We start from the raw sequence: 55,645 nt of genomic DNA, 5'->3' as shown, positions 1-55,645 counted from the left end.
GACACATCGTCACTCGGTCGTAGAAATTACCTTCTTCTATCCGAAAACGGATAAACGGGGGCAGAAAGAGTCGCTTCGGCGTGGCGTCGCCCTGCCGACGGACGAGGCCGTGGACACGGGTCTCGTTTCATGGGTCATCTGGATACTGATGCCGGTGCTGCCGCTCGTCGGGACAACCGCTGGAGGAGCGCTCACTGTCAGGGAGATACGCCGGGCCCAGCGCGGAAAATAGATGGGCGAAGAGCGAATGTCTGGCCCAGCGGACGTCATCACGCCCGTAGGGCACGTCGTGCTGTGGCCCTGGCCAGGCTCCGGCGTGGCCAGGGCCCGCAGACTCTTTCGTCAAGTCGCTGTCCTGGCAGCGACCGGGCTGCATGCTCCCGGCGTAGCCCTGGCCAACCTCCGGCCAAAAGCTAGAACTGAAGCGATGGTGTACCGCCATCGTCGCAGGTCACGCCGCTTTTGCATCCCGCTCGTGGGCGGTCTTGAAAACCGTCGTGGCGCGAGTCACCGTGGGTTCAAATCCCACACCCACCGCGCAGCTGAACGGCCCCTGACCAGGCGATCGGTCAGGGGCCGTTGCGTTGTGCGGTGCCCGCTGGGCACCTGGTTCCCTGCGCGATCGGGTACGGACGGGGCACGGGCACCGTCTGATCCGTAGCTCCGTGTGGATCGGTCGACGGCGTTCATCGCGGTCGCGTCGAAGTCTCCAAGGGACGCTACAGGCCATGGGCCATGCTGGGGTTGCTGCACCGCACCGAGCTCCGTCGACCCCCCTTCACGGGCCGCCGTCCACCGTTTCCAGCGGGAACCCTGCCGTCGTCACTCAACGCAGCCGGTCGGGATCGCCACTTTGTCGGCATATTATGCCGAAATACGCGAGGATGGCTGAAGAGGCCGTTTTGGTATGTGTCAGGGGGTCGCAGATGGACGCCTCGGACGAGCTCCTTCGAGGAGCTGACCCAGCGGCTCTTTTGACGCTGGACGGTGCCATCCGCGGCCTCAATGCTGCGATGGTCACAGCGCTGGGCAAGCCGGCGGAGCAGTGCCTGGGGCGTGATTTCGGTGAGCAGTGCGTGGGACGCGATTTCGGTGAGCTGTGGCCCGAAAGCCAGCGGATGTCGGCCGAGACTCTCGTGGCGCACGCCGCCAGGACGAAGACGGTCGCGATGCGGGTGCTGGAGTTCCCCGGGCCAGGCGGAACACCCGTTGCCTGCTTGATCGAGGCACAGCCGGTCAAGGATCCCTCCAATGACGAGCAACTGGTCTGGGTGCACGCCCTGGATGCGCGGAACGACGTGACGAGCCTGCTGATCCCGTTCCGGCTGGCTACCGAGGCCGCCGACCTCGGCCTGTGGACGTATTCACCCCACGAACACCAGCTGGAGTGGCTCGGTGGCCTACCAGCGCTGGTTGCGCTCTACCCGGATCTCACTGCGCCGCTGTCCAGAGTGATGTCGGCAGTGCACCCTGACGACCGGGAGGCCTTCCGGCAGCTCCTGCGCTCGGCCTCCACCCAGCAGTCCCCCTGGGTGAGGTTTCGGTACCTCACTCAGCAGGACGGTAGTCACCAACTGGCCGTTCAGACTCGTCGGATCCAGTTGGGGTATGGCGGCCCCGAGCGGATCTTCGGGGTGGTTCGCGACGACACCAAGAAGGCGAAGCTCAAGGAGAAGGCGCAGGCCGCGCTGGCCGCCGAGCGGCAGCGTGCCAGGGAGGTCGCCGACTTCTCCTCCGCCTTGATCACCGCGGCCACGGAGCAGGAGCTGCGGCAGGTCGTCCTGACCCGGCTCGCGGCGGCCTTCGGTGCCACCGGTGCCCTGCTCGCACTCGTCGACGAAGGCCGGCTGCGCGTCTCCACCGATGCTGGGATAGCCATGTGGGAGGCCGGCCCCATGCACGGCCTCCCGCTGGACCACCCGAGCCCGCTGCCGGAAGCGATCCGCACCGGCAAGCCGCAGTTCATCCCCGACCGCAAGGACTACTTCCACCGCTGGCCGCACGGGGCCGAATTCCCGCGGCTCGCCCGGCTCGGCTCCGACTACGCCGTCTCCATGACCCCCCTCAGCGAGGCCGGCAATCAACCCCTCGGGGCATGGGTGGTGACGTATGAAAGCGGATACCGGCCGTCCCTGGATGAGCAGACCCTCATGGGGACTCTGGCCGACCTGGCAGGCCAGGCTCTGAGGCGCATCAGGTTGCAGCAGGCACGGGTCGAGCTGGCCACGGCACTGCAGAAGACCATGCTCCCCACGCTGCCCGAGCACCTCGCGGGCCTGGAGGTCGCCGCCCGCTACCGACCCAGCCGCGACGGACTGGATATCGGCGGAGACTGGTACGACGCCTTCGTCATGCCCGACGGCACCGTCGCCATGGAGATCGGCGACGTTGAGGGGCACGACGTCGACGCCGCCGCCTTCATGGGGCAGGTCCGTTTGTCCATGCGCCTGATCGCCGCCCAGGAACCTGATCCCGCAACCGTGCTGATGCGCACCAACGAGCTGCTCGTCACCATGGAGGCGGCACGATTCGCCAGCTGCACCATGCTGCATATCGACCCACACGACGGACGGGTCGCCGGCGCCAGCGCAGGCCATGTGCCGTTGCTGTGCTCGCGCAAGGACGGCAGCCACAGCATTCACGAGCTGCCGGGCGGGCCGGTCCTGGGAGTCGTGCCCGACACCGAGTACCGCGAGGAGAACTTCACGCTGGACGAGGGCAGTGCGCTGGTCATGGTCACCGACGGCGTGGTCGAAGGACCGGGCCTGACGTTGGAAGCCGGACTGGAGCGGGCCGGAGCGCTGGCCGCCCGAGCGTTCCACGACGGACTGAACGCCGAGGAGACCGCCGACCGCGTCCTCGACGCCGCGGTCGCGGTGGACCACCTCGACGATGTGGCCGTGCTGGTCATCCGACGTATGTGACTACATCACGCCGACGGGGTGCCATCCATCGGTCGACAATGACGCCCACGCTGATGTGCCGGTGACGCAACGGCCCCGGCGTATACACACCGGGGCCGCCCTTCCGGGTCGTTGCACGTGAGAGTGCTCCGGCCCACTCACCAGGGTACGCGGGGGACGCCATTTCAGTCATATGGGAGGACATGACCATGTGACCGGCCGGAACCTCGAGGGCATGTGCCGTGTCAGTCACTGTCCTTCTCGTCGGTCTCCATGAGCTGGATCCCCTTGTGCTTCAGTGTGACCATCGACGGTGTGTTTCCTCGCGCCCAGTCGACCTGGATCAGTCCCTCGGCCGCCAAGTACGTGCAGGCGGCGGCCAGGTCCTCCTCGGGTATGGCGAGGTTCTCGCGCAGTTGTGCCCCGGTGAGGCCGAGGAGGCGATTGCCTTCGATGGCCTCGTACAGGGTCTTCATGATCGCCTCGCGGTAGTGCTCCCGCTCGTGCAGTTTCGCCATGGTCGCCTGCCTCTCGTGCCGGCACTGACGGAAACCCGTACGTCTGGGGCGGTGTCCTCCTTCCCCCGCTGAGGGCCATCTCCTCAGATTTCATCCGCCTGTGTGTGATCGTCGCGGGAGGACTGGCTGGCCAACAGCCAGGAGCGCGCCGGTTCCGCCATGCGCGTGGTGTCCACGGTGAGGTGGAGGCGTGTTCCGCCGTCAGGGCCCGCGGGGTAGCTGCGCGCTTCGGCGGCGGCGAAACAACGGCGGAGAATCTCCGCGACATGACGAGCCGCCTCCGGGTCCGCGGCGACGATACGAACCTCCGCGTACCCGGCCGACGGCAGTTCCGGTGACTTCATGGTGACCCCTTGCTCATTCAGGACGACGTACATCAGGGGCGACGTGCCCGTGAGCGTGACGGCCGTCGCCCCACGCCTGCCCTCGGCTGGAAGGTCTGCGTCATGAGATCACGGCAACGGTGGCGGATGTCTCCACGTCGTCACCTTCTCATCCGATCGCGGCTCCGGCCGCCGAAGCGGCCCCGCCGTCGGTCTCCCATTCCTCTTCTCGGCTTTGAGCCTCTGCCGCCTCGTGGCTGATGGCCTCGTCGACCATGAGACCGCTGGCGGTGCGGATACCTCCCGGAACGGTTGCTGCTGCCATCAGCCGGGCGGCGGCGGTCGGCTCCGTCTCCGGAGGGATCACCAGCAGGTCCAGGCGGCCCACCGTGTAGGAGAAGAGCATCACTTTGTTCGGATCCTGCTCGTCGGCGAACCAGCCGACATGCACTGTGTGCCCCGTGACGGGGACCCTGCGCGGGATGACGGGCCAGTGGGCCGGGTTCACGGTGACGTGAGTGATCCGACCCCAGCACGCGTCCAGCGCGTCCGTCAGAGTGGGGATCTCCCGGAGGAGATCACGGGAGCGGGGCCACCAGGCACCGTCCAGGAGACCTGGAACCGGGCCGGTCGGGATCAGGGACAGCCGGGCCGACGCCGAAGGCAGGCGCTCTTTGATGATCGTAGGTTCGATGGTCACGGTCATGACACGGACCTGTCCCCGTGCCTCCTTTTGGAGGCCGGTGTTGTTGCTCGCCGGGAACGACACCGACATGGCGGCCGGTGTGCGAAGTACTCCTGGTACTTCCACTCTACGCCGTTCCGAGGACCCGGGACGGTGCGTGAGCAGGCATTTCACCGGCAGGCTACGAGTCCGGAACCACTGGCGGGCGCAGCCGGTGCGGCGGCGCGCGATTTACGGTGAGAAGACGAGGTCCCGCGTTCGGCGGCGACGCCGAATCCCGCAGACAGGCGGACACACCATGACCGAATCCGACATCCCTCACGCCCCAGGACTCCTGCCGGACGCGATCCATCGGGCCGCGAATCCCGGGACCGTTCTTCTGCGACTGGAGACGACACATTCCCGGGAGGGCAACCTCGACGGCGCATGGTGGCCGCGTTCCCGCGACATCGGCGCGGAGCTGCCCGCCCTCATACGCGTGCTGACCGGTCACCTCGGCCCCATCACGCGCGTCGGCCTGGACGCCACCGCATGGGATGAACTTCCCACGCGCCTGGTCATCGACGACCAGGTCGTCCATATCGACTCCTTCTCGGTCGGCGATGACACCGTCCTGATCACCCGGGGCGACCAGGACCACTTCTCCCTTCTCGTGGTCCCGCCGCACGCGACAGCCGACGCCGCCCGTGTCGCGATGGCCAGGGCCGTCCGGGCCGACAACGTCACCCATGCCGCACAGATACTCATCGACACCGGCACCCATCAGGCACACCTGATTCCTGCGGAGGAGGACTCTCGGACTGGCGAGGAACGTCACGAGCCCGAGGAATGACGTCTGGAGGTCCGGGCGCCAGTAGACGCTCCAGCACCATGCGTACGCGCTTCGCACTGTCCAGGTCGACTACCGCCGGGGTGTTGCGTTCCACCCGTGCCAAAGCCTTGGCCTCCGGCGGTTCCTGGCCGTGGCGTCCTGCATTGAATCCCCGCTGGTAGAGCGCCCGGCGCAAGAGATCCTCCGCCGGGCGTCCCTGCCCCCTCGGGCATAGAGCCATCGTGGCAATGGTCAAACTTTCCGCAATGCTCGCGCGATGCTTCGCCGCCGCAGTGGGCCACTTCCGCGCCGCGTGCGCGCGGGCATGGGTGTACCGGCCAGTTCGGTTTCGCTTGCGCACCTCGGACCCCGGAAGTCCGGAAATGCGCACGTCGTAGCAAGACGGATTGGATCCGCAGATCGCGCCGAACCCGCTGTATGTGCCAGTGGCAGACGTTGTGCCGCTGTCGGCACCGGACGGCGGGGAGTTCGGGATCGTGGGTGATGTGCGGTGGCAGGGAGCGGACTTGAAAGGCGCGCAGGCGTTCAGGAGCTCGTCGGCGTCAGGTCCTGCAAGCCCACCACCCGCAGCAACTGCAAGCGAAGGTGCGACTCCGTGCCCGGACGGGCCGTGTGGATGACGAGTTGCTGGTTGTGGTCGGAGTTGACGAGGACCTCGCAGTCGAGTTCGAGGATGCCGATCGCAGGGTGCCGAAAGCGCTTCGTGGCGGCGCGGCGTACGGCGACCTCGTGTTCGTCCCAGAGGTGGGCGAACTCCTCGCTCGCGGCGCGTAGTTCGGCGACGAGGGAGGAGGGTTCGGGGTCCGTGGGGCGGGCCGAGGCCACCGCTCGCAGGCCGGCGACCTGCTCGCGGGCGCGCTCGGGGCGGTCCTCGGGCGGGAACAGCTCCTGGGCCGCCGGGTCCAGGAAGAAGCGGCGGATCATGTTGCGTTCTTGGGGCGGGCGGGCGAGGACGTCTCCGCTCAGCGCCCGTGACAGCGCGTTCTGGGCCAGGACCTCGCCGCAGTCGGTCACCACCATCGCCGGGGTGTCGTGCAGCCGGTCCAGCACCAGGAGCAGGCCCGGGCGCACGTACGTGCTGGTCGCCTCCCGGCGCGGCGGCTGTTCACCGGTGAGGTGGAAGAGGTGGTCGCGCTCGTCCTCCGTCAGGCGCAGGGCGCGGGCCAGCGCGGTGAGCATCTGGCGGGACGGGCTCGGGCCCCGGGACTGTTCCATCCGCGTGTAGTAGTCCACGGACATGCCCGCCAGCTGGGCCACCTCCTCGCGGCGCAGCCCCGGCGTACGGCGGCGGGCGCCGGCCGTGAGGCCCACGTCGGAGGGGTCCAGGCGGGCGCGAGCGCGGCGCAGGAAGTCGGCGAGTTCGCTTCGGTTCACCTCTCCAGGGTGCGGGAGGCCGGTCGGCTTATCCAGGGACTCCCGGTCCCCCGATGAAGAGGTCTCTCCCGATCGTTCCCGCATCCGCCGAGGCTGGTCATCAACGACAGGCGACACAGTGCGTGAGGAGCACATCATGCTGACTTTGGTGACCGGTACGACGGGACAGGTCGGACGCCGCTTCGTGCCGAGGCTGCTGGCCCAGCGGCAGCCGGGCGAGCAGGTGCGGGTACTGGTACGGGATGCAGCCCGCGGCGAGCGCTTCGCGGAGCTGGGCGCCCAGGTCGCCGTAGGAGACATGCGCGACGAGGAGGCACTCGGCAAGGCGCTGGTCGGCGTGGACGCCGTCGTGAACGTCGCCGCCTCCTTCCGCGGGGTGCCGGACGAGGAGGCGTGGGCCGTCAACCGGGACGCCGCGGTGGCCCTGGGCCGCGCCGCGCAGGCCTCCGGCGTGGAGCGGTTCGTGCAGGTCAGCACGGGCAATGTGTACGGCGTCGGACGGGGCCGCCCGCTGACCGAGGAGGACGAGAGCCGACCGGGCGGCGAGATGTGGGGCGCCTACCCCGAGTCCAAGGCCGAGGCCGAGCGTGAACTGCTCGCGCTCAAGAGCCTGGACGTACGCATCGGGCGGCTCCCCTTCGTCTACGGCGAGGGCGACCCGCACCTCGCCAACTCCATGCACTGGGCCGCCGGTTGGGCACCGCACCAGCGCCTGCAGATGGCCCACCACGCGGACGTCGCCCAGGGGCTGATGCGTCTTCTGTACGCGCCGAGCATCGCCGGCCGGATCTACAACATCGCCGATGACGCCCCCGTCACGACGGTCGAGCTGTACCAGCTCAACGGCGTCGAAGTGCCCGCCGGGCTCCACGAGCTCACGGACCCCGACCCGTGGTTCGGGATCATGTCCAACCAGCGCATCCGCCGGGAGCTCGGCTTCCGGCCGATCTATCCGAGCGTCTGGACGGCCCGGGACGCCGGAGCCCTGTGACGGTCACCACGCGAGGTTGGTTCACCCTCCGATCCGCCCCACCAGCACCGCCCCCCCCACGCCGATCACGACCGCCCCCAGGTACAGGCACGGTGGTCGCCGAAGTCGGTCGGGCACGTCAGCCGGTTGCTCGGGGTCGGCAGCGGTCGGCCCTGGGCGCAGGGGTGGCCGCCACGTGGCCCTCGAAGGCCTGCCGTCGATTCTCCTGATCGCGCTGTCCACCGGCGTAGGCATCCTCGTGAGCGGCCGATTCAGGGCGTGGGGCATGCGTCGCAGTACCGCGTGCCACTCACAGACTTGAGAACCGTCGTGTGGCGAGTCACCGTGGATTCAAATCCCACACCCATCGCGCAGCTGAACGGCCCCTGACCTGATGGATCGGTCGGGGGCCGTCGGCATGTCCCCGACCGTGGTCGCCCGGTGTCCTGCGTGGTCCTTCGCTCGGTCAGGCGTGCAAGGGCCCCGCTCCTCGTCCCTTCGGCACGGAGAACCCGCGATCGAATGCCGCGTGCGCGCATCCGCTCAGTCCGCGCGGGGAGGGTTCAAACCGGCGGCCACGGCCGGGTTCCTCCTCACCCGGGCCCGGTCGAGGCACCATGCGCCCAGAGCCACCAGTAAGGCCGCGCCGAACCCGTACACCGGCAGCCACAAGGTCGTGGTGGCCGACAGGGCAGTCGGGCGACCGCCTCATGGATCTTGGCCTCCCGTACGCGGGCCAAGGCGGCTCCGTCGCGACCGGCCAGGTCGGCGAGTGCGGCTTCTGTCTGGAGGCCTGCGTACCTGCCCGTCTCAGGACATCCGCGTCGAGTGCCCGGCATGGGAAACAACCAGGCCCAGCGCTGAAGGGCAGGTGCCAGGGTGATCGCCACGCACAGGCCGACCACCAGGGAGAACGCGGTCAGATTCCGCATGTACGCGGATCCCGGCCCAGGCGTCCAGGTCGGCAGCCGGTAGAAGGAGAAGACCACCGCGAGGAGGGTCAGTCCGAAGTAGCTGGAGAACCACTGCCATGAACCCTGCGCGAGTGCGGCAGTCAGCACGGCGGCGAGTGGATGCCGATGACCCCCGGCTGACCGGAAGTGTCATGGCTCCCACCGGCGGACGTCGGTCGCCGGGCTTCTCTGAGTGTGGGTCGGTCGTCCATGATCCCTCCCGCTGTGGTCGGAGGCCATCAGCATCCGGGCACGGCGCGTCTCGGCAGGGCGCCATGCCGGACCGGCCCGGAGGCCCGCCCGATCGGCCGGGACCCGGAGCCCGGCGCCGCCGCCATGGGGCGAGGCCCCACCCGGCCGGTGTCGGGTTTTGTCCCGGCTCACTCGAGCCTGGACATCACATGGCACCGCGTGGCGTCCAGTGGTGCCATGTGGCGCCAGGCGGTGCCAGATCTGCGCTCCTGGTGACGCATCAGCACGCATTGCGCCAGTGTGGCGCAGCTCTGGCTACCGACCTTTTCGCAGTTCAGGCCGCCATTCTTCAAGCATGACCCGTGTACGGTGCCACTTGGGCTTGCCTGTGGCGCCATAGTGGTGCCATGATGACGTCATGGACCTCACGCCGTATGTCGACACCCTCCGCCGCGAACTTGCGGTGGCCGCCGAAGCCGGCGGGGAAGACGCCCGCGAACTGGCCGACCGGCTCACCGCTCCTCTGGAGTCGGCGACCCGCCTGACCATGCTCAATGTGCTCTCCGCCGCGATGGACGAGATCACCCGCGAGCTCGCCCCCGGCTCGGTCGACGTACGGCTGCGCGGGCTCGACCCCGACTTCGTGGTGACGCCGCCGCCCGCCTACGGCGGCTCCACGGAAGCCGCGGCCGCGCCCGTCGAACCGCTCAACGTGCAAGCACCCGCAGAGGCCGACGAGGGCGGCACCGCCCGCGTCAATCTGCGTCTGCCGGCCCACCTCAAGGCGCGTGCCGAGGAGGCCGCGAGCCGCGAGGGCCTGTCGGTCAACGCATGGCTGGTGCGGGCGGTGTCGGCCGCGGTCGACGGCGGCACGCGGCCGCGTACGCCGGAGAAGACCCGCAGCATCGGACAGAACTTCACGGGCTGGGTGCGCTAGCCGCGCCCGCCCGCCCCACTTCACCCACACCACGTCCCACCAGCGGGGACGCCCCAAGGACTCAAGAGGACGGTACAGCCATGCCTTCTTTCGGCACTCCCGAACCGATTTCTGTCACCGCCCACGTGGGCGCCGGTTCCATCCGGTTCACCGCGAGCGACCGTCCCGACACGGTCGTCGAGGTCCGGCCCCTCAACGCGAAGAGGGACAAGGACGTGCGGGCCGCCGAGCAGACCGAGGTCGCATACGCGAGCGGCGTCCTGACCGTCAGGACGAAGGAGCGCCGACTCATCGGGCCCAGCGGCGCGGTCGACGTGACGGTGGAACTGCCCACGGGCTCGCGCATCGACATGGACGGCTCCTGGACCCAGGTGCTCGGCGAGGGCCGGCTCGGCGAGGTCAGGGTGAAGGCCTCGGGCGGTGACGTCCGCCTGGACTCGACCGGGCCGCTCCAACTGACGGTCTCCCACGGCTCGATCACCGTCGACCGGGTCGAGGGTCTGGCCGAGGTCGTCACCAGCTTCGGCAGCCTGCGCGTCGGCACCGTCGACGGCCCCGCCGTCCTGAAGAACTCGCACGGCACCACGACCGTCGGGGCCGCGATCGGCGACCTGCGGGTGAGCGGTGCCCACGGCAACATCGACATCACGCGCGCCGAGGGCTCGGTCACCGCCACCACCGCCCACGGCACTCTGCGGGTGGACGAAGTCGCGCGCGGAGTCGTCCAGTTGGAGACCTCCTACGGTGCCATCGAGGTCGGCGTCCGCGAGGGCACAGCTGCGTGGCTCGATGTCAGCTCGGAGCGAGGACAGGTGCGCAACACGCTCGCCGCCTCCGAGGCCCCGGCGGAGACCGAGGACACCGTGGAGGTCCGCGCCCGGACCCGCTGGGGCAACATCGACGTGCGCCGCGCCCGGGCCTGAGCGCCCGCACCGCGAACTCACCCACTCCTTCTGCCACTTCACCCTCGAACGGGAGGGCTCCATGCCTTCATCTGTCATGCCCACGCCCAGGCGGGGCGACGGTTCGCAGCCGCCCGCCGCCGTCTCCACCATCGGTCTGCGCAAGTCGTACGGCGACAAGACCGTGCTCGACGGAATCGATCTACGCATCCCGGCCGGGTCCGTGTTCGCGCTGCTCGGGCCGAACGGCGCCGGCAAGACCACCACCGTGCAGATTCTGTCCACGCTCATCGCCGCCGACGGCGGACAGGCCCAGGTCGCCGGGCACGACGTCGCCACGGCACCGGACAGGGTGCGCGCCGCGATCGGCGTCACCGGACAGTTCGCCGCGCTCGACGACCTGCTCACCGCCGAGGAGAACCTGCTTCTCATGGCCGACCTGCTGCGCCTCGGCAAACGTGAAGGGCGCCTGCGGGCGGAGGAGTTGCTGGAGCGGTTCGGTATCGCCGACGTCGCGCACAAGCGGGCCGCCACCTTCTCCGGCGGTATGCGGCGCCGGCTCGACCTCGCCATGACGTTGGTCGGCGACCCCCGGGTGATCTTCCTGGACGAGCCGACGACCGGTCTCGACCCGCGCAGCCGCCGCACCATGTGGGACACGGTGCGCTCGCTGGTCGCGGGCGGCACCACGGTCCTCCTCACCACCCAGTACCTGGACGAGGCCGACCAGTTGGCCGACCGGATCGCCGTGCTCGACGGCGGCCGGATCGTCGCCGAGGGCAGCGCCGACGAGCTCAAGGCGCAGATCCCCGGCAGTCATGTACGGCTGCGGTTCACCGACTCCGACGAGTACGAGCGCGCGGCGGCCGTGTTCCCCGGCGCGGCCCGGGACGACGAGAACCTCGCCCTGCGCGTGGCCGGCGACGGCGGCCTCGACGCGCTGCGCGGACTGATCGACCGGCTCGACGCCGCCGGGATCCCGGCGGCCGACTTCTCCGTGCACACCCCCGACCTCGACGACGTGTTCCTCGCCCTGACCGGCCGCGGCACCACCGAAACCGGCACCCCGCTCCACGTCAAGGAGACCCTGCGATGAGCACCCTCACCCACGCCGTGCACGACTCGACGACGATGCTGCGGCGCAACCTCAAGCACGCGATCCGCTATCCGTCCGTGGGGCTCGGCAGCGCCCTGACGCCGATCCTGATGCTGCTGCTGTTCGTGTACGCCTTCGGTGACTCGATCGGCGCGGGCATGGGCGGTGGCCGGGGCACGTACGTGAACTACCTGACGCCCGGCATCATCATCATGGGGGTGGCCGCCGGTTCGATGTCGACCTCCATCGCGGTCTGCTCCGACATGACCGAAGGCATCATCAACCGCTTCCGCACGATGGACATCACGCGCTCGTCGTTCATGACGGGGCATGTCATCGGCAGCGTCATCCAGACGATGGTGTGCATGGTCCCGGTCGTGGGCGTCGCGCTCGCCGTCGGTTTCCGGTCCGGGGCGACCCCGCTCGAATGGCTGGCCGCGGCCGGCCTCCTCACGGCGATCGCCTTCGCGGTGACCTGGCTGTCGGTCGCGCTCGGGCTGATCTCCAAGACCGTCGAGTCCGCCAGCAACAAGCCGCTGCTGATCCAGTTCCTGCCGTTCCTCGGCTCGGCGTTCGTACCGGCCGACTCGATGTCGCCGGGCCTGCGCTGGTTCGCCGAGTACCAGCCGTTCACGCCGATGACCGAGACGCTGCGCGGCCTGCTCTCCGGCTCGGAGATCGGCGACAACGGCTGGATCTCGCTCGCCTGGTGCGCCGGCATCGCCCTGGTCGGTTACGTCTGGTCGCGCTCGCTGTTCAACGGCACCTCCAAGCGCTGAGCTTCCGCGGGTCACCGGCCACCGACATCGCACACCCACCCGGGACACCGGGCCCTTGACCGGGCGCACCGGTCAAGGGCCCCTTGTCGTGCGCACGGTCCGCCGGCCGGCACGGCCGCCCGGGGGCGCGTCCTGGCGCCCGGCCGGGCGAGGGCACGCTATCCGCGCGGGTGGGGGACCTGCTTCCAGCCCTCCATCGACCTGGTGAAGAACAGGACTCGATAGACATCACGGGTCCACACCGTGGCGCCCTCCCCGAAGTCGGAGAGCTCCCGGAACGCTTCTTCCTCCGAGTCGTAGCTGTACTTCCGGCCCTTGGCGTCCTTGATCATCCACTCTCTGCCGGGCAGCGATGCTCCCATGGCCATGACGATCTTCCCCTCCCCATTGTCGACGGCGAGAGCGTAGCCGCTGCCGCCCCGACCACGGCTCAGCAGGCCACGCCGGCCTGGAAGTTCGGCCTCGATGTCCGCGTACGAGCCGCCCGCGGGCCCGCACCGGTCGTGCGCACGGTATGCCGCGGTCACCCATGACCACGCTCGCCGGCCGCCACGGATGCGCGCAGCCGCGCCGCCCGCGGACCCCTCGGACGGCGGTGCCCGTCCGTCGCCGACCTGCGGCCTTCCGGACTCTCTCGTCCGGGTTCCCGGTGTCGCCCGAGCGGATCAGGCGCAGTGGCGGCGGAGAGGAGCCTCCCTAGGCTTGATCGTGTAGGTCAACGGGCCTCCTCTTCCGGGGGCTGCTGTTCGGTCCTTTCCGAGGAGGCACGCCATGACCGCATCGCCCGGGGGTTCCCGACGTCCGGAGGCCGAGGTCGCAGGATTCACCGCCTCGCCGCAGTTCGCCCGAGCGTTGCAGCAGATCCTCGTGGATCTTGTCGAACTGCACCTCCAGGGCAAGCAGGCCCATTGGAACGTCGTCGGCCACAACTTCCGGGACCTTCATCTGCAGCTCGACGAAATCGTCGACGAGGCACGCGAGTTCGCCGACACCATCGCCGAACGCATGCGCGCTCTCGAGGCCTGGCCGGACGGCCGCTCCGACACCGTGGCGGCGAGCACGACACTGCCCGCGTTCCCGGAGGGGGCGCGGAGTGTGAGCGCGGTGGTCGATCTCGTCACCGCGCGGCTGCGCGCCACGGTCGACACGGTGCGCACCCATCACGACCAGGTCGACAGCGAGGACCCCTCCACGGCCGACCTGTTGCACGGCATCATCGACTCGCTGGAGAAGTACGCCTGGATGGTCAGCGCGGAGAACCGGTCCGCCTGACACCGTTTCTGTCGTGGCGCGTCACATCACAAAAAGGGACCATTACCACTATTCTCCCCGGATGGCGGTCCGAAGCACCTGCGGCGGCCCCGCCCCGACCTCGTATGAACCCGCATGACCCGCGTCATGTCCGGCTCATCCGGCTTCGGATCACCCGAGCACGGCACGCCACCCCCGGAGAGACTGTCATGCGCTCATGGTCCAAGACGACCGGGACCCTCGCCTGCCTGGCGCTCGCCCTGTCCTGGCTGTCCGGCTGTGACGCGGCGCCGCCGTCCAAGCCGGCGACGCTGGGTGCGACGCCGTCCGGAGCACGGCTCAGAGGTGCCGGTCTTCTCGACCCCCCGGAGGTGGCGAGCCGTCACGGGGTGCTGCGGACCACCCTCGTGGTGGAGCGGCGCAGGGTATGGGTGGGCGACCGCCGGCTGTGGGCGCTGACCTACAACGGCCGCTACATGCCGCCCACACTCCGCGTCCAGCCGGGCGATCGCATCGAGTTGACGCTGGTGAACCGCGTCGGGGCGGAGTGGCAGGGTGTCACGGCGGACACCAATCTCCATACGCACGGGCTGAACGTCTCACCGCGCCGGCCCGCCGACGACATCTTCATCTCCATCAGGCCCGGCGCGACCTATGACTACACCTACCGGATGCCGCGGAGCATCACACCGGGCACGTACTGGTACCACTCGCACATCGACATGCACTCGGCCGCCCAGGTGGCCGGTGGCGAGTCGGGCCTCATCGTCGTCGACGGCCTGCGCACCTATCTGCCGAGGCACCTGCGCACCATCACCGAGCGCGTGATCGCCCTGAAGGACAACCAGATCAAGGGCAACGAGATCAAGATCCATCCGTTGTCGATCGGGGCGAAGACCAATCGCACGGTCAACGGCCAGCAGAATCCGGTGATCCGCATCCGCCCGGGCGAGACCCAGCTGTGGCGGGTCGCCAACATCGGGGCCAACATCTATTACAAACTGCGCCTGAAGGGCGCCACCTTCCATGTGGTCGCCCAGGACGGCAGGCCCGTCCACCGGATCTACTCCGCGGACACGCTGATCGTCCCGGCCGCCGCCCGGTACGACGTGCTGGTGCAGGGAGGTCCGGCCGGCACCGCCCAGTTGGAGACGCAGCCGTTCTACACCGGACCGGCGGGCAACAGCTTCCCGCAGGCGAACCTGGCGACGGTCGTCACCGGCGGTCCCCCTATGGTCCGGTCCCGTATCCCGTCCCTCTTCGGCCCTCTCGCCGATCTCACCCGCGACAGGATCGCCGCCCGCAAAACGATGATCTACACCGAGAACAAGGCGGGGACGCGGTTCTACATCAACGGCAAGTACTACGACCCGAAGCGCATCGACTTCGTCTCCCGGCTCAACACCGTCGAGGAGTGGACGGTGCGCAACGACACGCAGGAGGACCACACCTTCCACGTCCACACCAACCAGTTCCAGGTGATGTCCCTGAACGGGAAGGCGGTGGACCCCGCCCGCGCCTGGCACGAGACGGTCAACGTGCCGCGCGGCCAGAAGCTCGTCCTGCGGATCCGCTTCGACCACTTCACCGGGCGGACCGTGCTGCACTGCCATCTCCTCAACCACGAGGACATGGGCATGATGTCCGTCCTGGACATCCGCAGATAGGACGGGAACGGCGGTCGCGGGCCGTACGGCGTGCGGCGGTCACGGCGGTGTGGAGGACGCCGCTCCGGCAAGGACGGAAGGCGGAGCAGCGAGGACCGGGGCATCCCCGACGCACCGGCGTCGCTAGCGGCGCGGGCCGTCCGTGTCCTGGGCGAAGGCGCGGAACTCGCTGGGCGTCATGCCGACCGCCGCGCGGAAGGCGCGGGTGAAGTCGGACGGTCGTGGATATCCCCAGCGCAGGGCGATCGTGCTGACGGGGACGGTGCGCTGGGAGGGGTCGGCCAGGTCACGTCGGCAGCGGGCGATGCGCTGCTGCCGGACGACGTCGCCGACCGTGGTGCCGTGCTGCTGGAAGACACGGTGCAGATAGCGCGTGGAGATGTAGTGCGCCGCGGCCAGCGAGCCCGGTGTGAGTGCGGGGTCGTGCAGGTGCGTGCTGATGTAGGCGCTGATCTGCTCGAACAACGCACGCTGCCGTGACCCTGCGGGAAGCAGGGTGTCTCGGTCGCAGTGGTGGGCGAGCAGGGCCGCCGTGAGATCGAGGGCGGTGGTGCCCACCCGGGCGCGGTCGGCCGGGGTCAGTTCCGCGTGCGTGTCGGCGAGGGAGGTCAGCATCACGTGCAGGAGCCGTCCGACCCCCTGCTGCCCGGGAAGCGCCGTTCCGCACAGCGGTGCCACGACCTGCTCGGGCAGGGGCAGGAGGCGCCGGGGGAACTGCAACAGCATCGTCCGTGCCCCGGACGGGTCCGGGCCGGCGGTGGCGGTGAACGGCCGGGAGCTGTCGTACAGCAGCAGGTCCCCGGGGCCGACCGAGGCGTGGGCCCTGGCCTGTTCGATGCTCTGCCGGCCCGAGAGGGTCAGCGCGATCTGGAACATCTCGGGATCGGACCGGCGGATGAGCCGGGGAGTGCGCTGGGACAGCAGAGGGGTGTAGGACATCAGCGACAGCTGCGCCGGTCCGAGGTCCATGGTCTTGATCAGGGCTTCGATCCGTTCCGGCTCGACGGCGAACCTGATGCGGGTGGCCATCAGGGCCTCCCCCGTGGTCTCCATCCAGGCGGCCGCCCGATCCGTGGATGGCAGATGGGCGGTGTCCAGCACTGTGGTCAGCATGCTCTTCCCTCGTACGTGCCGCTCGCTGCGCGGTGCGTACGAGCGTCCTCGGGGGTGCGGGACAACGGAAGTGCGTTGTGAGCCAAGTCGAGTGCGCCGATCGCTCATGACGCGGCCGGGATCGGACGGCAGGCTGATGCCGCACCCCGACGGACGGGCGGCGATCGCCGGCCCGACCCCGCCGGGTTGCCCGTCGCGGGGCCCTTCTCGGCGCAGGGGCATTCCGGACGGCGCGAGACTCGACCGTGATCACCAAAACGCCGTGCGCATCGAACCGGGGGGCGCAGAAGCCCCCGTCGGAGCCTCTTGGAGGCCCTGACGGGCGGGTCGCAGGGCCCCCGCCGCCAGTGCCGTGATCAACGGCAGGCCTGGCCGCCTGTCCAGTACGGGGGAGGACGGCTCTGGCGTGCGGGGCCCTGCGGCTTCGGCGGATCCACGGAGGGACGCAACCCGCCGGCCGGCCGTCACCGCAGCCGCCGGAACACCGACCCGCAGCTTCCCGATCCGGTGAACGATTATCAGTGGGTATGGTGAATTTGTGCGGTTTATCAGGGGTGGCCCGACGGCCATGGTGTGTGCCCTGGTGGCGCCACTCCTCGTCTGCCTGGTGCTGGTGCCGTTCCGGACCATGTTCCCCGGCGTGGACGCCGCCCTCGTCCTGGTGGCGGTGGTGGTGGCCGTGGCCGCCCAGGGCCATCGCCTCGCGGGCGCCCTCGCGGCGGTGTCGGCCACCGTCTGGTTCGACTACTTCCTGGTCCCGCCGTGGAACGCCTTGTCGTTGGCAAGTGCCGAGAACGCCTGGACGGTTCTGCTGCTGCTGGTCATCGGAGTCGCCGTCTCGGAGCTGGCGGTTCGTGGCCGGGCCCAGCGCAGACGGGCGCAGGCCGCTCATGAGCACCTCGATCTGCTCTGCCAGGCCAGTACGTCCATCGGCACCAGCCTCGACGTGGAGCGGACCGCAGAGGAGCTGGTGCAGGTGGCCGTGCCGGGGTTCGCCGACTTCGTCACCGTCGACCTGGCGGCATCGGTCCTGGCCGGCGAGGAGCCGGAGGACGGCTCCGCCGAACTGCGGCGGGTGGCCGTAGGAGGCGTCAGGGAGGACCGTCCGTTCCATCCCTCGGACATGTCGGCCGGGCCCGTCGCCCCGGCCCCCGCGGCCTGCGGGCTCCCGGGCGCGCTCACATGGAGCGAGCCCGATCTGCTCGCGTCGACCGCACGGCGGTCACTGAGCCCGGAGCGGGCCGGGACCGTGCCGGACTTCGGACCCGGCTCGCTGGTCACGGCGCCGCTGCGGGCGCGGGGCATGCTGCTGGGGACGGTCGACTTCTGGCGTACGCGGGACAGCAGGCCCTTCGAAGCGGGCGATCCGGCCGTCGCCGAGGAACTGGCCGCGAAGGCCGCCGTGGCCATCGACAACGCGCGTCGGTACACCCGTGAACGGTCGACCGCGCTGGCTCTGCAGCACAGTCTGCTGCCGCAGCAACTGCCCGGACAGACGGCGGCGGACGTGGCCTTCCGCTATCTGCCCGCGGGTGCGCAGGCCGGGGTGGGCGGCGACTGGTTCGACGTGATCCCGCTCTCCGGCCACCGGGTCGCGTTCGTCGTGGGGGACGTCGTCGGCCACGGCATCAACGCGTCCGCCACCATGGGACGGCTGCGCACCGCCGTGCGCACCCTCGCGGACCTCGACCTGCCGCCCGACGAGCTCATCACCCACCTCGACGACCTCGTCCTCCACTTCGCCGAGGACGACCGCCCTGGCACCGCCCGGAACGACGAGGCGGGGGCGTGCGATGCGGGAGCGGCCGGCGACGTCGGGGCGACCTGCCTGTACGCCGTCTACGACCCGGTCTCGTGCCGTTGTGCGCTGGCCTCGGCCGGCCATCCGCTGCCCGTCCTGCTCACCCCGGACGGCGCCGTGGATCTTGTCGCCGGATTCGTGGGACCGCCGCTCGGCCTGGGCGGTCTGCCCTTCGAGACCACCGAGCTCGACCTGTCCGCGGGCTGCGTGCTCGCCCTCTACTCCGACGGCCTGGTCGAGACCCGGGAGCGCGCCCTGGACGACGGCGTGACCGAACTGCGTGACTTGCTGGCGGCGCCCGCGGCCTCGCTCGAGGCCGCATGCGACTCCATCATCCACACCCTGGTCACCGACCGCCCCGGGGACGATGTGACGCTGCTGCTCGCCCGTACCCGTGTGCTCACCTCGGACCGGGTCGCCAGCTGGGACATACCCGCCGTCCCGGCCCTGGTCGCGCGGGTACGGAAGCAGGCCGTCGAGCAACTGGACGCCTGGGGGCTGTGCGAGGCGACCTGCATCACCGAGCTGCTCGTCAGCGAGCTGGTCACCAACGCCATCCGCTACGGCGAGCCCCCGATCGAGCTCAGACTGATCCGCGACGGCGCGCTGATCTGCGAGGTGTCCGACGCCAGCGGCACCGCTCCTCATCTGCGCCGCGCCCGCACCTACGACGAGGGCGGCCGGGGCCTCCTCCTGGTCGCCCAGCTCAGCCAGAAGTGGGGAACCCGGCACAACGCCAAGGGGAAGACGATCTGGTGCCAGCAGGTGCTGCCGACCAACTGAGACCTCGCGCACGGCGCGGGCCGCCGGGCGGCGGTGCGCACCCCGGCCCCCGCCCGGCGCCGTGTCGCCGGGTCCCCGGGTTCCGGCCCGCTCACGCCGTCATCCGTGCCGCCGATGCGACGGTCGAGCGGGCCTCGCGTTCGGTGAGGCCGGTGCGGACCGCCGCGTCGACCAGTGCGGGGGCGAGCTCCGGGCCGATCCCGTTCTCGTACGCCCGGCAGGCGGCCCAGAAGAGGCGGGTGTTGCGCTGGCCCTCGTGCGCGGCGAGGACGAACTGGACAAGGCCCTGCCCGTGCCTGTCGGTCGACGAGGGCAGGGCATGGCGGCCGGCGGTGCGTGGGGGAGGCAGGAGCAGCCGCAGCAGGGCGGGAGGGCAGGGCGCGGGTGCCAGCTGAGCGGTGCCCGGGGCCGTGCCGTACACCCCGCGTTCGGTGCGCGAGCCGGGGCCGACCAGATAGCCACCGGCACCCCGGATGTCGATGCCGGGGGCGAGCCGGCCCGCCGAGTTCGGTACGACGACGTCCGGCGGGCCGCTCAGCCACAGATGGCGGCCGCCGCTCGGTGTCAGTACGACCACTGTCTCCGGGATGGTGAACAGATGGCGCAGTGCGAGTTCGCGCAGTGCCGCCGAGGAGTCGGTTCCGGACTTGGTGTCGAGGTCGATGCCGATCAGATGGTGGGGCCGCAGGCCGCAGGCGATGCCGTAGCCGGTGGCCCAGGGCGCGGCGGCGAACAGTTCCCGGATGCGGCGGGGCTCGGTGGACGCGTCGTAGACCCCGTGCCCGAAACGGCCGCACTCGCCGTGACAGGTGGGGGCGGTCGGATCGGGGTCGTCGCGGTGGGGGGAGCGCAGGGCGGGCAGCTTCGTCCGGGACAGCGGGATCACCGCCAGTCCGCGTTCCGCGGCGGACAGGGCGTGGGCCAGGGCCAGCGTGGTGGCCTTCCGATCGATGGTGGCCATGCTCCTATGTTCGTACGTATGTTCGAAAAAGGGAAGAGGATCCGGCGGGGTTCATGATGTGGGAATGTGGCGAAAAGGGTTTATCGACACTTCATCACGCTTGAGGGGGATCGCAGGGTGATGGGTGATTTGCCGGGGAATCGGTGGGCAACTCTGAAGTCGCGACGTCGTACATCGTCCGAGGCGGTCGGCCAACTGCCCCGGAAGCAGCCCTACTTCACGTACAACCCGGTGACCAGGCCGGATCGTACGGAGTTCTGGAGGAAACACATGGCAATCATCCGTACCGCTCGTGTCCTCGCCGTCGTCGCTGCCCTGCCGCTCGCCGCCACTCTCTTCGCGGGCGTCGCCTCGGCGGACAACGGCGCGTTCGCGGACGACGGATCGAACGCGGCAGCCGCGAGCATCACCGGCAGCGGGGTCGGACGCGACAACAGGGGGAACTCGTCCACCACGCAGCAGCAGGCGGTCGGCTTCGGCGCCTCGAACCGGAGCAACACCGCTCAGGTGAACGGCTCGGCGTTCACGGCCATCGACCAGAGGAACGAGACCGTGGCCATCAACTTCACCAAGCTGTGGTGAGCCAGGGGCCGGTGCGCGCCCGCCGGCCCTGAACTCCCACGGTGTGTGCTTTCCAGGGTCATCACACGTCCGCGCGGCGGCACTTCGGTGCCGTCGCGCGGACGTTTTCCCCTGCCCGTGGGTGTCCTCCAAGGGGTACCGCGACCTTGACAGACGACCGCATCTGACGGGCAGTCAGGGACCGTCGTGAGGAACAACCCCGTCTCCGTAACGAGGTCCGGGAGGCCCGATGGTCATGCCGAACACCGGCGAGGTGCAGCGGGATACCGTCGCGACGCAGTGGTCCGGAACGCGAGGAGGGCGGCGGTGACGGCCGAGGGCGAGGAGGACGTCTCGGTGCGCTCCACCACGGCAGAGCAGGAGCCGGCCGGGCGCCTCAGGACGTACGCGGGGCGCCCCCCCCCGCCGTCGCGGGCGTCGGCAGGGATCCGGTCAACGCGCCGATGATCCGGCACTGGTGCGAGGTGATGGGTGACACCAACCCCGCCTACACCGGTCCGGACGCGATCGCCCCGCCCACCATGCTCCAGGTGTGGACGATGGGCGGCCTCTCCGGCCACGCGGGGCGCACGGAGGCGTTCGACGAGCTGCTCGGCCTGCTCGACGAGGCCGGCTGCACCTCCGTCGTCGCCACCGACTGCGAGCAGGAGTACCTGCGTCCGCTGCGGCCCGGGGACGAGGTCACGTTCGACGCGGTGATCGAGTCGGTCTCGGACCGGAAGCGGACGAAGCTCGGCACCGGGTACTTCGTCACGACGCGGATGGACGTACCGGTGGCGGGTGAGCCGGTGGGCATCCACCGGTTCCGGATCCTCAAGTACGCCCCCGCCCCCGGCGGTACCGGCGCCCGAAGGCCCCGGCCGGTGATCAACCGGGACAACGCCGGGTTCTGGGAGGGTGTCGCGCGGCACCGGCTGCTGATCCAGCGGTGCTCCGGCTGCGGCACACCGCGCTTCCCCTGGCTGCCGGGGTGCGGTGCGTGCGGCTCGCCGGACTGGGACACGGTCGAGGCCGGCGGCGAGGGGACGGTCTACTCCTACGTCGTCGTGCACCACCCGCCCTTCCCCGCCTTCGACCCTCCGTACGCGGTCGGCCTGATCGCGCTGGCGGAGGGCGTGCGGATCGTCGCCGACGTGGTCGGGGTGCCGTGCGACAAGGTGCGCATCGGCATGCCCGTACGCCTGGAGTTCCACCGGTACGACGAGGAGCTGCAACTCCCGGTCTTCCGGCCCCTCGACGGGGACGGGCGATCGGGGGAGCCGATCGGCCACGGAGAGGAGCCGGGATGAGGGGCGGTGGGCCACAGGCCGGTGCGGTGCGGGTCGGGACGCGGCTGCCGCCGCTGGAGATCGAGATCACGCGCACGCTGATCGTGGCCGGCGCGATCGCCTCCCGCGACTACCAGGACGTGCACCACGACCCGGAGTCGGCCCGCCGGAAGGGGTCCCCCGACATCTTCATGAACATCCTGACGACCAACGGCCTGGTCGGGCGGTACGTCACGGACCACTTCGGCCCGAACGCGGTCCTGCGCAAGGTGGCCGTCCGGCTCGGCGCGCCCAACCGCCCCGGCGACACGATGGTGCTGACCGGGACGGTCGAGGAGGCCGACGGGGAGACGGTCACGGTGGGTGTGGTCGGCTCGAACGGCATCGGCCGGCACGTCACGGGCACGGTCACCCTCACCCTTCCGGGCTGGGGTGCGGGATGAGCGTACGGGCGAAGGACACGCTCGGCGGACGGGCGGCGGTCGTGGGGATCGGGGCCACCGAGTTCTCCAAGGACTCGGGGCGCAGTGAGCTGAGGCTTGCGGTGGAGGCGGTGCGGGCCGCGCTGGACGACGCCGGGTTGTCCCCGGCGGACGTGGACGGCATGGTGACCTTCACGATGGACACCAGTCCCGAGATCACCGTGGCCCAGGCGGCCGGCATCGGCGAGCTGTCCTTCTTCTCCCGCATCCACTACGGCGGCGGCGCCGCCTGTGCGACGGTCCAGCAGGCCGCGCTCGCCGTGGCGGCGGGGGTGGCCGAGGTCGTGGTGTGCTACCGCGCGTTCAACGAGCGCTCGGGCCGCCGCTTCGGCTCCGGCGTACAGCACCGCGAGGCGTCGGCCGAGGGCGTGGCCCTCGGCTGGTCCCTGCCGGCCGGGCTGCTCACCCCCGCCTCCTGGGTGGCGATGGCCGCCCAGCGGTATCTGCACACCCACGGGCTGACGCCGGACGCGTTCGGCCAGGTGGCCGTCGTGGACCGTGCCTACGCGGCCACGAACCCGGCGGCGTACTTCCACGGCCGGCCGATCACGCTCGCCGACCACGCGGCCTCCCGCTGGATCGTGGAGCCGCTGCGGCTGCTCGACTGCTGCCAGGAGACGGACGGCGGCCAGGCGCTGGTGGTCACCTCAGTGGAGCGGGCGCGCGACCTGCCGCACGTCCCGGCCGTGGTCGCGGCCGCCGCCCAGGGCGCAGGACGCGCGCAGGAGCAGATGACCAGCTTCTACCGGGACGACCTGAGTGGACTGCCCGAGATGGGCGTGGTGGCCCGCCAGCTGTGGCGGACGTCGGGGATGGGGCCCGCGGACATCGATGTTGCCGTCCTCTACGACCACTTCACGCCGTTCGTGCTGATGCAGCTGGAGGAGTTCGGGTTCTGCGAGCCCGGCGCGGCGGCCGGTTTCGTGGCCTCGCGGACCCTGCCGTTGAACACCCACGGAGGGCAGCTCGGGAAGGCGTATCTGCACGGGATGAACGGTATCGCGGAGGCCGTACGGCAACTGCGCGGCACGGTGGCGAACGGGATACCCGGTGCCGCCCGCACGCTGGTCACCGCGGGGACCGGCGTTCCCACCTCGGGTCTGATCCTGACGGCGGAGGGCTGATGACCGATGCCCCGGTGCCCGGCTCTCAGGGATGAACCCTCAGGGGGGCGTACAGGCTCGTCCACCTTCAGGAGGTGGGGTCGGCCCCCCGCCTACAACCTGAGGGGGACACCGCTTCGGGACCTCCGGCCGATCCGCCGCAACACCGGGCGAACCTAGCGTGGAGCCATGACCACACCCGTCTGCACCAGCGCTTCGAACGCCATGACGCGGACCCTCCCGTACCCGTCGTTCTCGTCGTACGTGAAGGCCCGCCAGCCGGTGCTGCTGCGCACCGCCCGGTCGCTGACCGCCAATCCGAGCGACGCCGAGGACCTGCTGCAGACCGCTCTGGCGAAGACGTACGTCGCCTGGGAGCGGATCGAGGACCACCGTGCGCTCGACGGGTACGTCCGCAGGGCCCTGCTGAACACCCGGACCTCGCAGTGGCGCAAGCGCAAGGTCGACGAGTTCGTCTGCGACGAGCTGCCCGAGCCCGAGGGGACGCCGGGCGCGGATCCCGCCGAGGAGCAGGCGCTGCACGACGCCATGTGGCGGGCCGTCATGAAACTGCCCGCACGCCAGCGCGCGATGGTGGTCCTGCGCTACTACGAGGACCTGAGCGAGGCCCAGACGGCCGAGGTGCTCGGTGTGTCCATCGGCACGGTCAAGTCGGCGGTGTCCCGGGCGCTCGGCAAGCTCCGCGAGGACCCCGAGCTGGAGCCCGTGCGCCAGGCATCCTGAGCGGACCCTGATCGATCATCCCGAGGGCTAGTGACATACCGAGCGGTATGTGCGCAGAATGCGCTACCCCCCTACTACCGCGTAGGCAACGTCGCCCCGGGAGGACGCCGTGCAGAGCACGATGCAGGACGTACCGCTGCTGATCTCGAGGATCCTGACCCACGGATCCACGGTCCACGGATCGTCTCAGGTGACCACCTGGACCGGTGAGGGCTCGCCGCAGCGCCGCTCGTACGCCCAGGTCGGCGCCCGCGCGGCCCAGTTGGCGCACGCTCTGCACGAGGATCTCGGCGTCCGGGCCGACGACCGCGTGGCCACCCTGATGTGGAACAACGCCGAGCACGTCGAGGCCTACTTCGCGATCCCCTGCATGGGTGCCGTACTGCACACGCTCAACCTGCGACTGCCGGTGGAGCAGTTGACCTGGATCGTCAACCACGCCGCCGACCGGGTGGTCATCGTCAACGGCTCCCTCCTGCCGCTGATCGCTCCCCTCCTGCCGCACCTCAAGTCGGTCGAGCACGTGGTCGTGTCGGGCCCCGGTGACCGTTCGCTGCTCTCCGAGGCAAGCGCCCAGGTGCACGAGTACGAGGACCTGATCGCCGGGAAGCCGGTCGACTACGACTGGCCGGAGCTGGACGAACTCCAGGCCGCCGCCATGTGCTACACCTCCGGCACGACCGGCGACCCCAAGGGCGTGGTCTATTCCCACCGTTCCGTCTATCTGCACTCGATGCAGGTCAACATGACCCAGTCCATGGGTCTCACCGACGAGGACACCTCGCTCGTCGTGGTTCCGCAGTTCCATGTCAACGCCTGGGGTCTGCCGCACGCCACCTTCATGACGGGAGTCAACCTCCTCATGCCGGACCGCTTCCTGCAGCCCGCGCCGCTCGCCGAGATGATCGAGAACGAGCGGCCCACGCACGCCGCGGCGGTCCCCACCATCTGGCAGGGCCTGCTCGCCGAGCTGACCGCCCGGCCGCGTGAGGTGTCGTCCCTCACCCAGGTCACCATCGGCGGCTCGGCCTGCCCGCCCTCGCTCATGGAAGCCTTCGACAAGCTCGGCATGCGGGTCTGCCACGCCTGGGGCATGACCGAGACCTCCCCGCTCGGCACGGTGGCGAGGCCGCCGGCCCATGCGGTGGGCACCGACGAGGAGTTCGCGTACCGGCTGACCCAGGGGCGCTTCCCGGCCGGAGTCGAGGCGCGGCTCACCGGCCCCGGCGGCGAGCGGCTGCCCTGGGACGGCGAGTCGGCGGGCGAACTGGAGGTGCGCGGCCCGTGGATCGCCGGGGCCTACTACAACGGCCCCGACGCCGATCCGCTGCGTCCCGCCGACAAGTTCAGCGAGGACGGCTGGCTCAAGACCGGGGACGTCGGGACGATAAGCCCCGACGGCTTCCTGACCCTCACCGACCGTGCCAAGGACGTCATCAAGTCCGGCGGCGAGTGGATCTCGTCCGTCGACCTGGAGAACGCCCTGATGTCCCACCCGGACGTCGCCGAGGCCGCCGTCGTCGCCGTCCCGGACGACAGGTGGGGGGAGCGCCCGCTCGCCACGGTGGTGCTGAAGGAGGGCGCCACCGCGGACTTCGGCGCACTCCGCCTGTTCCTCGCGGAAGAAGCCAAGATCGCCAGGTGGCAGCTGCCCGAGCGCTGGACGATCGTCGCCGCGGTGCCCAAGACGAGTGTCGGCAAGTTCGACAAGAAGGTGCTGCGCAGGCAGTACGCGGCGGGTGAACTGGAGATCACGCAGATCTGACCCGCACGACAGGGGAGCCGGGGCGGTGTTCCACGACGGACGCCGCACCGGCTCCCCCGTGCATGCACGACGGGCTTCGTGGTCCGGTCAGTTCGTGCCGACCCGGGCCAGTAGGTCCACGATCCGGTCCTGCACCTCGGGGGTCGTCGAACGCTCCGCGAGGAACAGCACCGTCTCGCCGGAGACCAGCCGGGGCAGATCGGCCTGGTCGACGGCGGCGGTGTAGACGACGAGCGGGGTGCGGTTGAGCAGGTTGTTCGCCCGCAGCCAGTCAACGACCCCGGCCTGCCGGCGGTGGACCTGCATCAGGTCCATCACCACCAGGTTCGGCCGCATCTGAGCGGCCAGCGTGACCGCGTCCGTGTCCGAGGCGGCCCGTGCGACCTGCATTCCGCGCCGTTCCAGCGTCGCCGTGAGAGCGAGTGCGATCTCCGCGTGCTCCTCGACGAGCAGGACGCGCGGAGGGTGCTGCTCGGAGTCGCGTGGTGCCAGTGCCTTCAGGAGCACGGCCGGATCGGCGCCGTACGCGGCCTCGCGTGTCGCCTGGCCGAGTCCTGCCGTGACCAGTACGGGCACCTCGGCGGCGACCGCCGCCTGGCGCAGCGACTGGAGCGCCTTGCGGGTGATCGGACCGGTCAGCGGGTCGACGAAGAGCGCGGCCGGGAAGGCGGCGATCTGCGCGTCGACCTCCTCACGGGAGTTGACGATGACGGGCCGGTAGCCGCGGTCGCTGAGGGCCTGCTGGGTCGTCACGTCCGGGGCGGGCCACACGAGCAGCCGGCGCGGGTTGTCCAGCGGCTCGGGGGGCAGCTCGTCGTCCAACGGCCGCGTCTGGGGCTGATCGGCGACCTCGACGGCACCGCCGGGCCCGTCGAGCGGCTCGGGTCCTTCGTCCGCGTTCTTGTCCGGGGCTCCTATGGCGTACGACCGCCCGGCGCCCTCGCTGGCGCCTGCGAGACGGGACTGCCCGGCCAACGACGGCTGGGCCGAGGAGCCCTGCGGATGCTGGCGGGCCGCCGTCTCCGGGCTCGCGCCCGCCGGGTCGGGCGGCGTGCCGAGCTTGCGACGGCGCGCCGAGCCGGCGGGCTGGTGCGGCGCAGGTGTCGGCGACTGGGAGCGGGGCTGTGCCTGCGGCTGTGTCCCCTGACGGGCGAAGGGCACACCCTGCCCGAGCGTCCGCACACTGATCGCCCGGCCCTGCGTCGAGTTGGGGTCGACGGGCGCGGCGGCCTCGGCGGGCAGGGGCTGGGCGGTGCGCGGCCGGGCGGTGCGCTCCGGGGCCGGTGCGGTGCCTGCCGCGGGCGTCTGCTGCGCGGGCACGGGCGTCCCGGCGCCCGTGGTGTCACCGGAGGCCGGCCATGACTGCGCGGGCGCGGGGGTGCGTGTGGCCCCCTGGGGGACACCGCCCGCGGGGGCCGCCTGCGCGGGCACCGACGGAGCCGGTGCGAGCGCGGCAGGGGCCGATGGAGCGGGGGCGGACTGCCCCGCCGCCTGCCGGCCGCCCATCGGGCTCTGCGGCGCGGTCCCCTGCGGGGGAACGGCCGCTTTGGCGACCGCGGGCGCGGGGGCACCTTGTGCGGGGACACCCTGGCCGGGTGTCGGCTGCGCGGGCACGCTTTGAGCCGGCACCGTCGCGGCGGGAGCCTGCCCGGAAGCCTGACGGGCCCGACGGCGGCCCGTGGGCGCGGACACGGGATGGGGCTGAGGGGGCGTGTGGTCCTGGGCCTGGTCGTGCGACACCTGGTCGTGGCCGCCGTCCGCGGCCCGAACGGGGTCGGGAGCGTCCCGCTCCGGTGTGCGGTCCGCCTTGGCCGGCGGCAGTGCGAACACCGTCCGGGGAGCGGAATCGGCCGCGGCGGCACGCTCGTTCGCGGCGGCCAGGGCGCGTCGGCGACGCCCGGTGGGCGCCGGGTCGGCCTCGTCGGACGCCGGGGTGGCCACCGCGGGCAGTGCGGGGGGCAGCGCCTGCGGCGCGAGCTCACCGCGGGAGCCCTGGCCCGCGGGTACGCCCCGTGGCGACACGGCCTGCCCCAGCCCGCTGGCCGAAGCGGGGCTGCCGGCGGCGTGTTCGGCGGCGGTCGTCACGGAACCCTCGGACACCCCCTCGGCACCCTTGTCGACCGGGCTCGGGCGTCCGCGTCGTCGTCCCGTACCGCCGGAGGCCGAGGTCTCGGCACCGCTCTCGTCCGTCGCGGCGGCCGGCGCCGGCGCCCCGGCGGCCTTCTCCTCCGCCGCGCGCCGCCTGCGTCGACCGGTGGGCGCGGCGGCCGGGTCGGAGGCGGCGGGAGTGTCCGACTCGCTCTCCAGGAAGGCGTCCACGGACGACCGGCGGGCCCGCCGCCGTCCGCCGCCCTGCGGTGCCGCCTGCTCCTCGGGCGTCTGCCCGGTCGCGGGCTCTTCCGCGGGAGTCACGGCCGGGGGTGGCGTCATCGCCCCGGCACCGCCGCCGATCGGCACCTCGAGCACAAACGCGTTGCCGCTCATCCCCGGCACCTCGTGCGTCTGCAGCACACCGCCGTGCGCGCGCACGATGCCGCTGACGATCGGCTGGTGGACCGGGTCGCCCCCGGCGTACGGGCCGCGCACCTCGATGCGGACGACCTCGCCGCGCTGGGCGGCCGCGACGACGACGGTGTTGTCCATGTAACCGCCCGCCGAGACGGGCGCGTTGCCCGTGGCGTCGACGCCCGCCACGTCCGCCACGAGGTGCGCGAGGGCCTGTGCGAGCCGCTGCGGGTCGACCTCGGCCTCGATGGGCGGGGCGTGGACGGCGAACTGCACACGGCCGGGCCCGATCAGCTCGACGGCACCGTCGACACCGGCGGCGACCACCGCGTCGAGCATGACGGCGGTGCGGACGAGCGGGACCTCGCCGGCGTCCAGGCGCTGGTAGCCGAGGACGTTGTCGACGAGCGTGGTGATGCGCGAGTAGCCGGCCGCGAGGTGGTGGAGCACCTGGTTGGCCTCGGGCCACAGCTGGCCGGCATCGTCCGCGGCGAGCTTGGACAGGCCGCCGCGCAGTTCGTCGAGGGGGCCGCGCAACGACTGCCCCAGCAGGGAGAGCAGTTGATCGTGCCGAGCGGTCAGGGCCTCGTAGCGGTCCTTTTCACGCTCGCCGAGCGCCGCATAGCGCTCGTCGCCGGCCGCGATCTCCTCCGCGTGCCGTTCGTGCAGCTCGGCGAGCTCGGCGGCGTGCTCCTCGCGCAGCCGCCGCAGCTCTTCCTCGTGCTCCTTGGCGAGTCGCTCGAGCTCCTGCTCGTGCTGCTTGAGCGACTCCTCCTTCTCCGCCGTGAGCGCGTCGAACGGGCGCCGGTCGGTGAACGTCATGACGGCGCCGACGAGCTGGTCGCCGTCGCGCACGGGCGCGGTCGTCAGGTCGACCGGGACTCTGTCCCCGCTCTTGGACCACAGCACCTGCCCGCGCACCCGGTGCTTGCGCCCGGAGCGCAGGGTGTCGTGCAGCGGCGACTCGGTGTACGGGAAGGGGGAGCCGTCCTCGCGCGAGTGCAGCACGAGGGTGTGCAGCTCCTTGCCGCCCAGATCGCTGGCGCGGTAACCGAGGATCTGGGCCGCGGCCGGGTTGACGAGCACGACCCGGCCGTCGGTGTCCGTGCCCACCACACCCTCGGCCGCGGCGCGAAGGATCATCTCGGTCTGCCGCTGCGAGCGGGCGAGTTCGGCCTCGGTGTCGACGGTGCCGGACAGATCGCGGACCACGAGCATCAGCAGCTCGTCGCCGGTGTAGCCGTGGCCGTCGTACGCCTGCCGGCCGTCCTCGAGGTTGGCGCTGGTGACCTCGACGGGGAACTCGCTGCCGTCCGTGCGGCGTGCAATCATCCGCGTCGGCTTGGTCCGGCCGTTGGCATCGAGGGAATCGGGCTGCCGCATGGACCCGGGGATCAGCCGCGAGTCGAAGTGGGGCAGCAGGTCGAGCAGTCCGCGCCCGACCAGAGCGGTCCCGGGCGTCTCGAAGGCCTCGAGGGCGATGGTGTTGGCGTTGACGACCGTTCCGTTGGCGTTGACCAGCACCAGTGCGTCCGGAAGCGCATCCAGTATGGCAGCGAGGCGAGCAGCGCCTCGGGATGGCCTGCTGCTCACGAGACGCTTCCTCCCTGTTACCGCACCTTGCCGACCGCGGAGGCCATCTTGCCAATCGGCCCGCAGCGTGTCACGGGGGGATTCTACGGGCAGAGGCCCAGCCTGCGGCCCCGGATGAGAGGGAGGTCGCACGCGGAAGTCTCGCAGAACCTGTGACCGCGCAGGTCGACGGGCGGAACCCGCGTATCACCCGTGACGTCGTCCCGGGCCGGCGAGGATCCGCCGGGGCGGATTCTGCGAACGAACGTCCGGCAGTAGGGGCACCAGGTCGTCCCAGCGGGACATCTGACAGCCGTCGCCGCGGCTGTAGCGGGCGTCGACCGGCCGCCCGGCCCAGACCCCGGTGACGTGGGCGGTCGCCGGACCCCCGTACTGCATCGTGCACAGACTGCGCGGCGGTACCGGAGCGAAGGGGTCCCGGCCCCAGACGGTCCTCCTGTCGAGCGTGCGGCAGGCGCGGACGGGGTCCGGGTGGCTGCCGAGGTCGGGATGACAGCGCAGTACGTACGTCCCGTCGGCCTGTCCCGCGTGGCGCACGGTGACCACGAGCCGGTCGCCACGGGGGGCGGGGGCGCGGCCGTGGGCATGCGCGGTGACGGGTGCCGCGGCCGCGGAGAGAAGGAGGACGGCACCGAGGACCATGCCGCGTGAGATGAACTGGACCATGCAGGGACTAACGGCGGCGGCGGGGGACGGTTGCGCTCCCTGCACCGGCCGTGGTCCTTTCGGCCCGCTCGCGGGACCCGGCGAGGGGTCCTGGCGGGGGCACCGCGCGGGAGGCGGCCGGGCGGACGCGTCGGGAGCCGGGCCTCGGGGCGCCGCCTTCGGATCCGCGGTGCGGTTCGCGGCCCAGTGCTTTGCCCTGCGGCCTTTCCGCCTAGTACCGTGGGGGTCGATTGGTGACACCCCGCTCGGCTGTGTCATCATCTGCACGCACCACTCGCGCTCGCGCGGGAGCGGTTGTGCTGGAGGCGTCGCCTAGTCCGGTCTATGGCGCCGCACTGCTAATGCGGTTTGGGCCTTAAAGCCCATCGAGGGTTCAAATCCCTCCGCCTCCGCGTTCGATCACCGAAGCCCCGGTCCGTACGGCCGGGGCTTCGGCGTTCCCCGGGCTGTCAAGAGGGGTCGTGCGCATCCGCCGGATATGGCGTTTTCGCAGGTCACAAGGGGTTTGCCAAATGGATTTCACATGGCGGCGGCAGTCATGTAATGTTCTTCCTGTCGCCGAGAGCGGGCCGCAAGGGCCGGGAGTGGCGGAGAAAAAACAGAAGAACAAGCACTCGTAGCTTAACGGATAGAGCATCTGACTACGGATCAGAAGGTTGCAGGTTCGAATCCTGCCGAGTGCACACAGGTCAAAGGCCCCGACGGGTTTCCCGTCGGGGCCTTTGACATCAACGGCTGACATCAGTGTGCCGGGAAGGACACCCTCAGCCGTCCGACGTCAGCCCTTCCGACCCTTCGTCGGGATCATCGAGATTCAGAGCGTCGTCCATGCGTTCCGCGGCGGCCCGCAAGGTCGTGTCCATCACGTGCGCGTAGGTGTCGAGCGTCATCGTGATGGTGCTGTGGCCGAGCGTCTCCATGATCGTCCGAGCGTCCACCCCTCGTGAGAGCAGGAGGGAGGCGCACGTGTGCCGTAGGTCGTGGACCCTGACGCGCCGCACGTTCGCATCCCTGCAAAGGATCGTCAGCATCCTGTTGAGGCTGCGAGGGTCGATGACCCGCCCTGTCTGTGTGTTGAAGATCAGTCCGTCGGGCTGGTCCGGCGCCGGCTGCCACTTCTTTCCTGCGACCTTGCGTTCGCGCTCTTGCTGCTCGCGGTGGTGGGTGAGCGCTCGCACGAGGTGCTGTGGCAGGGACACCGTACGGATGGACCGTGTGGTCTTCGGCGTTCCGAAGAGGAGTTCCCGTCGGATGCGCTGCACGTTCCGGCGCACCCGGAGCTGTCGGTTCGTGAGGTCGATGTCCGACCACGTGAGGGCAAGCGCTTCCCCGCGCCGTAGCCCGGTCGACACGAGCAGCAGCCATAGCGCGTACAGCCGGTGTGTACGAGCGGTCTTGAGCAGGATCCGGACTTCGGCGCCGTCCAGGGGCCGCACTTCCTTGGGTGTGACTGTCGGGGTCTCGACGATGCGCGCGACGTTCCGAGCGATCAGCTCTTCGCGCATCGCTTGCTGTAGGGCCGATCGGAGCACGGCGTGTACGTACTGGACTGTCCGAGCGGACGGAAGCCGCTTGCAGCACTTGCCCACAGCACAGCACCCGCGCTTTCCCTCCGGGCGGTCGTGGTCGGCACCGCGCAGGCAGCAGAGGCAAGAGCCTTTGAACTCGGTCAGGAATCGGCGCACGTCCGCCGGGGAGAGCCGGTTGAGCCGCTTCTTGCCGAGTGCTGGTCGGATGTAGAGCCGGGTCAACCCCTCGTAGCTGTTGAGGGTGGCGGGCTTGAGCCGTTCCGGAGCGATGGTGGCGAGCCAGTAGGTCAGGTAGTCGCCGAACGCCATCGTTGAGGATGCGGCTGGGATTCCCTGACGGGTCTTCTCCTGCAACTCGGTGAGTTTGCCCGCCACTTCCTCGCGGGTCTTGCCGTACACGAATTTTCGGGTGCGGGTGCCGTCCGGGCGATAGACGTAGGCGGCGGCCTGATAGCGCCCGTCGGTGCGCTTGGTGATCGTTCCTTCGCCGTTGGCGCGTCGCTTGGCCATCAGGCAGCTTCCTCCAATCGGTCGCGCAGGTACGCGCGAACGCTGTCGACCGGGACGCGACGGGCCCGTCCGATCTTGATGCTGGGGAGTTCGTTGGAGCGGATCAGGTCGTAGACCTTGAAGCGGCTGATCCGCAGAGCCTCCATGACCTCCGGAACGGTCAAGGCTTCAGGCGTCGTGGGTACGGCGGTGAGCACGTCGAACCTCCGTGGGCAGGCGGGGCCGGTCGGGGCCCCCTTCTGAGGGGCGCTACTTCCGCTACCGCCGCTACCTCGCAGGTCAGGGGCCTGTTGGAGGTAGCGGGAAGGGGTAGCGGTAGCGGATGGGTAGCGGAGCGGTAGCGGCAATCAGGGCCGGTTGCCGCTACCGCGTTGTCGCAGGTCAGACCCTGTTTTCGGTGCCGGGTAGCGGAGGTAGCGGACTTTCCGGGGGTGGGGGGCAGTAGCGGGCCCACGCGTCCCACAGATCGGCGGCGTAGTAGCCCTTGAGGACGCTCCCTGCTGCCTTGATGTTGCGGGAGGCGATGGGCTCGTTGTCGGTCGTCATGTACTCGGCGAGCATCCGGGACAGGCGCCGGTTGTCGAGCGGCTTGCCGTGCAGGTCGGCCCAGGGGGCGTCGTCCAGGGCGTTGAGGCGATCGAGGATGGCGACGGTGGGCAGGCGGTCGATACCGACCAGGACGTGATCCCGCAGGTCGGCCAGCAGTCGGACGCCGAGACTGCCTTTGTCGTTGGCCTTGGATGCGGTCACCAGTGCCACGCATGCCTTGCGCGCCCGCTCGGGCCACTGCCCGCCGGCCGCGTCGGCGATGGCGAGCAGGGGCTCCCACACGTCCGCGGGTCGGTCGGTGACGCCGTCGGGCATCTTCGGCCACGCCCCCATGACCGAGTCGCGCGCGTGCTCGGTCCACTGCGCGAGCTGGTCACGGAGCTTGTGCCCCTCCGCCTCGTGGAGGCGGGCGCGGAAGGCTTCCACGCGTTCGTTGCGGGCCCGTCGGCGCATCCGGATGACGACCGAGCGGGTCATGATCGTGTCCGGCAGTGCTCCGAGTCCGGCGACCGCGACGGCGCAGTAGGACGGGAAGGCTTGCACGCTCTGGTTGCCGCCGTCGCCGATGCACCGGTAGGTGACCCCGGTGCGGCGATGTCCGGCGTTGAGGAAGCCGCGCAGTTCCTCGTTGTCTCCTGCCTTGGGCCCGAAGATCGTGTCGATCTCGTCGAACAGGATCGTCGGCCGGCCGCTGGGGTTGGACACGGACCGGAACAGGGCGGCGGCGGACGCGTTGACCGCCGTCATGGGAGCGGGAACGAGGGTTTCCACGATCTCCAGCGCCCGGGACTTCCCCGACCCCGGTTCCGGGGACAGGAATGCAAGCCGTGGGGTGGAGTCGAAGCAGTCGAGCAGGTGGGCGTGCGCGTCCCACAGCGCGACCGCGACGTAGGCGGCCTCGTGTGGGAAGACGTTGAAGCGGCGGTGGAAGGCTTCCACCTCGTCGAGCAGCGCGGCCCCGTCGATGGTGTCGGTCATGCAGCGGCCCTCCCTTCGGTGTGCTTGCTGGGGGCTCCGGTGCAGAAGTGCTTGTGCGCGGCGTACTCGGTGACGAGGTCGGCCACGTCTTGCTGTCCGCGGGCGGTGTCGGTCTGCCCGCATCGGCAGGCGTAGGCGGCGGTGGGCGTGGCGCCGTAGCGCTTGGACCAGCGGGCCCCGTCCCAGTGATGCCGGTAGACGGGTGGGGCGAAGATGTGGATGCCGGGCCGTTCCGGTGTGGGGTCGCTGGCGGTGCTGGTGTGCGGGTCAGGGCGAAAGACTGAAGTGACGCCCTTGCGGGCGGCGCCTTTCGGCTCGCCCACGGCCGTTGTGTCCACAGGCTGTGGAGCGACAGGCGGCCCGGTCGGGGTGGAGGGGATGCTCTTCAGGCGGGGGCGGGGAGGGGTGCTCATGCCGTCTCCCTCCTGATCTGGTTGTGGGTGATGGACCAGTTGAGGGCGCTGCGGAGAGTGGAGCGGCACTCGGACGCGGACAGTCCGGCCGCCTCGCCCCCCGCCTGAAGAGCCTGTTCAACCACGTGCCGGGGGAGGTCGCCCCACGCGACGAACCGCCCCAAGGCTCGCGCCGCCCGGAACAACTTGGCCTCGCGTTCGCCGTGTTGGGCTGTGGCGACGTTCTGCGTCTCGTTGGCGAGTGCTACGTCCGCATATCGGCGTGATTGCCCCGTTAACGCCTCTGAGGGGCTCTGAGACGGCTTGGGGGCGGGTTGCAGGATGGTGTGCAGCCATTCGGGCAGAGGGGCCGCCAGGCGGTCGCACAGGGCTTCGTAGCGTCCGGCGGGGGTGATGCTGCCGGCGGCGACGACGTGGCCGCCCCATGCGCGGGTGTCGACCGAATCGGCAACGGTGCCCGCGGTGTTGGTCAGTCGGACGCCCGGCGGGGCGGTGAAGTACAGGTGGCTGCCGCCGCTCGGGGTCCGGGTGCGGTAGGTGTCGGGGACGGTGTGCCCGGCGCGCTCGCAGAGCGCTCCAAAGGTTGTCGCGCCGTCAGGCGCGTCCGAACTGCCCTTGTGCTCTGGCGTGTCCAGGTCGACGACCAGCAGCCCGGACGGGCCGGTGGCGATACCGACGTTGTACGGGGCGTGCGACCAGGCGGCACGGATGCGATCGGGGTCGGTGGTCGCGCGCTGTTCCCACTTGCGGTGGCCGTCGGCGCACTCGCCGGTGCGGGTGCAGGACTTCTCCCCGTGCAGCGCCGGCGGCTTGCCGCCGGGCCGGAGGGGGAAGACGTGCCAGCCTCGTTCTGCCGCGTCCAAGGCGGCGTGCATGAGGTGTTCGTTCACGCCGCCACCCCCAACGCGGGGGCAAGGGTGGCGCGGTGGGCGCGGCCGATCCATTCGGTGTAGGCGGGTGGGATGGCCTCGGTCAGTTCCTCGCGTACCTCGGTCCAGGTGATGCCGAGTGCGGCTTGCAGCTCGGGGACGGTGGGTTTGCCGCCGCCGTTGCCGTAGGCGGCGACGTACGGGCCGTCGTAGAAGCGGCCGTGCCGGTACCCGCGCACGCGGCCCCGGTGCGGCCGGTGGGCTGGCCGGTCGGTGGTCCATCCGCCCAGCTCGAAGTTGCGGTGCCGGATCACTCCGAGACCGAACATCTCGCCGCACAGGGTGAGGTCTTTGCGGATCTCCGCGCGGCCGTTGGGCTGCTCGATGACGTACGGCAGGCCGGACTTGTCGAGCAGTGTGCGGGTGGGTGCGACCAGGTCGACGTGGGAACGGCCCCATCCTTGTGAGGCGTTGGTGCCCACGGTCAGGGCGCATCCGTGCTGGCAGGGCGGGGAGGCGTGCACAAGCACGTACCGCCGGATCTCGCCGGTATCGATCAGGTGCGCGAGGTAGGTGAGCGCGTCGCCCCGGTGGTACGGGAAGGGGTAGTTCGGCCGGTGAGCGACGTCGCAGCCGTCCACGGCGAACCCGGCACGCTCGTAGCCCTTGGCGGCGCCACCGGCACACGAGAACAGATCGAGTAAGCGCGGCTGTCGGCCGTGCTGGGGCAGGGATACGAGGTGTGTCATGCCTGCTCGCCCCCGCCCGTCAGCAGGTGGTGCAGGCGGGCGGTGTAGTTGTCCAGTGCGGTGGTGAAGGCGGTGTGGTCGTCGCTGTCGAGCGCGGTGAGCAGGGCGGCGACCTCGGGGCGCGGGCCGGGGTCGGGGATGCCGTGCAGGTTGCGGGTCAGCTCGTGCAGCAGGGAGCGGGTCAGGTACGGGTCCAGCTCGTAGCGGTGCTCGTGCAGGAGGTACGGCGCTGCGACGATGTGCAGGGCCAGGACGGTGCTGCCGTCGGGCCCGGTCTTCACCCGGAAGTTGACGGCCGGCTGGGGCGCGTCGGCTGCTCGCCCGTTGCTGGTCGGATCGGTCATGCTGGAGGTCTCCAGTTCCTTGATGGGTGACTGGCTGGCAAGGGCGGCCCCGTGATCTTTGGCGAGATGAGGGGGGCCGCCCTTGGCGTAGCTAGCCGTGGAAGTGGTTGCGCTTGAAGACGGCTTTGCGGATGTTGACCGTCGTTCCGCCCTTGTGGCCGCTCGCGCTGAAGGTCTGCACGGCGATCCATCCGCCGAAGATCACGGCGGCCAGGATGATGAGCTGAGTGATCAGCGCCGTCAGGGCGGCGATGAACGTCGTCAACAGCAGCAGCCCCCCGCACACAGCGAGGAACCCCACGCCCCCGAGTGCGACGTTCACCGCCGCGCGAGAGACGGCCGGCTTGGCAGCAACCGGCTCGGGCTGAGTCGGCTGGATGGCGTAGCCGGTGACGACGCGGCCGTCGGGCAGGACGATGCTCGCCACGCTCGGCAGCGCCCCCGGTTGGACGGGAATGATCGGCGCCGGCCTCACAACGGCGGGCGGGAGCGGTGCGGGGTGGTGGACGTCCACGGCCCGCACTGCGGGCGTGTGGGCGGGGTGTTCGGGGTACATGCGGAATCCCTTCCGACCGTTGGTCAGGGAGGCGGAGGCACCCCCTTGGGGGTGGCGTCTGGAGGGGGTTTCGGGCCTGTGAGCTGGGACGCCTCCCTGCTTCCCTGAGTGATCATTTGTGCAGGTCAGGGGCAGGGAAGTGGGCCAGGGAGGGGTTCAGGGAGTTCTCCCTGCCTCCCTTACCCGGGCGGGGTGCGCTTCCCTCTACCTGTCGGCGGAAGCGGAACCGTCGCTGTCGCGGTTGGCGAGCGCCCGGTGGACGCGTTCGCGGGCGACGACCATGCGGCCGTCGGACTTGTACGGTTCGGCGCCGTGGGCGTCGAGCACGCGCTTGAGGTCGCCGTTGGTCCACGTGCCGTAGGCGTCCTCGTTGAGGGCGGCGAGTCGCTTGAGGACGTCGGTGGTCGGCACCCGCGGTGCGTCGCCGAGGGCGGCGGCGATGTCGGCGAGCGGGTCACGCTCCTCGTCCCGCTCGATGACATGCAGCGTGGTCACGCCGTCCCGCAGCATGCGGGCGCGGGCGGCGATCTCCTTGGCGTCGTCGGTGCTGATGTAGTGCGTGCGCACCGTGATGGACGCCTGCCCGGCAGGGATCTCGATCCCGTCCGAGGCGACCACGACCGTGCCCTTGTCCAGACCGGGTCGCAGCAGGTTCGGTGCGGCCCCGCCGTCAACGGCCTTGTCCCCCAGCGCCATCCGGGCCTGCGACTCCGTGCCCAGCGCGAGTGAGGCACGCGTGTGGGCGCCTTCCCGCACGAGCTTGGGAAGGTTCTGGTCGGTCGGGTCCTGCGTGCCCTGCCACATCAGCACGTTCACTGCCCGCCCCTGGTTGTGGATCTTGCGGACGGCCATGAAGTACCGGGAGGTGGCTTTCGAGCCGCCGTAGGGGCGCTTGTCCTCGTCCTGAGCGGGGCACATGAACGCCACCTGCGCCTCGTCGACCAGCACGATCAGGGGCGGGAACTTGGTGCCGGGCGGGGCCTGGAGACGGCGGTTCATCTCCACCACCGCGCCTTCGACCATCTCGGTCACCTCGATCACGTGCTCATCGGTCGGCCCTTGGATGAGCACGCGGGCAAGGCCGTCGAACATGGCCCAGTCGCCGGCGCCCTTGAGGTCGCCCATCAGGAACTCCACCGACCGGTCCAACGCCAGCCACAGCGCCAGGGAGCGCAGGGCGGCGGTCTTGCCCTGGTTGGACAGGCCCGTGATGAGCAGGTGTCGCTGATACAGGCTGAGCGCTGCGGCGTCGCCGCGCAGGTCCTGGCCCCACGGCGCCTTGCCCTTGGCGTAGTCGGCGGTCAGGGTGTCGTCGGTGACCAGCGGGGACGGGCCGATCGGCTCGTCCAGTGCTCCGGAGTCGGCGATCCACAGCCGAACCGTGCGGGCGGCCTGCGGGATGGTGATGAACACCTCGTGCTCGTGGCGGGTGAGGTTCTCGGCGAGCTTGCGGCGCTTGCCCTGAACCTCGTTCGTCGACACCCCCGACGGGAGGGTGACGTCGACTTCCACGCCGCATCCGGCGATCCGGATCGGACCGAGCATCGAGGCGCCAGCATCGCCCATCTCCTTGATGGCGTTCCGTAGTGCCGGGACTCCGAGGTCGCGCAGGGCCTTGACCACGATCGACGGCGTGATGGGCTCCCCTTCCCCGTTGCGGACGCTCTCGGGGAGGGCCCAGGCGGGGGCGGCTTGCTGCTTGCTGCCGACGACCCACAGGGCGAGCAGGGCGAGGAACGGGCCGATCGTGACGAGCGGGCCCCACACCACCTGGACGATCCGGATCAGCAGGGCGATGAACTCGATGACCGCCGCGATGGGGGTGATGACGTCGGTGACGTCCTTGTTCGCGATGGCGAGGACCACCCCGAGGGCGACCAGGCCGCCTATGCCCATCCCGGTGCCGACCAGGGCTCCCTTGGCCGCGTCGACGGGCGAGTGGAGCAGGTCCATGCGGCGGCGGTGGCGGGCGTCGCGGAAGCGCTGTCCGCGCTCCTCCCACTCCGCGGCAGCCTCGTAGTTCCCGGCGGCTTCCGCCGCTCGGAGCATGCGCTCGTAGCGGGCGGCGGTCCTGCCGTCCCAGGTGCGGCGGGCGACGATCCGGGCCCCGCCGGCGATGTAGAGGGGGTGCCGGGCGACCGCTCGGGCGGTCGTCGTGGTCTTCTCGTGCGTGGCGGCCGTCTTGATGGCACGCCCGGACCGCACCCACAGCGGCACCGGCGCCGCCGGTGCCGGGTCGGGAACGACGGTCAGCCGGGTCACTGTGGGTTCGGTGTCTTTGTGCAGGTGAACGACGCTGTCGCTCATGATTCGGGTACTCCTGACTGCCCCGAACGAGGGGGCGGAAGATTGGGGGGTGGGGTGGCCGTGCGGCCGTACGGTCACCACCAGATCGACGACTTCTTGGTGACCCTGGCGGCCTTGGTGGCGGCGGCCTCGTTCACGAGTCGCTGGCGCTCGGTCTGCAAGGCGGTGATCTCGGCGATGAGCCGGATTTGCACGGACTGCCACGCGGACTGGAGGCGTTGTTCGGCGCGTGCGGGGCTCTTGCCTCGCATGACGCGGTAGGAGCCGCCGGCGAGCGCGGCGAGCACCGCGCGGCGCTCTGCACCGGTCAGCGGCCACATCTCCTCGTTGCGGACCGCTTCGAGCTTGCGCGTCGTCTGACGGATCTCGCGGTCCAGACGGCGGGTGTCGGGCTTGCCCATGGTCAGGAACTCCTCGGGGCGTTGGAGTGGTCGGGGTAGGCGCAGGGCACGCACGTGCCGAGGTGGGCGGGGATGACGTATCCGGCGTCACGCCGGCAGGCGGGGCAGACGCGGCGGGCGGCGTTGGCCTTGGCCAGAGCCGCCCACCGGCCCGGGGTCATGGGCCGGACCGGTAGGGCGAGGTCGACCCGGTAGAGGTAGGCGACCAGCGGGCCACGCCGGCGGCGCGGCCGTTCGAGCTGAGCCGCCACCTGTTGACCGCCGGGGCGCAGACCGCGCGCCCGCAGTTGGCGGCGGGTGGCGTAGCCGTCCGGGGCCAGGCGCCACCGGTAGGTCGGCAGCGTGGTCATCAGACGGTCGTCTCAGCCTGTGTGGCGCGGTCGGCGAGGATTGTGTCTCGCAGCAGCCGGGCGTTCGCTGGCGAGGTGTGCACCTCGCGGCGGATGCCTTCGGCGGTCACCTTCGTGTCCGGCCAGTCGGCCGTCACCGAACGTGCCTCGTCGAGCAGTTGGGCGGGGGTGCGCTTGGGGCGGGGTGACTTCGCCGCGTCGGGCACACGGCCCGTAGCACCGCGCGGTCGGGGCGACTCGGCAGCCACCGTCCGGTGCTCGATCGGGGCAACCGGAGTCGGCTCGATCGAGGCGAGCGGCTTCAGCGACGCGGTCGACTTCAGGTAGTCGACCGCCACCGGATCGGGCACCCGCACGACGGTCGCCGGGACCGGTTCGGGGGTCGATTCGGTGAGGTCAGCCGTAGACCGAATCCTCGTGGTCTCGGTGGATTCCTCCGCATTCGTGGTGGTGGGTATCGGGGTGGGGCGGTGGTGCAGGACCTTGGCGACGAGATCGGAGCCGAAGTAGATCGACCCGACCGGAAGCGACGTCGCCAACAGGACCAGAGCCCAGTTGGCGGGGTCCCATTCGGCGAGTCGACCCCAGTCGACCGTCCGGCCGTGCAGTTCCGGGACCAGGCCGTGCACGTAGTTCAGGACCAGCGAGGCGAGCGTGTAGGTGCCCAGCACCCGCAGGGCGAACGTCCGGTCACGGCCAACCAGAACGAGGGTGGCGACCAGGGCCAGAGCCATCAGGCCGTCGACCACGAACGGGTACAGCGTCGCGGCCGTGTTGTCTGCGCCGATGGCGTTGGCGATGTCCCGCAGCGCGTTCCACGAGACGCGGAACGCCATGCCGACCACGCCGACCAGCGCGGTCACGAGCAGGACGCGTCCCTTGCGGTTCATGCCGCACTGCCCTTCCGGCGGGCGCCGTGCCGCAGCCAGCCGAGGCACTGCGCGAAGCAGCCGGCCGCGACCAGGTAGCGCCATGCGTGCTCGTGCGTGATGAACAGGGCCGTCGTGCCAGCCATCGCGGCGAGAGCGCCCGCCAAGACCAGCAGCAGCGGCCAACCGCGCGGGGAAGTGGTGTCGCTCATGCCGCACCCCCGGCTGCGCCGGCGGTGCGGTTGACCAGGTCCCGCCGGGCGATCAGGACCCGGTTGCGGGCCCGGCGGATACGCCGCGCGTCCAGCTCCGTCGGTGTGCGGTCCAGGGCGGTGATCTGCGCGTCCAGCAGGTCGACTTCTGCCAGGATCAGCGGGAGTTCCCGTTCGATGGCGTCCAGCTCCGCGGGCGTCGGCTCGCGGTCGTACTCGTCGGCGGTAACAACCGTCTGAAGTGCACCGATGTGCTCCATGGGTCGTGTACTCCCTCACAGGTGGGCAACGGCCCGAACCGCGCCCCCGGTGTTCCCGCACCGGGGGCGCTTGCCGTTGGGGTCGGGGTGTCCGGCTCCCCTCAGCGCTGCACGTACGAGACGTGCAGCGGAGGCAACCGGCCGCAGCAGTTGAGCCGCGGAAAGTTGAGGTCGCGCTGTACCTCACGCGGGCGATCCCGCGTAACCGCCTACTTGGCCGAGGAGAGGCGGCGTGATCCCCATGCAGTTGTCAAGAAACCTGCGCTTCCTTCGTACTGACCCCTGCGGGCTTTCCTCCGGGCGCTTCTGTACGGCAGGGCCGTACAGGACACCACCTCCGACTTGTCTGGAGGAGTGCCGATGCCAAGAGATTGCATGAGTCAGGCTTGGAGAGTCAAGCCCCCTGGTCTAACTTGTACGGAGGAGTCGGAGTAGAGGGGATGCCTTGCCGGTGCGACGCGGAATGACAAAGGCGCAGGAAGTGGCCTATGACCTGCGCGAACAGATCCTGTCCGGGGCGCTGAGTGGGGGTGAGGCACTTCCCAGCGAATCGAAGATGATGAGCCAGTACGGCTACAGCCGGGAGACCATCCGTGCCGGCGTGCGCCTCTTGATCGAGGAAGGTCTGGTCGTCACAGGGCAAGGTCAGGGCAAGTACGTCCGTGAGGACTACCCGCCCGTCGTGTGGAACTGGACGACCCTGGAGAGCCGGAGCCGGCATGCCAACGCAGTCGAAGGGCGAACCGCTGGCGATCAGTGGGCAAGCGTGGTCTCAGAGAACGGGAACGCTCCCCGCCAAGACATCACGGTGTCGATCGTTGAGCCACCTGCACACGTCCGCGCGCGACTTGAACTCCCCGCAGACGGTCTGGCTGTGGCTCGAAAGCGCATCCGGTTCATAGACAACCGGCCTTACGCACTTGCCGACTCGTACTTCCCCCAGGAACTCGTTAGCGGCACGCCTCTGATGGAGCCCCGTGACGTTTCCGCGCCCGGCGGCATCCTCGCCTCCGTGGGGCTTGTGCAAGCCAAGTACGTGGACGAAATCTCAGTACGCATGCCGACCCGCCAGGAGGCGGAGCTACTTGCCCTACCTGCGGCAACACCCGTCGCCGAACACACTCGAACGGGCTACGACGCGGACGGTCGCCCCCTCCGCTGCATGGTCACCATCCTCCCCGGAGACAGGCACAAGATCCTCTATGAAGTCAGTACAGACTGAGCGCCTCCGCCCCGCAGCGGCGGAGGACGTACCCGCTCTCTTGGCCCTACGCGCAGAGGCCGAGGGGTGGCTGCGTACCAAGGGAACCGACCAGTGGAGCGATCCAGAGACGGGCGAGCGCGCTATCTCGAAGTGGCGCGCGAGCATAGATGAGGGGCGTGCGTGGGTCGTCGTTGGCGAGCATGACGAAGTGCTTGCCACCGTCAGCCGTGGCCCTGTCGACCGTGACTTTTGGACGGATGCCGACCGTCCCGAAACGGCGCTATATCTCTACAAGCTGATCGTTGCCCGAGAAGCGTCCGGCCGGCAGCTCGGAACACGGCTTATCGACTGGATGTCCCGGCTCGCCACCCTGGAAGGACGAACGTGGGTGCGCATCGACACGTGGCGCACAAACGTCGGGCTGCACGCCTACTACGAACGGTTGGGATTCCAGCACCTACGCACGGAGGCGCCGTCCCACAGGCGGTCGGGGTGGCTCGCTCAGCGTCGGGCGGGTGAACTAGCCCTGCCAGATGACCTCTTGCTTGTTGGCCCCAAGGAGGGGGGCCACGGAGGTACGGCAACACCCCTCGAAGTGCCGCACCAGCGGGCGGAGACAGGGTCTAACGACGACTTGACCAGCGGAGACGAGACGACACGCTGACATCGACAGATATGGACACCTTCGCAACGGACGAGAATCGGTACGTCGCTCTCGATTGACGGCGCCTCGGTCGTCGCAATGGCACGCTCCACCTGACGCCACGAACCACACCCTCCACGGTGTGTGGACGGCGGACGGTCGGAGCAGGGCGAGTAGCGATGGGCGGTTGAGTGTGATCCAAATCACTCCCTGCGCATATGAGCACAAGAGGTGACAAAGTCACGCTTGCCTGCCTGTGGATCACTCTGTGGACAGGCTCCGGCCCCTTGGGGGATGCCCTGATCAAGCCTGTGAGCCCACATGTAGTGGTCCTGTGGAAATGAGCCCCCACATCTAGTGGTCGCGAGTGATTGCAGAGAGTGAGGGTGAATGGTGTACTAGTCGTGCTCAAAGTGAGCAGGCCCCTACTCGGGGTCAACATGAAGTTGAGTCCACCCGAACCAGGGGCCTGATGCGTTGGCGCGCTTTAGGACCCTACCTCCGCCGGCTCGGAAGCCCAAGAGGGGGAGGGTGGGTTCACTCGGTTAAGAGGAACCATGACCAGGCCGAAGACCTACCACGTTACGCAGCGTCCGGACGGAAAGTGGCAGGCCAGGGCCGAGGGAGCGCAGCGCGCCTCCGCCGTGGCCGACACCCAGGCCGCAGTGGACAAGCGCGCCGGTGAGATCTCCCGCAACAACGGTGGGGGCGAGGTCATTCGCCACGGCCGCGACGGGAGCATCAAGGACAAGCGCACCATTGCCCCCGGCAACGACCCGTACCCTCCGAAGGGCTGAGCTGACGGACTCACTGCAGAGTGGGCATAGCAAGGCCATCGGCATGTAGCCGGTGGCCTTCGCCTCGTCTCCGCTCAGTTGCAGCACTCGCGTCCCATGCTGCACCGGCAGGCATCGCCGGTCGTGGCGGTCGTCAATGCGGGGGAAGCGGCCGTGCGGGAGGCCGACCGGAGCACGGCGAGCGGAGGCTGCTGGCCAGGGGATATAGCTCGGTGTCCGATCAGTAAAGGGTCTAGCTATTCCCGCAATGGGTGCACCCCTTCTAAAAACTGCCACGAACACAGAAGGCGCGAGGTTAGAGAAATGGCTGACCCCACCAAGTTAATGCTGGACGACCTCTCGCGTAGGTACGCGGAGATGAATGTTTCGAACGCGTTCCTGCGACTGTACACGGATGATGCTCGATTCGGTCGTGTTTTCGCCAGTATTCACGAGCGGCTGAACGGGCATTTCGAATCTATAAATGACAGGGCGGAGACGACCCGTCATTATTGGGCTGACGCAAGCAGGGAAATGATTGCACTCGCCAAAGAGGTGGACGATGTCGTCCAGTCCCTTAGGCATGCTGGCGTCGACGTGCGACTCGCAGATGGTTATGCAACAGCGATCAAAAGCTGTCGCTCATGGCTGGTGCGCAGCGGGGGGAGTGCCGTGCCTGATGACTTTGAACAGATCGAGGTTGTCAAATATGAGCCTGTTTTGTTTCGCCCGGGCACCGAAATTCAACTGAAAAAGCATTCGGGGCGCAATCAGTTGCAGTTGATTGGTGAGGGCTCCTACGCAAAGGTGTTCTCCTTCACGGACCCCGATTATGGCAAAAAGTTCGCGGTCAAGCGCGCCAATAAAGATTTGGGGGATCGCGACCTTCATCGATTCCGGCAAGAGTTTGAAATCCTCAAACGCCTGAGCTTCCCTTACGTTGTGGAAGTGTACCAATACGATGAAACTCGCAATGAGTACAAAATGGAGTTCTGCGAATCCACACTTCGCAACTACATCAAGAAGCGCAATAGTAGTTTGCCGTTTTCGTCACGGAAGAGAATTGCTTTGCAATTTCTGTACGGCATCAACTACATTCACAGTGAGGGATTGCTTCACCGTGACATCAGTCTTCAAAACGTCTTGGTGAAGACCTTCAATGGCGGAGCAGTCCTGGTGAAACTCTCGGACTTTGGCCTCGCCAAAGACCGGAGCTCCGAATACACCCGAACGAAGACGGAAATGCGCGGAACAATTCGAGACCCTTTATTGGTCAGCTTCAAAGAGTATGACGTACGCAATGAAATCTATTCGATTGGGTGGGTGCTTTCCTATATCTTTAGCGGTAAAGAGGCTCTGATGTCCCGAGCGGACACCCCGAGTCAGATCGTGCGAAAATGCACGGCGCACGATGTTTCTGAGCGATATCAGAGCGTGCGTGAACTAATTGCGGACGTTGAAAAACTGGAAGCGACGCCTACGGACGCGCCTGCTTGAAGTCTAATCACGGGTGGTTGCTGATTTAGCCTCCTCCCAAAGTTCCGCCCACATCTCCATCGACATACGGCGACCGTTCACTGAGGCAGAGGGCCAATCCAGGGAAAGCGGTGCCCCTGGAAGCGCGTGAACTCTATGCTCCCTACTGCCATCTTGCGCTCCTAGCAGGGGAGGATTCGATCACGACCCCAACACGTCCGCGTACGCTGACAGACCTGTAGCGATTGCAGCCAAGGCCGCGACGCCGAGACCGCCGAGCGCGATTTTATCTGTGATGGATAGATCTTCCCACCATCGACGGTCAGAGATCTCCCCAGTCACACTCAGGAGTGTTCCGTTTTTCGCCTTACCGGAACTTCCAAGCAAGAACACAATTAGCCCGACCAATCCTCCCCCAACGGTGCCGGCAGCGACAGTTTCGCGTGCTCCATCCTTTAATGTTTGGTAGGCGGTGACCGCCACTGGTGCAGACATCATGCCCGCAAGGAGTCCTATTTTCGCTGCTCGGTATGTGCGAAGCCGATACACCGGCTTTTCTCCAGCTACCGACTCAACGATAGATTTAAGGCGTGCGGTCTGACCGTGTACCCATGTTGCATCGGGTCCTGAAATGTTAGCGCAAAGCCAAAATTGATTTATGTCGATTGAAATTTCTCTTCCATCATCGGAAGCGATGAAAGCTAGATTCTGCCACACGTTCGGGTCGCCGGGGAGCGGCGAGGTGGCTACAGCGGAAACCAATTCTTCTAGTGTGAAACGAGTGAGGCGTGTATTGCTCCGCTCCGTCTTGAACATGATCCGCTCGGAGGGGAAACCTTCCGATGCGATAGAGAAAAGGCGGTCTAGCTGAGAACGTCCGACGCGGTAGGTGTAGAACTCGAATCGGTTGCTCGTCAGGTCTCTGTGCTCGGTCACCCTTGCATTCTGCCCTCCCCTCGTGCGACCTGTCTCCAGCGTGGGGCACTTCGCCCGATCTTTGACCTGCCGGGTGCGGAGCGGTCAGCTTTCACGAGGCCCACACGGTGATGATGACGTCCGCCAGGAACCACAACGCGGCGGCAGCAAGAATCGAACGGTTGACCAATCGCGAACGTCGCCGCGACTCGGCTTCGACCTCCTCAGCGCTCCTCCCTTCAGGGCTCGGGTGGTACCGCCATCGGCCCGTCGCGAGCCAGATGGCTACGAGCGCCAAAACGACGTAAAGGTCCAACTGGCCCATTTCCACGCTTAGTTGATATGGCGTCATCTAAGGCTCCCCTCTTCAGTGCAGCCGGGAGTCTAGTGCGATGGGGAAACGACACATCGTCCTGGGCGCTCTGTGACCATCCTCTTGTCGAAAGGGCGCTGAGTGAACGGGGCGCCCATCGTCTACCGCGCCATGGGAATGCCTAGCGGGATCGTCGGGTCGACGCATAACGTCTACGAGCGGCAGGGACCGTCCCCCCGGTGCACGCCAACCGATACGCCAACAGCGGCACACAAGGACAGCTACCGCCTGACACCCACGCCACCACGATCAGGCGGCGCCCGCCAGAACACGGCCTGAAAAGCGGAAGGTCGCCCACTGCCTCGTGGCCCTGACCACCTGAGGGCCAGTCCGGTGGCCACGGCCCTACGAGTGAAGCCGCAGCCCTAGGGTCTGTTGCGTGACATCAGTAGCTGACATCAACACAGGCGCACACCCCCGCACGGGGGCACGCCTTCAATTGGCAGACGAGCCAGCAGATTCCAGCAGGGGAACGGTCTGTGATGATGCTGCACGCGCCTACGGATCAGAAGGTTGCAGGTTCGAATCCTGCCGAGTGCACACAGATCAGAGGCCCCGGAGTGATCCGGGGCCTCTGGTATTTCGAGGCCGTGCGGCAGTGAAGTACGGCAACCGCGTTGGCCGGTACCGCCCATGGCCTCGGACAGCCTGCCGATCGCGGCGCGCGCCTTCAGTGCGTCCGGGCCAGGTGACGTCTACGGGCGACCGGGCCCGCCGCGAGTCGAGCGCCGAACCGCCACCGTCACGGATGCGGCAGCGCGAGCGGACCGAGCGACCCGTACACGGGCCGAGGGAGGGCCGGTTGCTGCCATGCCGTGGCCGAGCCCGTCGTGGGAGCTCCGCCGGGTTCATCGCCGTGGTGAGTCCAGGATCGGTGAAGCCGGGGCCCCGAAGTCCCTCCGCCGGCCTCAGGAACGGGTCGCGGCGTCGACTTCGGCTCCTCGGCCCGGATCCCGGCACGGGGCGAAGCCGACCGGCCGCCGGATCGGCCGGCACTCGCGCCGGGGCCGCAGTTCGTCGGGTGTGCCGTGGGCAACTGCTGGTGTCCCCGTCCGGTCCTGCAACTGTCGGGCCTCTTCCGGTGGGTCTCGATCAGCGACCCGGTGAGGCCGTTCTGCCCGCTCGCGCCGTCCTTCCCTCTCCTTCCCGTATCACCCCTGTCACCCCGGTGACCACGTCTCCCGTCCCGCCCGGGCTTGCCGTCCTTGCCCGGCGGGCCGGTGGGACCGGTCGGGCCAGGAGGGCCGGAGGGGCCGGGCGGACCGGGAGAGACGGAGTCGACATGGTTTCCCTGGAGGTCGATGCGCCGTGCCCGCAGATCGTCGATCTGCACTTGGTGGGCGACGATCGCAGTTGTCTGCGCGACGAGCGCGACGATCAGTGATGCGCCGAGCACAAGGTCACGCCGCGGCCTCCGCAGCGCTTCTTTTACGCTACTCACGCAACCCATTACACTCCGTGGCGAGTTCACGGGACCGTGTTCCCGACGCGGGACGGCCCACTGGTCACCGGTTCGGGTGATGCCCCTCCTGGTGCTGCGGTTCGTCGGAGGTTGCTGTGTGCGACTGCGGTGATCCCCGAACGGTCACGCACGGGTTGAGTACGTTTCAGGGTGTGGCGGACGGGCCGGCCGGGAGGGCCCGGTCGTCGTCGTCGTCTTCGCTGTCGCTCTGGGTCTCGCTCGGCGTCGACCCGGCGGCGGCGTTTTCCCCGTCCTTCCCGTCCTTGCCGTCATGTCCGTCCCGGCCGTCCCGGCCGTCCTGCCCGTCCTGTCCGTCCTGTCCCTCCCTCCCGTCCCTTCCGTCCCTTCCGTCCTTGCCCGGCGGGCCGATCGGACCGGTGGGGCCCGTGGGGCCGGGCGGGCCGGAGGGGCAGGCCTCGATGGAATGAGCCTGGAGGTCGATGTGCTGTGCCTGCAGGTCGTCGATCTGCACATGCTGGGCCACGAGCGCAGCCGACTGCGCGACGAGCGCGACGATCAGCGATGCGCCGAGCACAAAGTGGCGCCGCGGGCCACGCAGCGCTTCGATTACACTTCTCACCATGCCCCCTCACGCTGTGTCACGGCGTGAGTGTAAATGACGAAGAATTGGAGACGTCGGACCTCCTCGGCGAGTGTGCCCACGGCGACCCGTACGGTCGCCGTCGTCGGCACGGGCGGCGAGCCTCCGGCTCGCTCCGGTCCTGTTTTCGGGCCGTCCACCGAAGCGGTCGGTTAATGTGCGCGGATGCCGAACGTACGCACGCATGGCAGCTACCGAACAGGCGGTCTGTGGGCCGGGGCCGGGATCTCGTTCGGTGCCCTCGTGGTCGGTTGCGGAGTGGCCCTGCTCGACATGCTCGAATTCGACGAGCGGTGCAATCACGGGCTGATCCGGGGACCGGGCCGGCTGCTGCGGGTGCGTGAGCAGGCGTTTCCCCCCGCGACCGTCTGCGAGTTCGAGCGTGGAGACGTCTCCTCCGTCGGGGGGACGGGAGTGCTCGGCGCATTGCTCTGGCTCGGCATGGTGGCTCTTGTCGTCTGCCTGGTCGTGGCGCTGGTCGCGGAGTGGTTCGAACCGCGTCTCGGCAGCGATCTGGTGGTGCCGACGACGAGGGGCCGGAAGCTGCGGCGCACGGGGACCGCTTTCTTCGTCACCGGCTCCGTCTTCCTCATGCTCTACGCGTTGGCCGGGTGGAAGCTGTTCACGGGACCGGCGTCGGTCTGCTCCGCGGGAGCGGACTGGGGGGCCGATGCGCCGCGGACTCTGGCGTACAGCTTCTTCCCACCGCAGGCCACCTGCCAGTACACCAGCGGCCTGACGCGAAGGATGAACCCCGAATGGGTCGCTTCGCTGTTGATGGAGTCGGCTGTTCCCGCATTGCTGGCCGGGGTCGGATGTGCCCTCGCCTGGCTGCGTCTGCGTGCAGAGCGGCGGGAGGCGCCTCCCGGCACCGCAGCGGCGGACTCCGCGCTCGCGGATCCGGGCCGGTCCGCTCGCTGAACGGCGGCGCCCGCGTCCGCCGGGACCCGCCGCTGTCGGTGGTGGAGCCTAGGCTCGAGGGCGATGACTCAGGTGTGGAGATGTACGGGGCTGCGGTGGGGTGAAGGCGGGCCCGAGCTGGCGTGGGAAGGCGGGCGCCGCAGTGGTCTCGCACGGGGCAAGCGGGTGGCGTTCGCCGTTCTGCCGACCGGTGTGCGCACATGCGTGGGGGCTCGTGGGCACGCCTGTCCGGTCCTGGCCGAGGTGTCCGGGCGGAGCACCGGTGCGCGATGCGAGGAGTGCGCTCGTCTCGACCGCGCGCACTCCGTCGCCGCCGATACCGTCGCCGACGACCCGCGGCCGTATCGCGTGTATCTCGCGTGGTTCGGACCCGGCATGGTCAAGGTCGGGATCACCGCGGCCGAGCGCGGCTCGGCGCGGCTCCTCGAACAGGGTGCCGTCTGCTTCAGCAGGCTGGGGTGCGGGCCGCTGATGGCGGCGCGGCGTGCGGAGGAGCTGCTGCGGGCCGCGCTCCGGGTACCGGACCGGATTCCCTACGCCGACAAGCGGGCGGTGCGGGCCGGGTTGCCGCCCCTCGGGGAACGGGTCGCCGAACTGGCCGAGCTGCACAAGCGGGCCGTGGGCCTCGAGGGGTGGCCGGAGTCGCTGGAGCGGGCGCCGTTCCGCGCCGTCGACCACAGTGGTGTGTTCGGGCTCGACGGGCTGCCCCGCATGGACGGCGTGGTGAGCGAGCTCGCCGCCGGAGGCACGGTGAGCGGGGAGGTGCGGGCCGTCGCCGGGCCCGATCTCCATCTGGCGACGGCGCGGGGGCTTCTGGTCCTGGACACGCGGTTGATGTCCGGGTGGGAGCTGACGGCCGCCGCAGACGACGAAGTGACGGTACCCGTACGCAGGTCGGTGGAGACGGACGTGCAGGACGGGTTGTTCTGACCGTCCCGGACCGGCCGGCCGCCGTGGGACGGTCAAGACGCGGACACCTTTCGGACCCCGTACGGCAAGAGGCTGGACGGCCGGCACGGACACGACTGATCGTGATGACATGAGCGATCACCCCGTTGCGCCTGTCGCCGCCCATGAACCGCCGTACTACGCCGTTGTGTTCACCTCCGTGTACACAGAGGAGGACAACGGATACGCAGAGACCGCCGAGCGGATGGAGGAACTGGTCAGGGACGTCCCCGGGTATCTGGGCATGGACCACGCCCACACCCCGGGCGGGCTCTCGATCACCGTCGGGTACTTCCGGGACCTGGCCGCCGTCGAGGCGTGGCGGAGCGATCCGGAGCACCGTACGGCGCAGAAGCAGGGACGCGCGCAGTGGTACGAGGCGTACACGCTGCACGTCGCCAGAGTCGAGCGCAGCAGTGCGTTCCGGCGACCGCGGGACTGAGCCGGTCCACTGCGGGCCCTCCTCCGAGGGACCGTCATCTCCTGGTCCACGCACAGGTTCCGGGGCGGGCGGGCCCGCCCGCCCCGGCTCGAGTTCGCCCTCGCGGCGAGGTCGCGGCCGCGGAGGCCAGGTCGTTCCACGGACCTTCCCAGGAATTGCCTGAGAGGCGCCTGTGCGTTTCTCAGGGAAATTACAGATTGGCGAAAGGGCTCTCTCAGAGCACCTCGACAAGGTGTCCACCATGACCATGACCTCGCCCCAGGGGCGCACCGAACTGCTGAGGCCGGACGGGAGCCCCGTCCGTGTGCTGGTGGTGGACGACGAGCTGTCCATCACCGAACTGCTGTCCATGGCCCTTCGCTACGAAGGCTGGCAGATCCGCAGCGCGGGTGACGGACAGGGCGCCCTGCAGAGCGCCCGTGAGTTCCGGCCCGACGCCGTCGTCCTGGACATGATGCTCCCGGACATGGACGGGCTCACCGTCCTGGGCCGGCTGCGGCGCGAACTGCCGGACGTGCCGGTGCTCTTCCTCACGGCCAAGGACGCCGTCGAGGACCGGATCGCGGGGCTGACCGCGGGCGGCGACGACTACGTCACCAAGCCGTTCAGCCTCGAAGAGGTCGTGGCCCGGCTGCGTGGTCTGATCCGGCGGTCCGGTGCCGCCGACCGCCGCTCCGACTCCGTGCTCGTCGTCGGTGACCTCACCCTCGACGAGGACAGCCACGAGGTGTCGCGGGCTGGCCAGGGTATTCACCTGACCGCCACCGAGTTCGAACTGCTCCGCTTCCTGATGCGCAACCCGCGACGGGTGCTCAGCAAGGCGCAGATCCTGGACCGGGTGTGGTCGTACGACTTCGGCGGGCAGGCCAACGTCGTCGAGCTCTACATCTCTTACCTGCGGCGGAAGATCGACGCCGGGCGTGAGCCGATGATCCACACGCGGCGCGGTGCCGGTTATCTGATCAAGCCCGCCGCGTCATGAGCACCCGACGACGGCCGCGGACGCAGCGGCGGGTACGACAGCCGCGCACGCTGCGGACACGGCTCGTCGTCTCTGCGGTGACGTTGATCGCCGTGGTGTGCGCGGTGATCGGCACGGTCACCACGATCGCACTGGGCCAGCATCTCGACCAGCAGAAGAACGCCCAGGTCACCGACGCGGGTCGACGTGCCGCGGGGCTGCCCAGGGGCGCACTCGACGACGGGGGGCCGCCCGCTCCCGGTCGCTCGGCCGTCCCGCCCGTGGTCGACTCCACCGGCACGGGCGAGTCGACGGACGACAAGCTGGACTTCATAGTGACCCGGGGAGGGGCGCAGCCCGGGTCGGTCGCCGCCGTCGTCGACCCGAGCGGCAGGATCGTCAAGGCGGCCGTGGCCGAGTCGCGCAACGACAGCAGCGGCGGCTTCAAGGGCATGGTCGCCAAGGGGCTGAACACGTCCCAGGCCGCCGCGCTCTCCTCCGTGCCGAGGAGCGGCATCCACACCGTCGACATCCCGGGCCTCGGCGAGTACCGGGTCACCTATGTGGAGGGAACCCGCGGCAACTTCTACATCGGGTTGTCCACCGCCGACGTCACCAGCACCGTCAACACCCTCATCGTGGTCGAGGTGAGTGTCGCGGCCGCCGGCCTCGTGGCCGCCGCTATCGCCGGATACGTCCTCGTCGGCATCGCCACCCGTCCTCTGCGCAAGGTCGCCGCCACCGCCACCCGGGTCTCCGAACTGCCGCTCCACAGCGGCGAGGTGACCCTCGACGAGCGGGTACCGGAGTCGGAGACCGATCCGCACACCGAGGTCGGCCGGGTGGGGGCCGCGCTCAACCGCATGCTCGACCATGTCCACGGCGCCCTGCACGCGCGGCAGCAGAGCGAGATGCGTGTGCGGCAGTTCGTCGCGGACGCCAGCCACGAACTGCGCACCCCGCTCGCCTCCATCCGCGGGTACGCCGAGCTGACCAGGCGCGGGCGGGAGCAGACCGGCCCCGACACCCGGCACGCGCTCGCCAGGATCGAGTCCGAGGCCGATCGGATGACCCTGCTCGTCGAGGATCTGCTGTTGCTCGCCCGGCTCGACGCGGGACGGCCGCTCCGGTTCGAGCGGACCGATCTGGTGCCGCTCGTCGTGGACACCGTCAGCGACGCGCGCGCGGCCGGACGCGATCACAACTGGCGGCTGGAACTGCCCGACGAGCCTGCGCTCGTGTCGGCCGACGCCGCACGGCTGCAGCAGGTGCTCGTCAATCTGCTCGCCAACGCCCGTACGCACACCCCGCCCGGCACGACGGTCACCATATGTGTGCGACGGCGCGGGCCGTGGCTGTGCGTGGACGTGCAGGACGACGGCCAGGGCATTCCCGCGGAGCTGCTGCCGCACGTCTTCGAGCGGTTCGCCCGCGGCGACTCGGCGCGCTCCCGGACCACCGGCTCGACGGGGCTCGGGCTCGCCATCGTGCAGGCCGTCGCCACCGCGCACGGCGGTGCCGTCACGGTCGACAGCGTCCCGGGACGAACCGTGTTCACCGTGCACGTACCGGCGTTCACCCCGCGCAGGCCGGCGCCCGATCACGAAACGAAGCCGAAACACCACTCACAGGCGCACCACAGCACCACCACATGGGTGCGACAGGGCGCTTGAGAAGAGTCGGTGTCATGCGAACCGACTTTTCTCCCGGCGCCCTGCCGACGCGGGAGCACCTCCCTGCCGGCGACGCCGGTACGCCGGTCCTGGACGTAGTGATCCCCGTCTACAACGAGGAGAAGGATCTCCGGCCGTGCGTGGTCGGACTGTACGAGCACCTGCGGCGCACGTTCCCGTACGCGTTCCGCATCACGATCGCGGACAACGCGTCCACGGACAGCACCCCCCGGGTGGCCGCACGGCTGGCGGCGGAGATCGCGGAGGTGGGGTCCCTCCGGCTGGAGCAGAAGGGCCGCGGGCTTGCCCTGCGTACCGTCTGGTCCGCCTCCGACGCCCCGATCCTCGCCTACATGGACGTGGACCTGTCCACCGACCTCAACGCGCTGCTGCCGCTGGTGGCTCCGCTGATCTCGGGCCACTCCGATCTGGCGATCGGTTCCCGGCTCGCCCGGACCTCCCGCGTCGTGCGCGGCCCCAAGCGCGAGTTCATCAGCCGCGCCTACAACCTCGTCCTGCGCGGTTCGCTTCAGGCCCGCTTCTCGGACGCGCAGTGCGGCTTCAAGGCGATCCGCCGTGATGTGGCCCAGGCGCTGCTGCCGCTGGTGGAGGACACCGGATGGTTCTTCGACACCGAGATGCTGGTGCTCGCCGAGCGCGCGGGTCTGCGCATCCACGAGGTACCGGTGGACTGGGTCGACGACCCCGACTCCACGGTGCACATCGTGAGGACCGCGACCGAGGACCTCAAGGGCGTGTGGCGGATCGGCAGGGCGCTGGCCGGCGGTTCGCTTCCGCTCGATCGGCTCGCACGGCCCTTCGGTGACGATCCGAGGGACCGGGAGATCGCGGACGTGCCGCGGGGCCTGGCCCGCCAGCTTGTCGGCTTCTGCGCGGTCGGTGCTCTGTCCACCCTCTTCTACCTGGTGCTCTACAGCCTCTTCCGGCAGGTCTCGGGCTCGCAGAGCGCCAATGCGCTCGCCCTGCTGGTCTCGGCGATCGCCAACACGGCGGCCAACCGCCGGCTCACCTTCGGGGTGCGCGGCCGAGGCGGCGCCGTCCGGCACCAGGCACAGGGCCTGGTCGTCTTCGCCATCGGCCTCTGCCTCACCAGCGGTTCTCTCGCCGCCCTGAACGCGGCGACCGACAGCCCCCCGCACTCCACGGAACTCGCCGTGCTGATCGCCGCCAACCTCGCGGCGACGATGCTGCGCTTTCTGCTCTTCCGGGCCTGGGTGTTCGTGGACCGGCACGGTGATTCGCGCAGGCCCGTTCCGCCCGTCGCCGCCCACGGGCCTTCCTCGCCCGGCTGCGCCACGACGAGGGCCGCCCACGACGAGCAGCAGCACCAGCCGTACGAGCGGCACCACCGCCACCGGCCGGATGAGCAGCCGCCGCGGCCACAGCCCCCGGCGCCGTACGACACGACCCGGTCCCGCGCCGACGCGGACCACCTCCCCTGGAGCGATGCCACCGTGCCCTCGCAGCACACCGATCCGAGGAACCACGATGACTCCCAATGAAGATGTCAAGCCGCCTCAGCCAGGGGTGGTGTGAGTTGGTAGCACCGTCCGTCACGCAGCAGCGCCCACAGGACATTGACCCG

51 protein-coding genes, 3 tRNA genes and 1 pseudogene are annotated in these 55,645 nt (G+C 69.5%); 29 read left to right on the top strand and 26 right to left on the bottom strand.

What is annotated here, in order from left to right:
* Positions 1 to 424 precede the first annotated feature (424 nt).
* Positions 425 to 539 (top strand) — tRNA-Ser (locus ADL25_RS48925).
* 189 nt (positions 540 to 728) lie between these two features.
* Positions 729 to 2,924, top strand: coding sequence for a SpoIIE family protein phosphatase (locus tag ADL25_RS45365; protein WP_079050280.1), 2,196 nt, complete (start codon positions 729 to 731; stop codon positions 2,922 to 2,924).
* A 224-nt stretch (positions 2,925 to 3,148) separates the two neighbouring features.
* On the opposite strand, the gene ADL25_RS10160 is transcribed toward ADL25_RS45365, so the two are convergent.
* The 3 genes from ADL25_RS10160 to ADL25_RS10150 all read right to left on the bottom strand — a co-directional run bounded on the left by ADL25_RS10160 (position 3,149) and on the right by ADL25_RS10150 (position 4,450).
* A complete protein-coding gene (locus ADL25_RS10160; RefSeq protein ID WP_059127334.1) occupies positions 3,149 to 3,421 on the bottom strand; it encodes a hypothetical protein in 273 nt (90 codons plus the stop codon).
* Positions 3,422 to 3,504: 83 nt separating this feature from the next.
* Positions 3,505 to 3,765, bottom strand: coding sequence for a hypothetical protein (locus tag ADL25_RS10155; RefSeq protein WP_059127420.1), 261 nt, complete (start codon positions 3,763 to 3,765; stop codon positions 3,505 to 3,507).
* A 148-nt stretch (positions 3,766 to 3,913) separates the two neighbouring features.
* Positions 3,914 to 4,450 (bottom strand): DUF5994 family protein, encoded by a 537-nt coding sequence (locus ADL25_RS10150; protein WP_059127419.1) that lies wholly within the window; start codon positions 4,448 to 4,450, stop codon positions 3,914 to 3,916.
* Between the two features lie 277 nt (positions 4,451 to 4,727).
* Here ADL25_RS10150 and ADL25_RS10145 point away from each other — a divergent pair, with 277 nt between their 5' ends.
* On the top strand, positions 4,728 to 5,261 hold the full coding sequence (locus ADL25_RS10145) for a DUF5994 family protein (protein ID WP_059127333.1): 534 nt from the start codon (positions 4,728 to 4,730) through the stop codon (positions 5,259 to 5,261).
* 525 nt (positions 5,262 to 5,786) lie between these two features.
* Here ADL25_RS10145 and ADL25_RS10140 read toward each other — a convergent pair.
* Entirely contained in the window at positions 5,787 to 6,635 is an 849-nt protein-coding gene (locus tag ADL25_RS10140) for a helix-turn-helix transcriptional regulator (RefSeq protein ID WP_059127332.1), read from the bottom strand.
* 136 nt (positions 6,636 to 6,771) lie between these two features.
* On the opposite strand from ADL25_RS10140, the gene ADL25_RS10135 reads away from it, so the two are divergent.
* The gene (locus tag ADL25_RS10135; RefSeq protein ID WP_059127418.1) at positions 6,772 to 7,626 is read left to right on the top strand and encodes an NAD-dependent epimerase/dehydratase family protein; all 855 of its coding nucleotides are present in this window, start codon (positions 6,772 to 6,774) and stop codon (positions 7,624 to 7,626) included.
* Between the two features lie 572 nt (positions 7,627 to 8,198).
* Here the strand turns inward: ADL25_RS10135 and ADL25_RS45940 are convergent.
* A complete protein-coding gene (locus ADL25_RS45940) occupies positions 8,199 to 8,666 on the bottom strand; it encodes a hypothetical protein (RefSeq protein ID WP_234380813.1) in 468 nt (155 codons plus the stop codon).
* Positions 8,667 to 9,168: 502 nt separating this feature from the next.
* Between ADL25_RS45940 and ADL25_RS10130 the strand changes: the two genes are divergently transcribed.
* The 4 genes from ADL25_RS10130 (at position 9,169) to ADL25_RS10115 (ending at position 12,464) form a co-directional block, all read left to right on the top strand.
* The gene (locus tag ADL25_RS10130) at positions 9,169 to 9,687 is read left to right on the top strand and encodes a toxin-antitoxin system HicB family antitoxin (protein ID WP_059127331.1); all 519 of its coding nucleotides are present in this window, start codon (positions 9,169 to 9,171) and stop codon (positions 9,685 to 9,687) included.
* An 80-nt stretch (positions 9,688 to 9,767) separates the two neighbouring features.
* Entirely contained in the window at positions 9,768 to 10,610 is an 843-nt protein-coding gene (locus tag ADL25_RS10125) for a DUF4097 family beta strand repeat-containing protein (RefSeq protein ID WP_059127330.1), read from the top strand.
* Between the two features lie 76 nt (positions 10,611 to 10,686).
* Positions 10,687 to 11,685 carry an ATP-binding cassette domain-containing protein gene (locus ADL25_RS10120; RefSeq protein WP_059127329.1) on the top strand — a complete coding sequence of 333 codons (999 nt, stop codon included), beginning with the start codon at positions 10,687 to 10,689 and terminating at the stop codon, positions 11,683 to 11,685.
* Entirely contained in the window at positions 11,682 to 12,464 is a 783-nt protein-coding gene (locus ADL25_RS10115) for an ABC transporter permease (RefSeq protein WP_059127328.1), read from the top strand. Before ADL25_RS10120 ends, ADL25_RS10115 begins: the two co-directional genes overlap by 4 nt.
* A 158-nt stretch (positions 12,465 to 12,622) precedes the next feature.
* On the opposite strand, the gene ADL25_RS10110 is transcribed toward ADL25_RS10115, so the two are convergent.
* Positions 12,623 to 12,991 (bottom strand): hypothetical protein, encoded by a 369-nt coding sequence (locus tag ADL25_RS10110; protein WP_059127327.1) that lies wholly within the window; start codon positions 12,989 to 12,991, stop codon positions 12,623 to 12,625.
* 244 nt (positions 12,992 to 13,235) lie between these two features.
* On the opposite strand from ADL25_RS10110, the gene ADL25_RS10105 reads away from it, so the two are divergent.
* Both ADL25_RS10105 and ADL25_RS10100 read left to right on the top strand, forming a co-directional pair.
* A complete protein-coding gene (locus tag ADL25_RS10105) occupies positions 13,236 to 13,736 on the top strand; it encodes a Dps family protein (RefSeq protein ID WP_059127326.1) in 501 nt (166 codons plus the stop codon).
* 188 nt (positions 13,737 to 13,924) lie between these two features.
* Complete coding sequence (locus ADL25_RS10100) at positions 13,925 to 15,382, top strand: multicopper oxidase family protein (RefSeq protein WP_059127325.1); 1,458 nt, start codon at positions 13,925 to 13,927, stop codon at positions 15,380 to 15,382.
* A 123-nt stretch (positions 15,383 to 15,505) separates the two neighbouring features.
* Here the strand turns inward: ADL25_RS10100 and ADL25_RS10095 are convergent, their stop codons facing one another.
* On the bottom strand, positions 15,506 to 16,495 hold the full coding sequence (locus tag ADL25_RS10095; protein WP_059127324.1) for a helix-turn-helix domain-containing protein: 990 nt from the start codon (positions 16,493 to 16,495) through the stop codon (positions 15,506 to 15,508).
* A 568-nt stretch (positions 16,496 to 17,063) separates the two neighbouring features.
* Between ADL25_RS10095 and ADL25_RS10090 the strand changes: the two genes are divergently transcribed.
* Complete coding sequence (locus ADL25_RS10090; RefSeq protein WP_079050279.1) at positions 17,064 to 19,079, top strand: SpoIIE family protein phosphatase; 2,016 nt, start codon at positions 17,064 to 17,066, stop codon at positions 19,077 to 19,079.
* A 91-nt stretch (positions 19,080 to 19,170) separates the two neighbouring features.
* Here ADL25_RS10090 and ADL25_RS10085 read toward each other — a convergent pair whose 3' ends face one another.
* Positions 19,171 to 20,040 (bottom strand): bifunctional DNA primase/polymerase, encoded by an 870-nt coding sequence (locus ADL25_RS10085; protein WP_059127322.1) that lies wholly within the window; start codon positions 20,038 to 20,040, stop codon positions 19,171 to 19,173.
* 270 nt (positions 20,041 to 20,310) lie between these two features.
* Between ADL25_RS10085 and ADL25_RS10080 the strand changes: the two genes are divergently transcribed.
* From ADL25_RS10080 to ADL25_RS10055, 6 genes and pseudogenes are all read left to right on the top strand, one after another.
* Complete coding sequence (locus ADL25_RS10080) at positions 20,311 to 20,622, top strand: hypothetical protein (RefSeq protein WP_059127321.1); 312 nt, start codon at positions 20,311 to 20,313, stop codon at positions 20,620 to 20,622.
* A 336-nt stretch (positions 20,623 to 20,958) separates the two neighbouring features.
* Positions 20,959 to 21,911: pseudogene (locus tag ADL25_RS10075) on the top strand (bifunctional MaoC family dehydratase N-terminal/OB-fold nucleic acid binding domain-containing protein).
* The gene (locus ADL25_RS10070) at positions 21,908 to 22,333 is read left to right on the top strand and encodes a MaoC family dehydratase (protein WP_059127320.1); all 426 of its coding nucleotides are present in this window, start codon (positions 21,908 to 21,910) and stop codon (positions 22,331 to 22,333) included. Before ADL25_RS10075 ends, ADL25_RS10070 begins: the two are co-directional and overlap by 4 nt.
* Positions 22,330 to 23,496, top strand: a complete 1,167-nt coding sequence (locus tag ADL25_RS10065) for a lipid-transfer protein (RefSeq protein ID WP_059127319.1) — start codon at positions 22,330 to 22,332, stop codon at positions 23,494 to 23,496. Before ADL25_RS10070 ends, ADL25_RS10065 begins: the two co-directional genes overlap by 4 nt.
* Before the next feature lie 168 nt (positions 23,497 to 23,664).
* Complete coding sequence (locus tag ADL25_RS10060) at positions 23,665 to 24,219, top strand: SigE family RNA polymerase sigma factor (protein WP_059127318.1); 555 nt, start codon at positions 23,665 to 23,667, stop codon at positions 24,217 to 24,219.
* A gap of 121 nt (positions 24,220 to 24,340) precedes the next feature.
* On the top strand, positions 24,341 to 25,984 hold the full coding sequence (locus tag ADL25_RS10055; RefSeq protein WP_079050289.1) for a long-chain fatty acid--CoA ligase: 1,644 nt from the start codon (positions 24,341 to 24,343) through the stop codon (positions 25,982 to 25,984).
* Between the two features lie 87 nt (positions 25,985 to 26,071).
* On the opposite strand, the gene ADL25_RS10050 is transcribed toward ADL25_RS10055, so the two are convergent.
* Positions 26,072 to 30,082: a PAS domain-containing protein gene (locus tag ADL25_RS10050; protein WP_059127316.1), complete on the bottom strand. Its 4,011-nt coding sequence runs from the start codon at positions 30,080 to 30,082 to the stop codon at positions 26,072 to 26,074.
* 186 nt (positions 30,083 to 30,268) lie between these two features.
* A complete protein-coding gene (locus tag ADL25_RS10045; protein ID WP_059127315.1) occupies positions 30,269 to 30,748 on the bottom strand; it encodes an SSI family serine proteinase inhibitor in 480 nt (159 codons plus the stop codon).
* Positions 30,749 to 31,049: 301 nt separating this feature from the next.
* On the opposite strand from ADL25_RS10045, the gene ADL25_RS10040 reads away from it, so the two are divergent.
* Together ADL25_RS10040 and ADL25_RS10035 are read left to right on the top strand one after the other, a co-directional pair.
* Positions 31,050 to 31,140: transfer RNA gene (locus ADL25_RS10040), tRNA-Ser, on the top strand.
* Positions 31,141 to 31,358: 218 nt separating this feature from the next.
* Positions 31,359 to 31,431: transfer RNA gene (locus ADL25_RS10035), tRNA-Arg, on the top strand.
* Between the two features lie 81 nt (positions 31,432 to 31,512).
* Here the strand turns inward: ADL25_RS10035 and ADL25_RS10030 are convergent.
* The 14 genes from ADL25_RS10030 to ADL25_RS09965 all read right to left on the bottom strand — a co-directional run bounded on the left by ADL25_RS10030 (position 31,513) and on the right by ADL25_RS09965 (position 41,644).
* Positions 31,513 to 32,787: a tyrosine-type recombinase/integrase gene (locus ADL25_RS10030; protein WP_059127314.1), complete on the bottom strand. Its 1,275-nt coding sequence runs from the start codon at positions 32,785 to 32,787 to the stop codon at positions 31,513 to 31,515.
* Entirely contained in the window at positions 32,787 to 32,984 is a 198-nt protein-coding gene (locus tag ADL25_RS10025; RefSeq protein ID WP_040251532.1) for a helix-turn-helix domain-containing protein, read from the bottom strand. The genes ADL25_RS10030 and ADL25_RS10025 overlap by 1 nt, the downstream gene beginning before the upstream one ends.
* A 184-nt stretch (positions 32,985 to 33,168) precedes the next feature.
* Positions 33,169 to 34,314, bottom strand: coding sequence for a DUF3631 domain-containing protein (locus ADL25_RS10020; RefSeq protein WP_059127313.1), 1,146 nt, complete (start codon positions 34,312 to 34,314; stop codon positions 33,169 to 33,171).
* Positions 34,311 to 34,727: a hypothetical protein gene (locus ADL25_RS10015; RefSeq protein WP_234380811.1), complete on the bottom strand. Its 417-nt coding sequence runs from the start codon at positions 34,725 to 34,727 to the stop codon at positions 34,311 to 34,313. The genes ADL25_RS10020 and ADL25_RS10015 overlap by 4 nt, the downstream gene beginning before the upstream one ends.
* A complete protein-coding gene (locus ADL25_RS10010) occupies positions 34,724 to 35,617 on the bottom strand; it encodes a bifunctional DNA primase/polymerase (protein WP_234380809.1) in 894 nt (297 codons plus the stop codon). The genes ADL25_RS10015 and ADL25_RS10010 overlap by 4 nt, the downstream gene beginning before the upstream one ends.
* The gene (locus ADL25_RS10005) at positions 35,614 to 36,345 is read right to left on the bottom strand and encodes a DNA cytosine methyltransferase (protein ID WP_059127310.1); all 732 of its coding nucleotides are present in this window, start codon (positions 36,343 to 36,345) and stop codon (positions 35,614 to 35,616) included. The genes ADL25_RS10010 and ADL25_RS10005 overlap by 4 nt, the downstream gene beginning before the upstream one ends.
* Positions 36,342 to 36,689, bottom strand: coding sequence for a hypothetical protein (locus ADL25_RS10000; protein WP_059127309.1), 348 nt, complete (start codon positions 36,687 to 36,689; stop codon positions 36,342 to 36,344). The genes ADL25_RS10005 and ADL25_RS10000 overlap by 4 nt, the downstream gene beginning before the upstream one ends.
* Before the next feature lie 91 nt (positions 36,690 to 36,780).
* The gene (locus ADL25_RS09995; RefSeq protein WP_059127308.1) at positions 36,781 to 37,245 is read right to left on the bottom strand and encodes a hypothetical protein; all 465 of its coding nucleotides are present in this window, start codon (positions 37,243 to 37,245) and stop codon (positions 36,781 to 36,783) included.
* 204 nt (positions 37,246 to 37,449) lie between these two features.
* Positions 37,450 to 39,552 (bottom strand): cell division protein FtsK, encoded by a 2,103-nt coding sequence (locus ADL25_RS09990; protein WP_059127307.1) that lies wholly within the window; start codon positions 39,550 to 39,552, stop codon positions 37,450 to 37,452.
* 74 nt (positions 39,553 to 39,626) lie between these two features.
* Entirely contained in the window at positions 39,627 to 39,953 is a 327-nt protein-coding gene (locus ADL25_RS09985; RefSeq protein WP_059127306.1) for a hypothetical protein, read from the bottom strand.
* Positions 39,954 to 39,955: 2 nt separating this feature from the next.
* Positions 39,956 to 40,303: an RRQRL motif-containing zinc-binding protein gene (locus tag ADL25_RS09980; RefSeq protein ID WP_059127305.1), complete on the bottom strand. Its 348-nt coding sequence runs from the start codon at positions 40,301 to 40,303 to the stop codon at positions 39,956 to 39,958.
* Positions 40,303 to 41,193: a DUF2637 domain-containing protein gene (locus ADL25_RS09975; protein WP_059127304.1), complete on the bottom strand. Its 891-nt coding sequence runs from the start codon at positions 41,191 to 41,193 to the stop codon at positions 40,303 to 40,305. The genes ADL25_RS09980 and ADL25_RS09975 overlap by 1 nt, the downstream gene beginning before the upstream one ends.
* The gene (locus ADL25_RS09970; RefSeq protein WP_059127303.1) at positions 41,190 to 41,384 is read right to left on the bottom strand and encodes a hypothetical protein; all 195 of its coding nucleotides are present in this window, start codon (positions 41,382 to 41,384) and stop codon (positions 41,190 to 41,192) included. Before ADL25_RS09970 ends, ADL25_RS09975 begins: the two co-directional genes overlap by 4 nt.
* Positions 41,381 to 41,644, bottom strand: coding sequence for a DUF6284 family protein (locus tag ADL25_RS09965; protein WP_059127302.1), 264 nt, complete (start codon positions 41,642 to 41,644; stop codon positions 41,381 to 41,383). Before ADL25_RS09965 ends, ADL25_RS09970 begins: the two co-directional genes overlap by 4 nt.
* Before the next feature lie 481 nt (positions 41,645 to 42,125).
* Between ADL25_RS09965 and ADL25_RS09960 the strand changes: the two genes are divergently transcribed.
* From ADL25_RS09960 to ADL25_RS45935, 4 genes are all read left to right on the top strand, one after another.
* A complete protein-coding gene (locus tag ADL25_RS09960; RefSeq protein WP_159044908.1) occupies positions 42,126 to 42,866 on the top strand; it encodes a GntR family transcriptional regulator in 741 nt (246 codons plus the stop codon).
* Entirely contained in the window at positions 42,847 to 43,512 is a 666-nt protein-coding gene (locus ADL25_RS09955) for a GNAT family N-acetyltransferase (RefSeq protein WP_079050277.1), read from the top strand. Before ADL25_RS09960 ends, ADL25_RS09955 begins: the two co-directional genes overlap by 20 nt.
* 536 nt (positions 43,513 to 44,048) lie before the next feature.
* Positions 44,049 to 44,288, top strand: a complete 240-nt coding sequence (locus tag ADL25_RS09950; protein ID WP_059127300.1) for a DUF2188 domain-containing protein — start codon at positions 44,049 to 44,051, stop codon at positions 44,286 to 44,288.
* 303 nt (positions 44,289 to 44,591) lie between these two features.
* The gene (locus ADL25_RS45935; protein ID WP_234380807.1) at positions 44,592 to 45,764 is read left to right on the top strand and encodes a protein kinase family protein; all 1,173 of its coding nucleotides are present in this window, start codon (positions 44,592 to 44,594) and stop codon (positions 45,762 to 45,764) included.
* 180 nt (positions 45,765 to 45,944) lie between these two features.
* Here ADL25_RS45935 and ADL25_RS48920 read toward each other — a convergent pair whose 3' ends face one another.
* Positions 45,945 to 46,679, bottom strand: coding sequence for a hypothetical protein (locus ADL25_RS48920; RefSeq protein WP_159044907.1), 735 nt, complete (start codon positions 46,677 to 46,679; stop codon positions 45,945 to 45,947).
* A gap of 1,959 nt (positions 46,680 to 48,638) precedes the next feature.
* A complete protein-coding gene (locus ADL25_RS48915; protein ID WP_079050275.1) occupies positions 48,639 to 49,076 on the bottom strand; it encodes a hypothetical protein in 438 nt (145 codons plus the stop codon).
* A 183-nt stretch (positions 49,077 to 49,259) separates the two neighbouring features.
* Between ADL25_RS48915 and ADL25_RS09935 the strand changes: the two genes are divergently transcribed.
* The 6 genes from ADL25_RS09935 to ADL25_RS09910 all read left to right on the top strand — a co-directional run bounded on the left by ADL25_RS09935 (position 49,260) and on the right by ADL25_RS09910 (position 55,562).
* A complete protein-coding gene (locus ADL25_RS09935) occupies positions 49,260 to 50,015 on the top strand; it encodes a hypothetical protein (protein WP_059127297.1) in 756 nt (251 codons plus the stop codon).
* Positions 50,016 to 50,078: 63 nt separating this feature from the next.
* Positions 50,079 to 50,945 carry a DUF2797 domain-containing protein gene (locus ADL25_RS09930; RefSeq protein ID WP_059127296.1) on the top strand — a complete coding sequence of 289 codons (867 nt, stop codon included), beginning with the start codon at positions 50,079 to 50,081 and terminating at the stop codon, positions 50,943 to 50,945.
* Positions 50,946 to 51,054: 109 nt separating this feature from the next.
* Complete coding sequence (locus tag ADL25_RS09925; RefSeq protein ID WP_059127295.1) at positions 51,055 to 51,405, top strand: antibiotic biosynthesis monooxygenase family protein; 351 nt, start codon at positions 51,055 to 51,057, stop codon at positions 51,403 to 51,405.
* A gap of 241 nt (positions 51,406 to 51,646) precedes the next feature.
* The gene (locus ADL25_RS09920) at positions 51,647 to 52,387 is read left to right on the top strand and encodes a response regulator transcription factor (protein WP_059127294.1); all 741 of its coding nucleotides are present in this window, start codon (positions 51,647 to 51,649) and stop codon (positions 52,385 to 52,387) included.
* The gene (locus ADL25_RS09915; RefSeq protein WP_059127293.1) at positions 52,384 to 54,039 is read left to right on the top strand and encodes a sensor histidine kinase; all 1,656 of its coding nucleotides are present in this window, start codon (positions 52,384 to 52,386) and stop codon (positions 54,037 to 54,039) included. The genes ADL25_RS09920 and ADL25_RS09915 overlap by 4 nt, the downstream gene beginning before the upstream one ends.
* A 14-nt stretch (positions 54,040 to 54,053) precedes the next feature.
* Positions 54,054 to 55,562 (top strand): bifunctional glycosyltransferase family 2/GtrA family protein, encoded by a 1,509-nt coding sequence (locus ADL25_RS09910; RefSeq protein WP_059127292.1) that lies wholly within the window; start codon positions 54,054 to 54,056, stop codon positions 55,560 to 55,562.
* Positions 55,563 to 55,645 lie beyond the last annotated feature (83 nt).

The organism is Streptomyces sp. NRRL F-5122 (assembly GCF_001507435.1).
Taxonomy (GTDB): domain Bacteria; phylum Actinomycetota; class Actinomycetes; order Streptomycetales; family Streptomycetaceae; genus Streptomyces; species Streptomyces lannensis.
This window is presented reverse-complemented; position numbering and strand designations above follow the sequence as displayed.

What these genes read in the sequence shown, in the direction of transcription:
- ADL25_RS10080 (WP_059127321.1), top strand. Translation starts at nt 20,311, where the DNA reads ATGGCAATCATCCGTACCGCTCGTGTCCTCGCCGTCGTCGCTGCCCTG.
- ADL25_RS10065 (WP_059127319.1), top strand. Translation starts at nt 22,330, where the DNA reads ATGAGCGTACGGGCGAAGGACACGCTCGGCGGACGGGCGGCGGTCGTG.
- ADL25_RS10095 (WP_059127324.1), bottom strand. Translation starts at nt 16,495, where the DNA reads ATGCTGACCACAGTGCTGGACACCGCCCATCTGCCATCCACGGATCGG.
- ADL25_RS09970 (WP_059127303.1), bottom strand. Translation starts at nt 41,384, where the DNA reads ATGAGCGACACCACTTCCCCGCGCGGTTGGCCGCTGCTGCTGGTCTTG.
- ADL25_RS09995 (WP_059127308.1), bottom strand. Translation starts at nt 37,245, where the DNA reads ATGTACCCCGAACACCCCGCCCACACGCCCGCAGTGCGGGCCGTGGAC.
- ADL25_RS10100 (WP_059127325.1), top strand. Translation starts at nt 13,925, where the DNA reads ATGCGCTCATGGTCCAAGACGACCGGGACCCTCGCCTGCCTGGCGCTC.
- ADL25_RS09990 (WP_059127307.1), bottom strand. Translation starts at nt 39,552, where the DNA reads ATGAGCGACAGCGTCGTTCACCTGCACAAAGACACCGAACCCACAGTG.
- ADL25_RS10105 (WP_059127326.1), top strand. Translation starts at nt 13,236, where the DNA reads ATGACCGCATCGCCCGGGGGTTCCCGACGTCCGGAGGCCGAGGTCGCA.
- ADL25_RS10030 (WP_059127314.1), bottom strand. Translation starts at nt 32,787, where the DNA reads ATGGCCAAGCGACGCGCCAACGGCGAAGGAACGATCACCAAGCGCACC.
- ADL25_RS10160 (WP_059127334.1), bottom strand. Translation starts at nt 3,421, where the DNA reads ATGGCGAAACTGCACGAGCGGGAGCACTACCGCGAGGCGATCATGAAG.
- ADL25_RS09935 (WP_059127297.1), top strand. Translation starts at nt 49,260, where the DNA reads ATGCCGAACGTACGCACGCATGGCAGCTACCGAACAGGCGGTCTGTGG.
- ADL25_RS10120 (WP_059127329.1), top strand. Translation starts at nt 10,687, where the DNA reads ATGCCCACGCCCAGGCGGGGCGACGGTTCGCAGCCGCCCGCCGCCGTC.
- ADL25_RS09985 (WP_059127306.1), bottom strand. Translation starts at nt 39,953, where the DNA reads ATGGGCAAGCCCGACACCCGCCGTCTGGACCGCGAGATCCGTCAGACG.
- ADL25_RS10130 (WP_059127331.1), top strand. Translation starts at nt 9,169, where the DNA reads ATGGACCTCACGCCGTATGTCGACACCCTCCGCCGCGAACTTGCGGTG.
- ADL25_RS10045 (WP_059127315.1), bottom strand. Translation starts at nt 30,748, where the DNA reads ATGGTCCAGTTCATCTCACGCGGCATGGTCCTCGGTGCCGTCCTCCTT.
- ADL25_RS09965 (WP_059127302.1), bottom strand. Translation starts at nt 41,644, where the DNA reads ATGGAGCACATCGGTGCACTTCAGACGGTTGTTACCGCCGACGAGTAC.
- ADL25_RS10020 (WP_059127313.1), bottom strand. Translation starts at nt 34,314, where the DNA reads ATGACCGACACCATCGACGGGGCCGCGCTGCTCGACGAGGTGGAAGCC.
- ADL25_RS10000 (WP_059127309.1), bottom strand. Translation starts at nt 36,689, where the DNA reads ATGACCGATCCGACCAGCAACGGGCGAGCAGCCGACGCGCCCCAGCCG.
- ADL25_RS09975 (WP_059127304.1), bottom strand. Translation starts at nt 41,193, where the DNA reads ATGAACCGCAAGGGACGCGTCCTGCTCGTGACCGCGCTGGTCGGCGTG.
- ADL25_RS09920 (WP_059127294.1), top strand. Translation starts at nt 51,647, where the DNA reads ATGACCATGACCTCGCCCCAGGGGCGCACCGAACTGCTGAGGCCGGAC.
- ADL25_RS10015 (WP_234380811.1), bottom strand. Translation starts at nt 34,727, where the DNA reads ATGAGCACCCCTCCCCGCCCCCGCCTGAAGAGCATCCCCTCCACCCCG.
- ADL25_RS10070 (WP_059127320.1), top strand. Translation starts at nt 21,908, where the DNA reads ATGAGGGGCGGTGGGCCACAGGCCGGTGCGGTGCGGGTCGGGACGCGG.
- ADL25_RS09955 (WP_079050277.1), top strand. Translation starts at nt 42,847, where the DNA reads ATGAAGTCAGTACAGACTGAGCGCCTCCGCCCCGCAGCGGCGGAGGAC.
- ADL25_RS09930 (WP_059127296.1), top strand. Translation starts at nt 50,079, where the DNA reads ATGACTCAGGTGTGGAGATGTACGGGGCTGCGGTGGGGTGAAGGCGGG.
- ADL25_RS10135 (WP_059127418.1), top strand. Translation starts at nt 6,772, where the DNA reads ATGCTGACTTTGGTGACCGGTACGACGGGACAGGTCGGACGCCGCTTC.
- ADL25_RS48915 (WP_079050275.1), bottom strand. Translation starts at nt 49,076, where the DNA reads ATGGTGAGAAGTGTAATCGAAGCGCTGCGTGGCCCGCGGCGCCACTTT.
- ADL25_RS10090 (WP_079050279.1), top strand. Translation starts at nt 17,064, where the DNA reads ATGGTGTGTGCCCTGGTGGCGCCACTCCTCGTCTGCCTGGTGCTGGTG.
- ADL25_RS10125 (WP_059127330.1), top strand. Translation starts at nt 9,768, where the DNA reads ATGCCTTCTTTCGGCACTCCCGAACCGATTTCTGTCACCGCCCACGTG.
- ADL25_RS10155 (WP_059127420.1), bottom strand. Translation starts at nt 3,765, where the DNA reads ATGAAGTCACCGGAACTGCCGTCGGCCGGGTACGCGGAGGTTCGTATC.
- ADL25_RS10005 (WP_059127310.1), bottom strand. Translation starts at nt 36,345, where the DNA reads ATGACACACCTCGTATCCCTGCCCCAGCACGGCCGACAGCCGCGCTTA.
- ADL25_RS10115 (WP_059127328.1), top strand. Translation starts at nt 11,682, where the DNA reads ATGAGCACCCTCACCCACGCCGTGCACGACTCGACGACGATGCTGCGG.
- ADL25_RS09910 (WP_059127292.1), top strand. Translation starts at nt 54,054, where the DNA reads ATGCGAACCGACTTTTCTCCCGGCGCCCTGCCGACGCGGGAGCACCTC.
- ADL25_RS10085 (WP_059127322.1), bottom strand. Translation starts at nt 20,040, where the DNA reads ATGGCCACCATCGATCGGAAGGCCACCACGCTGGCCCTGGCCCACGCC.
- ADL25_RS45365 (WP_079050280.1), top strand. Translation starts at nt 729, where the DNA reads ATGGGCCATGCTGGGGTTGCTGCACCGCACCGAGCTCCGTCGACCCCC.
- ADL25_RS09950 (WP_059127300.1), top strand. Translation starts at nt 44,049, where the DNA reads ATGACCAGGCCGAAGACCTACCACGTTACGCAGCGTCCGGACGGAAAG.
- ADL25_RS10060 (WP_059127318.1), top strand. Translation starts at nt 23,665, where the DNA reads ATGACCACACCCGTCTGCACCAGCGCTTCGAACGCCATGACGCGGACC.
- ADL25_RS10150 (WP_059127419.1), bottom strand. Translation starts at nt 4,450, where the DNA reads ATGACCGTGACCATCGAACCTACGATCATCAAAGAGCGCCTGCCTTCG.
- ADL25_RS09925 (WP_059127295.1), top strand. Translation starts at nt 51,055, where the DNA reads ATGAGCGATCACCCCGTTGCGCCTGTCGCCGCCCATGAACCGCCGTAC.
- ADL25_RS10055 (WP_079050289.1), top strand. Translation starts at nt 24,341, where the DNA reads ATGCAGGACGTACCGCTGCTGATCTCGAGGATCCTGACCCACGGATCC.
- ADL25_RS09980 (WP_059127305.1), bottom strand. Translation starts at nt 40,303, where the DNA reads ATGACCACGCTGCCGACCTACCGGTGGCGCCTGGCCCCGGACGGCTAC.
- ADL25_RS09915 (WP_059127293.1), top strand. Translation starts at nt 52,384, where the DNA reads ATGAGCACCCGACGACGGCCGCGGACGCAGCGGCGGGTACGACAGCCG.
- ADL25_RS10145 (WP_059127333.1), top strand. Translation starts at nt 4,728, where the DNA reads ATGACCGAATCCGACATCCCTCACGCCCCAGGACTCCTGCCGGACGCG.
- ADL25_RS45935 (WP_234380807.1), top strand. Translation starts at nt 44,592, where the DNA reads ATGGCTGACCCCACCAAGTTAATGCTGGACGACCTCTCGCGTAGGTAC.